We start from the raw sequence: 57,144 nt of genomic DNA, 5'->3' as shown, positions 1-57,144 counted from the left end.
CGCACGCCGAGCGGGGCGACCGGCGGGCACGGAGCGTCCTCTGGGGCCTCGAACACGTCTCGGCCCTGCTCGCGACCGCGCAGCTCGGCATCACGCTGTGCACCCTGGTGCTCGGCATCGTGGCCGAACCCGCCATCGCGCACCTGCTGGAGCCGGTGTTCCACGCGGTGGGCGTCCCCTCCGGCGCGGGCCACGCGGTCTCCTTCGTCATCGCGCTCGCCCTGGCGACGTACCTGCACATGCTGCTCGGCGAGATGGTGCCGAAGAACGTGGCACTGGCGGAGCCCGTACGCACGGCACTGGTGCTCGGACCGCCGCTGGTCACGCTCTCCCGCGCGCTGCGCCCGGTGATCTTCGCGGTCAACGCCTTCTCCAACGCACTGCTGAAACTGCTGCGGGTCGAGACGAAGGACGAGGTCGTGGCGACCTTCTCCGACGACGAACTCGCCCGCCTGGTCAAGGACTCCAGCGCGGCGGGGCTCATCGACCACCGTGCCCAGGAGCGGCTGCGTGACGCCCTGGAACTGGGCCGCCGCCCGGTGCACGACGTCGTGCTCCCGGTGGAGCGCGTCGTCTACGCGCGCGTGGGCATCACTCCGGAGGAGCTGGAGCGCCTGTCCGCCGAGTCGGGGTTCTCCCGCTTCCCCGTCGTCGACGAGGGACGCCGGATCGTCGGTTATCTGCACGTCAAGGACGCGCTCGACGCGGTCCCCCGCGAGGTGCCGTTCCGTGTGGAGGACATGCGGCACATCGCCCGTGTCCGCGAGAGCACCCCTCTGGACGACGTCCTGACCGCGATGCGCCGCAGTCGTACACATCTCGCGGCGGTCATGGGCAGCGACGGACGGCTCACGGGACTGGTGACGATGGAGGACGTCCTGCGAGAACTGTTCGGACAGCCCGCGTAGGAGGGACGCTCCGGCTCCGGTGCGGGAGAGCGGCAGGAACCCGGGGCCCGCTCGGCGCCGGGGTCACCCTCCCCGCTCCGGTGGGACGGTCCGACCGACCGACGAGTATGTGTTCGGGTTACCATCTTTCTCGCCATGCAGATGAATGCCTCATACACCAGCCTCGTCGCGGTCGGCGACTCCTTCACCGAGGGCATGTCGGACCAGTTGCCCGACGGTTCGTACCGAGGATGGGCCGACCTCCTCGCGGGCCGGATGGCGGCCCGGACGCCCGGTTTCCGCTATGCCAACCTCGCGGTGCGCGGCAAGCTGATCGGGCAGATCGTCGACGAGCAGGTGGACGTGGCCGCCGCCATGCGGCCGGATGTGATCACGTTGGTGGGCGGTCTCAACGACACCCTGCGACCCAAGGTCGACATGGGACGCGTCCGCGGTCTCCTGGAGGAGGCCGTGGAGCGGCTCGCCCCGGCCTGCGAGCAGCTCGTCCTGATGCGCAGCCCCGGCCGCAACGGTCCGGTCCTCGAACGCTTCCGGCCCCGCATGGAGGAGCTCTTCACCGTCGTCGACGCCCTCGCCGAGCGGCACGGCGCTCTGGTGGTCGACCTCTACGGGGCACCCTCGCTCGCCGACCCCCGCTCCTGGGACGTCGACCGGCTGCACCTGACCGCCGATGGACACCGCCGGGTCGCGGAAGCCGTGTGGCAGACACTCGGCTACGAAACCGAGGACCCGGAGTGGCACGTCCCGTCGACGCCCACCGCGCCTCCCGGCTGGGTCTCCCGCCGCACCGCCGACGCCCGCTTCGCCCGGCAGCATCTGCTGCCGTGGATCGGGCGACGGCTGACGGGGCGCTCGTCCGGGGACGGACGGCCGGCGAAGCGGCCTGAGCTGCTGCCCTACGAGGATCACGTCACGGGCGGCCACGGCGGCTGAGTCCGCGATCCACCGAGGTACCTCCGGACGCCGCGGAACCCTGGACCCTGTTCACGTGCCGACGTACCCGAGCACGGTGGCCGCGGGGATCGGGCGAAGCGTCTGGCGGGCGGCTTCCGCCGTGCCGCTCTCTCGAGTGACACGGCGGCCCATGCTCCGCATAGAGAGGACGCTACCGGTTCACCCCGCGACCGCCACAGGGCGCACGGGGGGCGCTCGACAGCGCGGGAGCGCCGTCGATGCGCCCGGAACTACGGCTGGGCCCGGCGCGTACGCCGGGCCCCGCCGACGGCCCCTCCAGCTTTGCGGAGCATGGAGAGGAGCCGTCTCGCCACCTCTGAGAGAATGGCAAGTAACAGGCCAGCGGGGAGTTCCCGCTGGAATCAGCATCCAAGCACTGAAGCGTGGGCCTGAGAAGTACGCCCCTGAGCACTGCCCGAGGAACTTGCCTGCACCTGTCCATGGGCGTGGCCGGGGCAAAGGCAAGTGCGTACCTTTTGGCACCGACACACCACCGGTGGACCGATCAGGGCCGATGCGCCCCATCGGCACCCTTGGGGCGGACTGCCGGCAGGGTGGGAAACCAGCCATACCGAGCAACCTCGCCTACAACAGGCCAGGATCGCTCTGCGCCAGGTGCATTACACGGACTGTGAGCATGTGTGGACACATAGCCGCGGTTCACCTCATGCAGAGGCGCGGTGCGTCACGAGTGAGAAACAGTCAGCCGAAGCGGCGCCCCGGCCGCGATCAGGCGGTGTCCCCGGCGATTCCGCCGGAGGGCAGGGGGGTCTCCGTCAGCGGGCCGTGCGCCATGACGATCGAGGCGAGCGGATAGGGGGGACCGTCCGTGCCGCGCAGGACCAGCAGGGGCATCCCCCGCTCGTCCTGGCGCCGGCCGAGCGACAGCCAGATGCGGTCGGTGCGATCGACCTGCCCCACCCCCAGGTCGTAGATCCGCCCCCAGAGGAAGAAGGGGTCGGCGGCCGTGTCGCTCGCCTCCTGGAGGAGTTCGGGGACGCCGTGCGCGGTGAGGTGGACGGCGACTCCGTCGAGGGTTCCCGCGGCCACCTGAGCGTGTCCGGCCGTCCTGGTCCGGACGTTGCGGGGAGCCCCGATCGCGTCGAGCCAGTACTCCCAGTCGTCCAGACAGGTGGCCTTGATGGCCACGGTCACCCGCTCGCCGTCCGCCGTGATCTGCATGGCTTCCAGGCGTGCGAGGTGGTCGGACTGAAGGCTCGCGGCGACGGAGACCGCGCGGGCGGAGGCGCTGCCCCATCCCACCGGACGTGACCGCGCGGCGGCCGGCCTCACCCGGGGAACCTGGCCGTCGACGCGTTGCGGCACCGGCGCCGCCCCGTGCTCCACCACGGCCCGTCCGGCACCGCGGTCGGCGAGATGCAGGACGATCGCACCCCGCGCGGGGGGCACGAGCGGCGAGGCGACAAAAGCCCGGTCGTGCCGCGGCTCGGGGTCCTCGCCACCGGAAACCGGCTCCCTGTGGTCCGGAGCGGGCGCGGGAGCGCGATCGTGCCGTGGCTCGGAGTCCTCGTCCCCGGGAACGGGTTCCTCGAGGTCCGGCCCGGGCGCGTGGGCATGGCCGTGCCGCGCGTCCGGCTCGGGCGCGTGGTCGTGCCGCGCGTCCGGCTCGGGCGCGGGCGCGTGGCCGTGCCGCGGCTCGACGTCGTCGCCGGGGATCAGTCCCTTGCGGTTCAGCGCGGTGGCGATCCGCATCGCGACCTCGCTCGGGTAGCCGCAGTCCTCGACGATCGTGTCGACGGCCGCGTGATAGGCCTCCGGGCAGTTCTGCCCGGCCTCGACCTGTGTCCGCAGCCGTTCGAGGACACCTGCCCCGCCCGCTTCCACCAGACGCCCCTGCGCCTCCAGGTCGGCGACGAACTCCCGTGCGAACGCGCTGAGTTGCTCGGCGAGATTGGCCTCGACGGCGGAACGGATCCCGGGCACTGTGGTCATGCCGCCACCCCCAGGTACTCGCTGCGCAGCTTGGCCAGAGCCCGGAACTGCAGGGTCTTCACCGCGCCTTCGGACCGTGACATCTGACGCGCCGTCTCCAGCACCGAGAACTCCATGAGGAACCGGCGCGTGAGGACCTCGCGTTGCGGCGGCCGCAGTTGCTCAAGGGCCCGGCGCAGCAACTCCTCGTCCAGACTGATCAAAACGGTGTCCTCGGTGCTGACCGTGAGGTCCTCGTCGAAGCCGAGCATGTCCTCGACGACGAACTCACGGCGCTGAGCACTCTTGCAATGGTCGATGACCTTGTTCCGGGCGATGGTGATCAGCCATCCGACGAAGCCGATACCGCGGTAGGTGAAAGTCTCGCGTTTCATCCATGCGTTGAGAAAGGTCTCGCCGGTGATGTCCTCGGCGACCTGCCGATTGCGTACACGGCGCTGTACGTAAGCCAGTACCGCGGGGTGGTGCAGAGCGTAGAGCTCCCCGAACGCGTCCCGGTCACCCGCGAGCGCTCGGGCGATAAGGGCCGGTTCTCTGGTGTCGAACCGCGGTGTGGCGGCGTTAGCCTCGGCGATCAAGGCCTACTCCGTTCATGAGTGGATGAACTGTGGTGGGCATGTGCTGCGACGGTCCGCTCCGGCCATGGCCGGGCTCGGGCGCCGGATGACCGGGTCGTCGTGTCCGAAGGTTTCGAGGCGTCCCCCGCAGATGCCTCGCAGCTCCGGAGCCTGGTCGAGCCGATGCCGAGGCGGTGCAATCAGGGTCCCCTCAAAGGGACTTGCATACGTGCGACTAACTCACAGTCATGCAACATATGCAACTTGCGTACACGTGCGCAAGTTGCTTCGCCGGTATCACGACGAGACTTTTTGGTGGGAACTGGAGTACGAGACGTCCCCCTTGGCCTGGCATGACACATAAACGCCTACTGACCTGCGAAGATGCACGCATGCAAGTCGCGTGCAACTTGCATACACGCGCGCTACTCTCCGGAACATGCGGAGCATGGAAGAGTCCCCCCACGAGTCCCGCGGTGAGCGACAAGCTCTCGCAAGGAGGGTGGGCGAGTACCTCACAAATGCCGCGACAGCGGCCGGGTACGACGTACGCCCACGAGCCGGTGGCCGGGCTCAGCTGGCCATCGCGATTGGAGTGAGCCTGACGACGATCAGCAGAACACTGGAAGGACGGACCCTCCCCCTTCCCTCGCAACTGACCACATGGGCGTCAGTACTTGGCCTCGACCAGCGAGAGATGTTGGTCAACAGCGGGATGCTTCCGCCGGAACACGGGCCTCAGCCCGCGGTGCGGAGGGTAGCCTCAGTAACACTCACCCCGGAGGAGGCCATGGACGCATGGGGAATCACTGATCTCAGAATCCGCACAATGCTCAGCGGGAACATCGTCCAAGCTATCGAGCTCCAAAAGGATCTCGACGCCGACGACAGCCGGGGGGCCACTGCAAGGGGGTAACGAGACGTGGCGTACAGACTGGCATCCGCGTCCACCGCCAGCTGCACAGCCGGCTGGGCATTCGTGGGCGCGGGTGTCTGGCACCATACATGGGAGTTGGCGACAGTCGGGATCGGCCTGTTGACCATGGGCGTGGCCGGAGCACTTGCGGCCGTACTCCGTCACATGGTGACGCAGGTCGACACCCGCACACGACATGATCTCAGCGTCATGGCGGAGCACAGACGCCGCCTGGAGCTGGACATGCACAAGCGCGAACTGGATCTGGCCCAGCGAGAGAAAGCCATGGCCCGCAGGGCCACCGTCACAGCCATCAGACTCGGCAGCCATGCCAGAGCCCTCGACGAGGCGCGGAACGCGAACACGGCACTCCGCGCCAAGAACTCCCAGCTCATGCAGGAGATCGAGGAAGTCAACGATGAGCGCAACCAACTGATCGCGGCGGAGCTCACCTTCGCCCACGACCGGTTCACCTCGAAGACCTACGGGGGTCTGCGCGCTGTCGTCGGCAGCGAGCGGCCCCACCCCGATCCACACGCACAGGCAGGTTACGGAAGCCGTCCCCCGCGATCTGGATCCTGAGCACCACCCTGCGAAAACGTTCCACCGAACCGTCCACCCATCCATACGGTGAACAACTCCCCTCTGTTCAAAGGAGTTGAGCGTCAATCCGCCGGAGCCACCGGCGGACGCAGGAGCGACGACGCGGTCCACGGTGCGCGCCGAGCGCGACACCTCCGTCCCGTCCCCGCGCCCCTCACGCACGCCCCGGTCCGCCGGGGGGTGCCGCTCCGCCGCGACCTGCGCATCCGGGACGCCCCGGACATAACAGGAGCTGCGCCGGACAGCCGGTATGCTCCATGCACGTGACTGCCGCGCCTGCAAAGCCCCGTATCCCCAACGTTCTCGCCGGACGCTACGCCTCCGCCGAGCTCGCCACGCTCTGGTCCCCCGAGCAGAAGGTCAAGCTGGAGCGTCAGCTCTGGCTCGCCGTGCTGCGGGCCCAGAAGGACCTCGGGATCGAGGTGCCGGACGCCGCCGTCGCCGACTACGAGCGCGTCCTCGACCAGGTCGACCTCGCCTCCATCGCCGAGCGCGAGAAGGTCACCCGGCACGACGTGAAGGCGCGGATCGAGGAGTTCAACGACCTCGCCGGCCACGAGCACGTGCACAAGGGCATGACGTCCCGCGACCTCACCGAGAACGTCGAGCAGCTGCAGATCAGGCTCTCCCTGGAGCTGGTGCGCGACCGTACGGTGGCGGTCCTCGCCCGGCTGGCCAAGCTCTCCGGCGAGTACGCCGAGCTGGTCATGGCCGGCCGCTCGCACAACGTGGCCGCGCAGGCCACCACCCTGGGCAAGCGCTTCGCGACCGCCGCGGACGAGATGCTCGTCGCGTACGGCCGCCTCGAGGAGCTGCTCGGCCGCTACCCGCTGCGCGGCATCAAGGGCCCGGTCGGCACGGCCCAGGACATGCTCGACCTGCTGGGCGGCGACGCGGCCAAGCTCGCGGACCTGGAACGGCGGATCGCCGGGCACCTCGGCTTCTCGCAGGCCTTCACCTCCGTGGGCCAGGTCTACCCGCGCTCCCTGGACTACGACGTCGTGACCGCGCTGGTGCAGCTCGCGGCCGCCCCGTCCTCGACCGCCAAGACGATCCGGCTCATGGCCGGGCACGAGCTGGTCACCGAGGGCTTCAAGCCCGGCCAGGTCGGCTCCTCCGCGATGCCGCACAAGATGAACACCCGCTCCTGCGAGCGCGTCAACGGCCTGATGGTCATCCTGCGCGGCTACGCCTCGATGACCGGCGAGCTGGCCGGCGACCAGTGGAACGAGGGCGACGTGTCGTGCTCGGTGGTGCGCCGGGTCGCGCTGCCTGACGCGTTCTTCGCGCTCGACGGTCTGCTGGAGACCTTCCTGACCGTCCTCGACGAGTTCGGCGCCTTCCCGGCCGTCGTCGCCCGCGAGCTGGACCGCTACCTGCCGTTCCTCGCGACGACCAAGGTCCTGATGGGCGCGGTGCGCGCCGGTGTCGGCCGTGAGGTCGCCCACGAGGCGATCAAGGAGAACGCCGTCGCCTCCGCCCTGGCCATGCGCGAGCAGGGCGCCGAGCGCAACGAGCTGCTCGACAAGCTCGCCGCGGACGAGCGGATCCCGCTGGACCGTGCGCGGCTCGACGAGCTGATGGCCGACAAGCTGTCCTTCACGGGAGCCGCGGCCGACCAGGTGGCCGTCGTCGTGGCCCGCGTCGAGGAGATCGTGAAGCAGCACCCGGAGGCCGCGGGCTACACGCCCGGGGCGATCCTCTGACACACCTCGCTCAAGCGGACCTGGAGGCCGCCCGCGACCGGCCGCTCGTGCCGGACACCCTCGCGGTCGGCCTCTCGGCGTTCTCCGGTGGTGTGCGTGGCCGCACCAAAACGGGTCGCGGCCGGAAACGCGCCTCGGCAGAATCCGGGGCATGGAGCGTCTGACGGAGATCGCGGACCGGCTGACCGAGGTCGACGGCGTCGTCGGTGTGTGTCTGGGAGGCAGCCGGGCCAGTGGCACGCACGGCCCTGACTCCGATTTCGATCTGGGCCTCTACTACCGGCCGCCGCTGGACACCGCGGCCCTGCGCCTCCTCGCGGCCCGGCTGACCGGTGGCCGGGTGGACGTCACCGAGCCGGGCGGCTGGGGACCGTGGGTGGACGGTGGCGGCTGGCTGACCGTCGACGGTCACCGGGTCGACTGGATCTACCGTGACCTGGACCGGGTGCACCGCGTCTGGCGGCAGTGCCTCGCCGGGCGGTTCGAGATCGGTGTCCAGCCAGGACATCCCCTGGGTGTCTACTCCCACGCCTACGCCGGTGAGCTGGCCGTCGGGCGGATCCTCGCCGACCCCGGCGGTGAGCTGCGGACCCTGCGGGAGCAGACGCGCCGCTACCCCGAGCCGCTGCGCGAAGCACTGATGGACAACGCGCGGTGGGAGGCACCGTTCATCCTCGCGGGGGCCCGCAAGGGGGCTGCTCGGGGTGATGTCTTCTACGTCTCCGGCTGCCTCTTCCGCGCGGTCGGACTTCTCACTCACGCCCTCCATGCCCAGGCCCGACGCTGGGTGCTCAACGAAAAGGGGGCGGTCCGGGCGGCGGGAGAACTCGCGGTCGCCCCGCCGGAGTTCGCCGTACGGGCTCAGGGGCTGTTCTCCGCGCTCGGCACCACCCCGGAGACACTGGCTGCCGCGCTCGACGACGCCGACAGCCTGGTCACCGAGGTGTGCGGTCGCCTCGACGGCTGATCGGGTCCGAACGGGACGGTCTCCGTGTCACCGCGTCATGGTGGTCACGCCGACGCGGTCACCGCCTCACGGCAGGCCGCCTCCGCGATCACGAGCCGCTGCGCGCGAGCCTCCCGTCGTGCCCCGTGCTGCTCGGCCTCTTCCCGTTCGCCATGCGGGTCCCCCCGGACCGCCGTACGACCCGGCGACCGACCCGCCGTGCCCCGTGGGAAAGTCCTCGGCGCACAGCCGGTCGATCGTGGCGAGATGCCGCGCGATGGTCATGACGTCCGGTGAAGCCGCCACCACTGACGATGGGTGAGGCGTCAGGAAGCCGGCGCGCTCACGCGTCCCTGCGCCGGACGCACCACGCCCCCGCGCCCAGAGCCGCGGCGGTCCACAGCGCGGTCACGGCGAGCCCGCTCCAGGGTCCCAGAGCGCCGTCCCACGACGCGTGCAGGACCGTCTGCCCGGCCTTGTCCGGCAGGAAGTCCGCCACACTCCCCGACGCTCCCCCCACGACGAAGGACACGATCAGGAGGAACGGGATCAGGATGCTCAAGGTGGCGACCCCGCTGCGCAGGACGGCTGCCAGACCCGCCGCGAACAGGGCCATCAAGGACAGGTAGACGGCGCAGCCGACCACGCCCCGGAGCTCCTCCGTCCAGGTCAGGGCGTCGGCCCGGGAACCGAGCACGGACGTCCCGACGACCAGACTGATCACGCCCGTGACCAGGCCGATCCCCAGGGCCGGTACGCCGATCGCCACCGTCTTGGCCAGGAACCAGCGCCCCCGGACGGGCACCGCGGCCAGCGAGACGCGGAGCGCGCCGCCCTGGTACTCGGCCGAGACCGCCTGGGCTCCGAAGGTGATGGCCGCGATCTGGCCGAAACTGACACCGAAGAAAGCCGAGAAGAGCGGGTCGAACTCCGGGTCGTCGGAGTTGTCGAGTCCGGCGAGCGCCGAGAACGCGACCGTGGCCACGAGGACGGCGAGCAGCCCCCAGGTGAGCGACCGCAACGTCCGGATCTTGATCCATTCCGCGCGGAGTACGGGTGCGAAGGACACGGTCAGACCTCCTGAGGCTGATTCGGGGCGGCGGCGAACTCGGTCTCGGCGGCCGTCAGATCCAGATAGGCCTGCTCCAACGTCCCCTCTTCCGAGGCGAGTTCGAGAATGGAGAGACCGGCTGCCGAGGTGAGGCGCCCGATGTCCTCCAGTCCCGCGTCGAACGCGGTCCAGCGGCCGTCCTCGCCCTCGACGGCCTCGATGCCGTGCTCCGCGAACAGGCCCCCCAGAGCACGGCCGTCCGTGCTGCGGACCCGGACGCGAGGCCGCACGCGCGCGTCGATGAACGCGCGCATGGGCATGTCGGCCAGGAGTCTGCCGCGGCCGAGGACGACGAGCTGGTCGGCGAAGGAGGCGGTCTCGTTCATGAGGTGGCTGGAGACGAGGACGGTGCGTCCTTCCCGGGCCAGCCGGCGCAGCAGCTCCCGGATCCAGATGATCCCCTCGGGGTCCAGGCCGTTCGACGGTTCGTCCAGGAGCATCACGGGCGGGTCGCCGAGGAGGGCGGCTGCGATGCCCAGGCGCTGACGCATGCCCAGGGAGTACGTCTTCACCCGGTGCCGGGCCACGGGGGCGAGCCCCGTCTCCTCCAGCACCTCGTCGACCCGGCGTTCGGGGATGCGGTTGGTGGCGGCGAGGGCCCGCAGGTGGTTCCGGGCGGTCCGCGATCCGTGCGCGGCTCCCGCGTCGAGGAGGGCGCCCACCTTGCGGAGCGGTTCGTCGAGGGTGGCGTACGCGTGGCCCCCGATGGTGGCGGTGCCGGAGGTGGGCCGGTCCAGGCCCAGCACGAGCCGCATGGTGGTGGACTTTCCGGCGCCGTTGGGGCCGAGGAATCCGGTGACGCGGCCCGGGAGAACACTGAAGGTCAGGTGGTCCACGGCGCGCTTGCTGCCGTACTCCTTGGTCAGGTCTTGGACGTCGATGCTGGTCATGGGCCCAGCGTGGCGGCCGCGGAGCGGCTCCCGCCTCCCCCGCGGGTGGAGATCCTCTCCCCCGCCCGGGGGAGGTCCGTTGTCAGTGCTCGCTGACAGGATGGCGCAATGGCCCGATTTCTGCGCCCGCTGCTGTGGGGGACGACGTACACGCGTTTGCTGCACTTGTGGGTGCCGATGCTGTTCACCAGTGTGTGGCTGTTCATCGACCTGTCGAAACCGTGGGTGCCCGCGGCGCTGGTGATTCCGCTGGGGCTGATCCCGGCCGTGCGGCGGGGCGAGGGTGTGCAGGCGCGGTTCATGCTGGCGCCGGATGAGCGGAGTGGGGAGGACCAGGCGTTCTCGGTCGCTCCTTCGGTCGCCTGGCGGGACCGATGGCGGACCGTGTTGTGGCTGGAGGCGCGCATCCTCTTGGGATGGGTGGCTTGTGGTGTCACTGTCTGGATGCCCGTGTTCGCCGTCGATCTCGGCAGAGCGGCCACCGGTTACCGGCCCACCGACGATCCCGTGGTGATGCTCCTGGACCCGCACTGGAGCTGCGCGCTGCTCATCCCGCTGCCCCTGCTCGCCCTGTACGGCGCGGTGGTCGGCCTGGGCGAGCTGGCCACCGCGCTGGCGCGGCGGCTCCTCGGTCCCTCCCCCAGCGAGCGGCTCGCCGCGTTGGAGGAGCGGACCGAACAACTCCTGGAGCGCAATCGCATCGCCCGCGAGCTCCACGACTCCATCGGGCACGCGCTCACCGTCGCGGTGGTGCAGGCCGGCGCCGCGCGCGCGGCGGGCGACCCGGAGTTCACCTCCCGTGCCCTGGCCGCCATCGAGGAGACCGGACGGTCCGCCCTGGAGGATCTGGAGCGGGTGCTGGGCGTGCTGCGCGAGGCGCGGCGTCCCGTGAGCAGCCGTCCTACGCTGATCGACGCCGACCGGCTGCTGGAGTCGGCGCGCGCCTCGGGGGCCAAGGTGGACGCCGAGGTCTCGGGCCCGTTGGAGACGGTGGCCGGTCCGGTGTCCAGAGAGGGCTACCGCATCCTCCAGGAGTCGCTCACCAATGTGCTCCGGCATGCCGGGAGCGTCCCGGTGCGGGTCCGTATCGAGGTCAGGGACGGCACGCTCTCCCTGGAGGTCCGCAATCCGCTGCCGGACGGCAGAGCCGGTTCCGGGCGGGGCAGCGGTCTGCGCGGTATACGGGAGCGGGCCGCGCTGCTCGGCGGCAGCGCCCGGACGGGCCCGCACGAGGGGGACTGGCAGGTGCACGCCGAGCTTCCGTCGCACTGATCTACGCTGGCCGGATGCCGGTCACCGTTCTGCTCGTCGACGACGAACCCCTCGTACGCGCGGGGCTGCGCGCCGTGCTGGAGGCGCAGCCCGACATCGAGGTCGTCGGTGAGGCCGCCGACGGCGCCGCCGTGATCCCGCTCGTCCGGCAGTTGCGGCCGGACGTGGTCGCCATGGACGTCCGGATGCCCCTGATGGACGGCATCGAGACGACCCGGGCGGTTCTGCGGACGGTCGCCGACCCGCCCAAGATCCTCGTGGTGACGACGTTCGAGAACGACGAGTACGTCTACGAGGCGCTGCGCGCCGGGGCCGACGGCTTCCTCCTGAAGCGGGCGCGGCCGGCCGAGATCGTGCACGCGGTGCGGCTGGTGGCCGAGGGCGAGTCCCTGCTGTTCCCCGCCTCCGTGCGGCAGTTGGCGGCCGACTACGGGGACGGCGGGGCCAGTCCGGCGGCGCGGGCGGCCATGGAGCGGGCCGCGCTGACCGAGCGCGAGGCGGACGTGCTGCGGCTGATGGCACGGGGGATGTCCAACGCCGAGATCGCCGCGCGGCTGGTCGTCGGCACCGAGACGGTCAAGTCGCACGTCAGCTCCGTACTGGCGAAGCTGGGTGCCCGGGACCGTACTCAGGCGGTCATCGCGGCCTACGAGTCGGGGTTCGTGGCGCCGGGCTGACGGCGTTCCGCGCACGGGAAAGGGTCCCCGGCCCTCGCCGGGGTCCCCCGCGACGAGTACGATCCGGCCAACACGCGTACAAGCTGGGAGGACGGACGTTGGGGCGGTTGACCGGCGGGGATCCCTCTCTGCTGCGACGGATCAATTCCGCGGTGGTTCTGCACGCCTTGCGTGCCACGGACTGCGCGACCCTCACCGAGATCACCCGGGTGACCGGATTGTCACGGCCGACGGTCGAAGGGGTCGTCGAGGGGCTGATCGAGAACGGGCTCGTCGTCGAGAAGGCGGCCGAGGAGGGCGCCGCACGCCGCCAGGGGCGTCCGGCGCGCAGGTTCCGGTTCCGGGCCGAGGCGGGGCATCTGCTGGGCCTGGAGATCGGACCTCACCGCGTCGCGGCGCTGCTCGCGGACCTGGACGGGCGCGTGATGGGCGCGATGGCCAAGGACGTGGACGAGACGGCGTCCGCCGACGAGCGGCTGGAACGGCTGCGGGTGGCGGTCGCCGAGCTGCTGCGCAGGGCGGGTGTCGCCCGCAGTTCACTGCGCGCGGTGGGCGTGGGAAGCCCCGGCATCGTGGAGGCGGACGGCACCGTGCGCCTGGGCACGGCGCTGCCGGAGTGGACGGGCCTTCCGCTGGGCGAGCGGCTGAGCCGCTCCTTCAAATGCCCGGTGCTCGTGGAGAACGACGCCAACGCGGCGGCGGTCGCGGAGCACTGGAAGGGTGCGGCGACCGACTCCGACGACGTCGTGTTCGTCCTGGCGGGGCTGAGTCCGGGTGCCGGCTCGCTGATCGGCGGGCGGCTGCACCGGGGGTTCGGCGGGGCGGCAGGTGAGATCGGAGCGCTGCATCTGCTGGGCCGTGACGTCACCCCCGAGACGCTGCTGTCGACGACGGACGAGCCGTTGCACCCGCTCGACGAGCAGGCGGTCGCCAAGGTGTTCGCGCTGGCCAGGGACGGCGACCAGCGGGCGCGCGCCGCGGTCGACCGCTTCATCCAGCGGCTGGTGCACGACGTGGCGGCCCTGGTCCTCGCCCTCGACCCGGAGCTGGTCGTCATCGGGGGCTGGGCGGCCGGCCTGGACGGCGTACTGGAGCCGCTGCGGAGGGAGTTGGCGCGCTACTGCCTGCGTCCGCCCAGAGTGGCCCTCTCGATGCTGGGGGAAGCGGCCGTGGCCACCGGTGCGCTGCGACTGGCCCTCGACCATGTGGAGGAGCAGTTGTTCGCGGTGGAGGGAACCGTGACCGCGCGCCGCTGAGCCGCGGGTGACGCGACGACGCCGACCGCCGCCCCGGGCCACAGCCACAGCCACAGCCACAGCCACAGCCACAGAACCCGTCGCGCTCCGAAGTGTTCCGGGGTGCGACGGGTCTGGTCGGACGGGTGTGGTCGGGACGCGGCTCGACGAGCGCGGCGGTCCGGGCCGGACGGCTCAGGAGGCGCGACGCTCCGGGTCGTGGTGGATCTCCACGCCGCCGGAGTCACCGAACGTGAGCCGGCAGGTGTCCGCGCGGTACGTGGCCACGGACACCGCCACGGTGCGCCCCTCGGTGAAGAACCGGGTCGTGACCACGAGAACGGGTGCCCCGGGAAGGCGGTCGAGCTCCTTGGCGTCGTCCGCACGGGCCGATCCCAGCTCGACGGCCCGGTCCTGGCCTTCCAGTTCCAGCCGCTGGAGCTCGCGCAGCACGGCACGCGCGCGTGCGGCGCCCGAGGGCGCGTCGATCGCCGACAGGTCCGGCACCGAGGACGCCGGGATGTACAGAAGTTCGGCGGCGACGGGCTGACCGTGTGTCACCAGGGAACGGCGTACGGTGTGCACCGACTCGCCGTCGGCGGTCTCCAGGACGCCGGCCACCGCCGCGGGCGGTGCCGCCACGGTGCAGTCCGCGGCGTGCCAGGCGTCACCGACGGCCCCCGGCCACACGTGCTGTTCGGTTCCGACGGCCACGCCCACGCGCGGTGGCGCGACGGTGGTGCCCACGCCGCGGCGGCGCTGCAGGCGGCCTTCCAGTTCGAGCTGTTCGAGCGCTTGGCGCAGGGTCGCCCGAGCGACGCCGAAGCGGGCCGCCAGGTCACGTTCGTTGGGCAGGATCTCGCCCACGGTGAACTCGGAGTCCAGCGCTTCACTGAGCACGGTCCTCAGGTGCCAGTACTTCGGTTCCGGCACCGATTCCAACTGCGTGGTCCCCACCCTGTCCTCCGCAATCGCCGTGTCCCGGCGGCGTTTTCACGCCCTTGTTTATTAAAGGTTCCTGCACTATCCCTGCGACGATAGGGCCGCCCCCACCCTTGGTCAAGACCAATCCTCGAACCCTTATGGATTGCACGGGCTCCCCGCCGCGGAGCGTTCACAGGGTGTTCTCGCCGGGCGATGTCCGCGACACAACGCCGAAAGCCCCCGTACAAGGACGGGGGCTTTCGCTCGCCTGCGGCGCCTCGGACGGAGGCGTCCTCCGGGCATCAGCCGGCGGGGATCGACACCAGCTTCTCCGGGTTGCGCACGATGTAGACGCACTGGACACGGCCGTCCGCGACGTCCAGTTGGATGACGCTGTCGGGCTTGTCCCCGGACAGCGCGAGCACCGCGAGACCGCCGTTGACCTCGAGGAAGCGCAGCGACAGGCCGGACACGCCCTTCCTGGTGACGCCGACGACGAAGCGGCCGACCTTCTCGGCCGTGTCGAGGATCCGCAGCGGCGCCTGCGCGCGGCCTCCGCTGTCGGCGATGAGCCGCGCCTCCGGTGCCAGCAGGGACATGAGTCCCTCCAGATCGCCCTCGCCCGCCGCGGCGAGGAACCGCTCGGTGAGGTCACGGCGTTCGGCCGGGTCGACCTCGTAGCGCGGCCGCCGTTCCTCCACGTGCTTGCGCGCCCGCCCGGCGAGTTGACGCACCGCCGGTTCGCCCCGGTCGAGGACGGCGGCGATGTCGGCGTACGGATAGCCGAACGCCTCTCTCAGGACGAACACCGCGCGTTCCAGCGGTGACAGGGATTCCAGGACGACGAGGACGGCGAGGGAGACGGAGTCCGCGAGAACGGCCCGCTCGGCGCTGTCGGGCACGGCCTCGCCGAAGTCGGTGACGTACGGCTCCGGGAGCCACGGTCCGACGTAGGCTTCACGGCGGGACTGGACCTGGCGCAGCCGGTCGATGGCGAGCCGGGTCGTGACGCGGACCAGATACCCGCGTGGTTCCCGCACGTCCGACCGGTCCTTGCCGGACCAGCGCAGCCACGCTTCCTGGACGACGTCCTCCGCGTCGGCCACTCGGGCGAGCATGCGGTACGCAACACCCATCAGTAAGGGGCGGTGTTCTTCGAAGACATCGGTCGCCGTGTCGCTTGCCACCGGACCATCCCACCCGACACATTCCCCGGTGTCCAGGCGAATCGGCCGCCCCGGAGCACAATGACCGCGGGCCGCCGGTGGCCGGCGGTCCCGAAACGGGAGGAACGACGATGCGATACGGGGTACTGGGCACGGGCGACGTGGGGCGCGCCCTCGCCGGCAAGCTGGTCGAACTGGGCCACGAGGTCTCCTTGGGTTCGCGCACCAAGGACAACGCGGCGGCCGTCGAGTGGGCCGACGGGGCGGGTCCCACCGCCCATCACGGCACCTTCGCGGACGCCGCGGCGTTCGGCGAGGTGGTCGTGAACGCGGTGGGCGGGCGGATCGCGCTCGCCGTACTGCGGTCGGCCGGGGAGGAACACCTGGACGGCAAGGTGCTGTTGGACGTCTCCAACCCCCTGGCGTTCGAGGACGGCGAGCTGCGGCTCTCCCCCGTCGAGTCGGACAGCGTGGGCGAGCAGATCCAGCGCGAGTTCCCGCGGGCCCGGGTGGTGAAGAGTCTCAACACCGTCAACTGCCAGGTGATGGTCGAGCCTTCCAGGGTGCCCGGCGAGCACCAGATCTTCGTCTCCGGTGACGACGAGAGCGCCAAGGAGCAGGTGACGGCGTTGCTGGGCGAGTTCGGCTGGCCCGCGGGGCGTGTGTTCGACCTGGGGGGCATCCGCACCGCGCGGGTCGTGGAGATGTACGTGCCGCTGTGGGTCAAGCTCATGCAGGGCATCGGGCACGCGGACTTCAACGTGGAGGTGCGCAGGGCGGGTTAGGGCCCATGGAGGCGTGCGACCGGGGCGGCTGACGTGTGACGGCCGACGCACGGTTCGTGACGGCTCGGGGCTACCCGTCGGTAGCACTTGCTGACAAGCTGTCTACGAGATGGTTCGTCACAGCGTTCAGACGAGGAGCAGTCCCATGTCCGACACGGTCACCGTCAGCCTCCCCTCACCGCGCGGCCCCAAGGACGTCACCGTGTCCTACGCGCGCGTGGGCACCGGCGAACCGCTGCTCCTGCTGCACGGCATCGGCCACCACCGTCAGGCCTGGGACCCGGTCATCCCCATCCTCGCCGCCGAACGGGACGTGATCGCCGTCGACCTTCCCGGCTTCGGCGCGTCCCCTGCGCTGCCCGAGGGAATGACCCACGACCTGCCGACGGTGGTGCCCCTGCTCGGAGCCCTGTGCGAGGCGCTGGAGATCGAGCGGCCGCACGTCGCCGGCAACTCGCTCGGCGGACTGCTGGCCCTGGAACTGGGGCGTGAGAAGCTCGTACGGTCCGTCACCGCGCTCTCGCCCGCCGGTTTCTGGTCACCGGTGGAGCGGCGTTACGCCTTCGGCCTGCTGATCGCCATGCGACAGGCCGCCCGCCGCACGCCCGTCCCTGTCATCGAGCGGCTCTCCCGCTCGGCGGCCGGACGGACGGTGCTGACCAGCTCCATCTACGCCCGGCCCGGCCGCCGTTCACCCGAGGCGGTCGTCGCCGAGACCCTCGCCCTGGCCCACGCCGAGGGATTCGACGAGACCTTGCGGGCAGGCACGAACGTCCAGTTCACGGACGACATCCCGGCACTCCCCGTCACCGTGGCCTGGGGCACCCGCGACCGGCTGCTGATCCGCCGCCAGGGTGTCCGGGCCAAGCAGATCATTCCGCGGGCGCGACTGGTGCGGCTGCCCGGCTGCGGCCACGTCCCGATGAACGACGACCCGGCGCTCGTCGCCCGCGTCATCCTCGACGGAAGCCGCTGAGCCGTCCTCGTCGGCACCGGCCGTACGGCCCTGGTCGGCAGTGGTCGTACGGCCGTGTTCGGCAGTGGTCGTGCGGCCGTGTTCGGCCGCGGTCGTGCGGTCCCGGTCGGCAGCGGTCGTACGGGCGTGGGCGACGGCGGTCGTACGGGCGTGGTCGGTCATGACCGTACGGTCCGGGGCGGCGGCTTTCGGCCGGTCATGGGCGGCTGCCGTCGAGCGGCTCCTCGCGGCAGCCCGGTGGCCGCGCCCGACGACGAGGCTCAACGCGCCTGATCCGAGGGCGACTCCGGTGCCCACGAGGGCACTTCCCGCGGCCTGCGCGATCCCATAGGCACCCGTGCCCACGAGCGGCGCGGTGCAGGCGGCGGACACCGGGACGAGTCCGGAGAAGAGCGTGGCGCGCTCCGCGCCGATGCGCTGCACACCCGTGTACCAGCACACGAAGCCGACGACCGTGACGACCGCCGCCTGCCACACCAGCGCGGTCGCCTCGGTCGCGTCCGGCACCCGCAGCCATCCGCCGCCGCCGGTGATCACCCCGACCACCGCCGACTCCGCCGCGGCGACACCGCACACGGTGGCCGACAACAGCCGCGGCCCGAGCGGACGCAGGACCAGTACGGCCAGGACCGCGAAGCCGACTTCCCCGGCCAGCGCACCCAGGGAGTACGCGATCCCGGCCGCGTCCGTGCGGCCCCGCCCCTGAACGGCGGACGCGCCGAGAGCGACGAGCAACGCCCCGTACAGGACCCGGCGTTGTGGACGACGACCCTCCTGAAGCGGTACGAGCACCGCGACGACGACCGGGGCGCAGCCCACGAAGACGCCGGGGACCGCCGGTTCCGCCGTGCGCTCGGCGGCGAGCACGGCGAGGTTGAAACCGACCATGCCGACGGCCGCGATCAGCGCGAGGCGCCCCCACTGACGGACCGTGAGCCGTCGCAGCGGGGCGGCGCCGCCCCGGCCGACGAGGGGCAGCAGAAGGACACACGCGAGCCCGTAGCGCAGGAACTGGCCCCCCGCGTACGGATAGTGGCCCATGACGCTGTTGGCGGTGAAGGAACCTCCGACGAGGACGCAGGCGAGGGCGGCGAGCAGCGCGCCCCGGGTGGTGGTGGCGTTCATGACTCCGACGCTATGGACGGGCGTGGCCCGGTTTAAGGTCCACTTCCATGACGTCATCGGGGACCAATCGCGGCGGGCCGCCACGTCCCGCTCCGACAGCGGCGGCACCCTCGTGGACGGCCGCGTGGGAGCTGCTCCTGCCGGCCGCGTCCGCGCCGCCCCGCGCGCGTGGTCGTACCCTTCGGGCCGCGCTGCGCGAGGCGGTCCGCTCCGGGCGGCTCGCTCCCGGCACCCGGCTTCCGTCCAGTCGTGAGCTGGCCGGTGATCTCGGCGTGTCGCGGGGGCTGGTCACCGAGGCGTACGAGCAGTTGACCGCGGAAGGGTACCTGCGCAGTGACCGCGGGTCCGGTACCTGGGTCGGCGACGCGGTCCGCGCGGTCGGCCCGCGCGCGCGTGACCGTGCCCCGCGGGCGGCCGGGGTGCGGGCCGACTTCGTCGCGGGAACCCCCGACCTGTCCCTCTTCCCGCGCTCCTCGTGGGCCGCGGCGCACCGCGGGGTGCTGGCCGAACTGCCCCACCAGGCATTGGGCTACCCCGATCCGCGTGGTCTGCCGAGACTGCGGACCGCCCTCGCCGAACTCCTCGTACGCCGCCGGGGCGTGGTCGCGGACCCGGAGCGCGTCGTCGTGGTCTCCGGGGTCGCCCAGGCGATGACACTGCTCGGATTCGTGCTCCACGCGCACGGGACACCCACCGTGGGCGTCGAGCAGCCGGGCAGCCCGGAGCTGGGCTCGCTGTTCGCCTCGGCCGGCGTCGGCACCGTACGACTGCCGCTGGACGACGAGGGCCTGGCGGTCGCTCCGCTCCATGCCTCCGGTGTACGAGCCGTGGTGACGACGCCCGCTCACCAGTTCCCCACGGGGATCGCGTACTCGGCACGGCGCCGCGCCGAACTCCTCGACTGGGCGCGGTCCGTGGACGGGCTGGTGATCGAGGACGACTACGACGGCGACTTCCGCTACGACCGCGCCCCGGTGGGCGCCCTCCAGGGACTCGACCCCGAGCATGTCGCGTACACGGGCTCGGTCAGCAAATCGCTCGCTCCGGGGCTTCGACTGGGCTGGCTCCTGGTTCCTGCGCGTCATTTCGAGGAGGTCGTCGAGCGCAAACGCACCATGGACCTCGGCAACCCCGTCCTCGATCAGGCGCTCCTGGCCCGTTTCGTCGAGCGAGGCGACTACGACCGTCAGCTGCGCCGCTGCCAGCGCGCCTACCGGGAGCGGCGTGACGTCCTGGTCGCGGCCCTGGAGGAGCGTTTTCCGGGCACGGAGGTCTCCGGCATCGCGGCCGGTCTCCACGTCGTCGCCGCGCTGCCCGGCCGGTACGGGCCACAGGACCGCTTCGTCGCACGGGCCGCGGCGGCCGGGGTCCTGGTCCGGCCGTCGGCGCACTACGGAGCGACGGCCGTCGACGGCGTACGGCTCGTGCTGGGGTACGCCCACCTGCCGCCCGCGCGGATACGGGACGGCGTGCGGCTGATGGCGGAGGCCGTACGCGGCCGGGGCGCACTCGACGAGTCCTCTGCGCCCTGAGACACCACACCCAGGTCCGGGGCGACTCCTCCGGGCCTCACCCCGTCGACCGGGTCCGGCTCCGCGGGATCCGCGTCGGTTCCGCACATCCCAGGGCCGGTTGTTCACCCGTGGTTTGCGTGCGCGCTGCGGCGTACCAGTAGTTGTGGCTCTGCACACTGGCCGAATCCGTCCCCGGAGGCGTATCCATGTCGCACCGTCCGCTCAGCTCGATCCCCGGCCGCCGCAGCGTGCTGCGCGGTTCCCTGGCCGCGTCGGCGGCGCTGGCCCTGCCCACCACGCTCGGCTCGGCACCGGCGCTCGCCCTGTCCGGCCGGCCGAAGGCGGGCTGGGGCGTCCAGACCGGCGACGTGACCACCGACTCCGGCCTGGTGTGGGTCCGCTCCGACCGGCCCGCACGGATGATCGTCGAGACCTCGGCGACCGCGTCGTTCCGCGACTCGCGCAGATGGCACGGTCCGCTGCTCGGCGCGGGCACGGACTTCACGGGGACCACCCGGCTGCGCGGACTGCCCTCCGGTGAACAGATCCACTACCGCGTCCTGCTCGCCGACCCGGACGACCCCCGGCGCACCGGGGAGCCGGTGAGCGGGACGTTCCGTACGGCTCCGCACGGCCGGCGCGGCGGCGTGCGCTTCCTGTGGTCGGGCGACCTGGCGGGACAAGGCTGGGGCATCAACCCGGACATCGGCGGCTATCGCATCTACGACGCGATGGCCCGGCTCGACCCCGACTTCTTCCTGTGCAGCGGTGACAACGTCTACGCGGACGGCCCGATCGCCGCGACGGCCCCGCTCCCGGACGGCAGCACCTGGCGGAACATCACGACCGAGGAGAAGTCCAAGGTCGCCGAGTCGCTGGCGGAGTTCCGCGGCAACTTCCGCTACAACCTGCTCGACGAGAACCTCAAACGGTTCAACGCCCAGGTGCCCTCCGTCATCCAGTGGGACGACCACGAGGTGCGCAACAACTGGTACCCCGGTGAGGTGGTCGCCACCACGGACACGCGCTACACGGAGAAGAGCGTGGACGTCCTGGCGGCGCGGGCCCGGCGCGCGTTCGGCGAGTACTTCCCCGTGTCGACCCTCCGGCCGGGCGACCGGGACGGACGCGTCCACCGGGTCGTGCGCCACGGTCCGCTCCTGGACGTGTTCGTCCTCGACATGCGCACCTACCGCAACGCCAACTCGCCGGACAACCAGACGACGGATCCGCAGGGCATCCTCGGCGCCGGGCAGCTGGAGTGGCTGAAGCGCGAGCTGTCGCGCTCGCGGGCCGTGTGGAAGGTGATCGCCGCGGACATGCCGCTCGGCCTCGTCGTACCGGACACGACCGAAGGACAGCCGAACATCGAGGCCGTGGCGCAGGGGGACCCCGGCCTGCCCCTCGGACGGGAACTCCAGCTGGCCGAGCTGCTGCGCTTCATCAAGCACCGGCGGATCACGGGCACCGTGTGGCTCACCGCGGACGTGCACCACACCTCGGCACAGCACTACCAGCCGTCGCGGGCCGCGTTCACCGACTTCGAGCCGTTCTGGGAGTTCGTCTCCGGTCCGCTGAACGCCGGAGCCTTCCCGGCCAGCGTGCTGGACAACACGTTCGGTCCGGAGCGGGTGTTCGTGAAGGCACCCGTCGCCTCGAACGTCTCGCCCGCCGGCGGTTACCAGTTCTTCGGCGAGGTCGACATCGACGGCGACAGCGGCGAGTTGACGGTACGGCTGCGGGAGCAGGACGGGACCGTGCTGTTCTCACAGGTACTCCAGCCGGGGCGCGTAGGCCAGTAGGGGCGGCGGTCCGCCCGGCCCGGGACCACACCTCGCCGGCTCGACTCGGTCATGAAGACTCCTCCACCGGCCTTCGCGGTACCGTCACCGCAGTCGGTCACGGGGAGGGCACGGATGATCAGGCGGTGGCCGATGACCGTAGGCGTGAACCTGTTGCTGGGAATCCCGGGGGTGGTGCCGATCTGGTTGCTGTGGTTCCTGACGGCGAACTGGATCGATCCGGAGCCGACGGAGAACGACGGCATGGCCCTCTGGCTGGTGATCGTCGTACCCGTCGTCGTCCTGTACGCGCTGCTGTGGTCGGTCACCAACCGGGCCCTCGCACGCAGGACCTCGCTCGCCGCTCGGAGCTACTGGCTGCTCAGCGTGACGGGCACGTTGGTGCCCACCACCGCACTCGTCCTGATGCACCCCTGAGCCGGACCGCCGCACACGGGCGAGAGCCGTTCTCATCAAGGCACCGACCAACTGTCTTATGATCCCTCGAATCAAACAAAGGTCGGAGGATCACGTCGTATGAGTACCAGACCCGACCTGGTGGGGGTCGTCGCGTCGGCCCGGGCCATGGGAACGCTCTCGATTCTCGCCGGGGCCACCGGGGCACTCCCCGTACTGCTAGGCCACACACAGGGGATGAGCGGCGCGGCGATCACCACTTCGGCGCTGTTGCTCTTCGGCCTCCCCTTCGCATGGTTCGCCGGCCCCCGCCGCACCTGGTACCGGGAACGGCTCGAAGCGGCCACTCCCACACCCCCGGGAGCCGTGGTGGTGTCACGGAAGGACGAGTACCGACGCGTCACAGAACCGCTGACGAAGGCGGTGATCGTGGTTCTCGTGGTTGAACTGTTCGTCGCCTTCATGACGGGTGTCCCCATAGGACTGGCGCTCAGCGGGATCGGCGCGGGCCTGCTGAGTCAGGCGCATTGGCTCGCACGGCAGGAACGGAGGCGGAGCGTTCGGATCGTCTGTCCGCTTTCCCCGGGGCGGGTCGCCGCGGACGACCCTCACCTCTCCGAGTACCGGGCGGTGCCGTTCTTCACCGATTCCGGTCACGCGCCCGCCGACCGGCCGGAATCAAGGGCGCACTGAAGCTTCCGCCGAAGAGCGTGACCCTTCGCGCCGGGTGACGTCGCGTGCAAGACGTGCCGGGTTCGCCTCGCAACGAGCGGCAGACCACGGACAGTTGCGGGAGGACCCGGCCGCCGGCCGACGGACCTCAACCGCATTCGCCCCCTCGGTGAAGCGTCGCCGCAGGTCAGAGGTGATTGTCAGTGGTCGCCTCTACGGTTTTTCCATGACGCGATCGTTGCAGGCCGTGGCCTACACCCGACCCTCCGCTCTGGAGTCCGCGCCCGGCGGGCGGCGGCTGGGACTCGAGACCTCGCGGGGCTCGACGCCCACGGGTTTCGAGGACCATCCGCGCTTCTTCGCGGGCTTTCTGACGTCACCCCAGGTGGCCGCCGCGGGGCTGCTGGCGGTGGCCGATGTCGCCGCGGCGCGTTACTACCAGCCTCAGCTGCGCGCGTCCCTCGACCCGGTGGTCACGGGCAACGGTGACCGTCTGCGGTTCGAGTCCTTCTCCGGCTGTGGCGGGGTGTACGCGCGTCTGGACGTGCTGGCACCGGGCCTCGACGGCGACGAGATCGGGCACGGGACGACGAATGTCGACGTCAACAACCCGCTGCGCGAGGCCCTTTCCCGCATCGGCACGGACGATCCACTGCATCTCCGCGTCGGCCCCGACGAGATGGCCGTGACCACGCTGGACGGACCGGTGGTGGAGAAGAAGGTGCCGTTGCCCGACCGCTGGCTGCGCGGATTCGCCGAGGCCCAGGTGACGGCGGCGGGATTCGATCTGCGGGCCGAGCTTCCCGCGGCCGAGGCCGTGCGGTTCCTGCGTTCCCTCCCGCGCGGGACGGTACGCGGCAGGCCGGGCGGCGCCCAGTGGGTGGTGCCGACGGGCCGGGGACTGCGTCCGACGACCCGGCCGGTTCCGGGAGCCGTGTGTCTGCCCGGGCCCGACCGGCTGATCGCGCTCCAGCGGGTGCTGCGCCATGCGACGGCCTTGCGCGTGTACGGCCCACCGGTCACCGGAGGCACCGCCCTGGCCGGTGCCTGGGAAGCGGTCCTGCCCGGAATGCGGCTGACGCTCACGCTGTCGCCCGATGCCTCCCGGGGCTTCTCCGGAGAGGGCGGGGTGCTGGACGCCCTCGCCACCGACGAGGCCGCCGAGGACGCGGAGCTGATCGCGGTGCTCCTGGCGTGGGAACCGCGCGTCGATGTGGGCGAACTGGCCGCCGCCTCCGGCCTGCCGGCCGAGCGGGTGAGAGCCGCCCTGGTCCGGCTGGGCACATCGGGGCGCGTGGGCTACGACACCGCGGAAGCGGCGTACTTCCACCGGGAACTGCCGTACGACGCGGGGCGGGCCGAGCGGCACAACCCGCGCCTGCGGTCGGCCCACGCCCTGGTCGGCGCGGGCGCGGTCTCCCTGGACGGAGCCATCGGCACGGTGACCGCGGACGACGGACACGTGCACCGCGTCCGCGACGACGCGGGAACGCTGAGCTGTTCCTGTCTGTGGTGGGCGAAGTACCGGGGCGGCCGCGGGCCGTGCAAGCACGCTCTCGCGGTGCGGATGGTACGGCGGGGCACTCGGGCCGAGCACAGGAACGGGAACGGGAGCACGAACGGGAACGGTCAGGCTACGACCACGGCTCCGGTCCCGACTGCGGCCCTGGCCCTGGCTCCGGCTCCGGCTCCGGCTCCGGCCGTGGAACGACGTGAGGAAATCCTGGAAGTTCGGTTCGACGGGGGCGATGGGCGATGAGTGGCGAGGCACTGCTGAAGGCGGTACGGGCGGGACGGACGGTCGAGGCCGCCGGACTCCTGGACGGGATGACCGACGGTGAACGCCGGGCCTGTCTGCCCGCGTTGAAGGAACTCCGCAAGGAGTTGCGGTCGGCACCGTGGAACGCGGCGTCGCGCGTGGCTCATCCCGCGCTCCACGCGGCGGGAGCCGCGTGTCACACGGGCGCCGCCGGTGCGGCGACCTGGATCGCCGGCGTGGACATGCGCTGGTCCCAGGCCTCCCCCGGTGTCCTGCTGCACGTGCTGGGCGATCGCGAGACCGACTGGCTCGCCGATCTGACGCACCGGCTCGCCGCACGACCGGCGACGTCCCGGGTACCGTTCGCCCTGGTGTCGGGCCTGGTGGCCTTGTCCGGCTGCGAGGTTCCGACGACCGACGCCTATGTGCGGGGCTGGTTGGAGCACATCGGTGGTTCATGGCACGGCGGAGGCACGGTGGCGCAGCGACTGCGCAAGGAGCCGCACGTGTCCGTGATGGTCACCGCGCTCTTCGAGTCGCTGGAGGTCACGAGTCAGATCGCCTGGCTGTTCGGCGACGGACCGGGCAGTTGGTACAGCGCCCTCGCCGAGCTGTCCGAGGAGGGCACCCTCGACCGAAAGACCGTGTTGGACGCCTGCGTCGCGCGGCTCCTGCGCGGTGGCGCCCCGGCCGACCAGCGGGTCTTCTTGCGTCTGCTGTCGTCGCTGGCTCCGACGCGTGACGAGGAACGCGAGCGCACCGCCGACTGGACGGTGCTCGCCTGCCAGGCCGTGCCGACCGTCGCCGGGTACGCGCAGTCGGTGCTCGCCTCCCTCGCGCTGGACGGTGAGTTGACGTCCCGGCAACTGGCCGAGATGTCCTCGGGTGTGCTCTTCCGTACGGAGAAGAAGCTGGTACGAGCCCAGCTCGTCCTGCTGGGGAAGGTCCTCAAGCGTGATCCGTCCACGGCGGACGTGCTGCTGCCCGCGCTGGCGGAGGCCTACGGGCACGAGGACACGGAGGTGCAGGAGCGTGCGCTCAAGCTGGTGGAGCGCCATGTCACCGCGCTGTCCGACTCGGGCGGCGCTCGGGAACGGCTCGGCGAGCTCACCGCCGACCTGAGCCCCGGGCTGCGGCTCCGGGCGCAGCGAGTCCTCGGCATCGAGTCGCCGGACTCCGCTTCGACGGTCCAGGAGGAGGTGCTGCCGCCCGTTCCTGAGCGGGCACGGCTGGCAGCGGCGCCGGAATCGGTGACCGAACTGGCCGAGGAGGTCAGCGCGATGCTGGCCTCCGGTGGCGGAGTCGCGGCGTTCGAGCGCACTCTGGACGGCCTGGTCCGTCACGCCCACCGTGATCGGGACGCTCTGATGGAGGCCCTCGGCCCCGTGGTCGCGCGCTGCTGGTGGAAGGACCGCGATCCGAGCTACCCGGTCGTGGACCGCAGCTTCCGTGAGTCGGCGCAGGGTCTCGAAGTCGTTCTGGCGGCCCTGTTCGAGGGGGTCGGCATGGAAACGCTCCACGCGGCGGTGCAGCAGGGACCGACGAGCGGGAACTGCCATCACAGCGCGCTCTCCCGCGCCCTCGACGCGCGCCTGTGGGAGGCGGGCTACCGCCTCCGCACCGATCCGATGCCGTTCCTGCTGGCCACGCCCACCTGGGACACCGGGCTGCTGGAGCCGGACGAGCTGGTGGAACGCCTCACCGAGTACCGTCGGCTCGACGCCCGGCCGGGCACGGCCGACTTCGCGCAGGCACTTCTGCGCGTACGGCGCGACGACCGTGCGACGGCGGAGGCGGCCGCGGCGCGGGCCCGCGCGCTCGGCAGCCCCGAGGGGTACCGGCTGGCCCAGTGGCTCACCGCCGAGGGACCGCTGCTCCCGACGAGCCGCCGACGGACCTCGGGCGCCCGCATCCTTCTGGAACTGGGCGAGCTGGAAGAGATACAGGGCTCGTTCCCCAAGGAGTTCCGGCTGCTGGGACGCCCCCTCACGGTGTTCAAGGACCACTCGTACTGCCGGCACTGGGGTGTCACGGACCAGTGGTACTGGCCGGCCGTCGTACCGGGACGCCGGGAACTGGTGGCGGCGCGTCTGCTGCGCGACATGAGCATGGCCGCGGTGGAGGACGGCCGCATGGTCGCCGCGATGCTGCTGCCGCTGCTCGCCGAGGCCGACGGCACGGCGGGCGAGGCGCTGCACCTGTGCCTGGCGTACGGGCTCGGGGCCCGGCATCCCGAGGACCGGCTCGCCGCCGTGGACGCCCTGCTGGTCCTCGCCGCCCGGGGACAGCTCGACGCCGCGCGGCTCGGCTCGGACATCGGGGAGCTGGTGCGCAGGGACGCGCTGAAGAAGTCCCGGCTGGCCGAGTCGATACGCACGGCGGCGGCCACGGGCGCGTACGCCACGGTCTGGTCGGTGCTGCTCGGTCTGCTGCCGGCCCTGCTGGCCGACCTCGCCGCCGACGGGGCGGGCGGCGGCGCGGTGCGGGGGCTCGGTGAACTGCTGGCCATCGCCGCCGACTGCGCCGAGCGATCCGGGGCACGCGGTGATCTGGCCCATCTCGCCGGTACCGCCGAGCGGCGCGGCTCGTCCAAGGCCGTGATCCAGGCCCGACGGCTGCGGACCGTGCTGAGGGGGGAGGCCGCCGCCTGACACCGGGCCCGCCGTACTCGTGACGCAGGACGGTCAAGGTCCGGCGGGCCTGACCAGGTGGGCAGCGAGGTCTCGCGTTCGAGGCAAAAGACCCGTAAAAAGAACTGCAAAAAGGGCAGAACGACACTTAACCGATCAGTCACAAGCCGTTCGTGATCACGCAACACCATTCCTTCACAGTGAAGGTATGACTCCAGACATGTCTGATGTGACGCGTGCGAAGCACGGACGGCCCGTTCACCACTGGCGACGGGACCTCGTCGAACTCGCCGCACTGTTCACGGCCGTGGCGGTCGCGGACGGTGTGGCCAATCTGATCGGGCACGGGCCCGACGGCCCCGCGCTGCTGGTGATATCGGCGGTGCTCCTGGCCGCCACGGCCGGATTCCACACATGGTGGGCACGCCGCCACGGTCACGCCCCTCCGACGAGCGATACCGGCGCCCGGCCGCCCTCGGACGGGCGAACGGGCGTGCTTTCCGAGGAGGACGCGGCAACCTCCGCGCCACTGCCCGCCGCGGGGGCGACCGTGCTGCTGCGGATGCGTACGACGGTCCAGGACGCGCCGGGTTCGCTCGCCGCGCTGTGCACGGCGCTCGCACAGCGCCAGGTCGACATCCTGAGCCTCCAGACGCACCCGCTGGCGGACGGAACGGTCGACGAGTTCCTGCTGCGCGCGCCCGCCGAGCTGGCCACCTCCGAGATCACCCGCAGCGTGGCGCAGGCCGGCGGCACCTCGACGTGGATCGAGCGGGCCGACGCCCACGACCTGGTGGACGCGCCGACCCGGGTGCTCGGTCTGGCCACCCGTACCGCCCTCGACGCCTCCGAACTGCCGCTCGCGCTGAGGCAGTTGCTCGGCCGGTGCACGATCCGTTCACTGCCCGCCACCTCTCCCGTCTCCGGCCGGGCGACGCCGGGGGCTCCCGTGGAGGGGGCCCTTGAGGACACGGTGATGCGGCTGCGCGCGCCGGAGGGCGGGGTGATCACGGTGGAGCGGCCGTATCTGCCGTTCACACCGACCGAGTTCGCTCGGGCGCGGGCGCTGGTCGAACTGGACGCGCGGCTCGGCCCCCGCGTTCCGCGCGGGCAGGACATGCTGACGCTTCCCGAGGGCAACCCGATCACCGTCCAGCGCGCGGACGTCTCCGACCTCGAGGCCGCCAAGGCGATGCACGAGCGCTGCTCGCCGCGCACGTTGAGCATGCGGTACCACGGCCCCGTCGGGGACGCGGACCGATACCTCAACCACCTCCTCAGCCCCAGTTTCGGGCGCACGCTCGCCGTCCGGACGGCATCCGGCAGGATCGTCGGACTCGGTCATCTCCTCTGGGACGGCGACGAGACGGAGGTCGCGCTGCTCGTCGAGGACGACTGGCAGCGGCGGGGAATCGGCGTCGAACTGCTCGGCCGCCTGGTGGCGATGGCCGTCGAGGCGGGCTGCGCGAGCGTGTACGCCGTCACGCAGGCGTCGAACACCGGCATGGTCGCCGCCATGCGCGGCCTCGGCCTCCCGCTCGACTACCAGATCGAGGAGGGCACCCTGGTCATCACCGCCCGCCTGGACACGACACCGGTGACATCGCCGCAGCCGTACGCCCGGCACCACGGTCACAGCCACGCTCCGCACGCCACGGGGAACGGGATCGCCCAGGGAAGCAGCGGAACGGGGCGGGCCTAGCCCAAAAGAACCCCGGTCCGTACCCACATCCGCTCCGGGGCGTGCGTCCGGCACCACCGGGCGCACGCCCCGCGACCCGGGCGCTCGCTCCCTCACTCCCCGCCGTGGAACCCCAGTGCCGTGTCCAGGTCGGACCACAGGTCGTCCACGTCCTCCAGGCCCACCGACAGGCGCAGCAGGCGGTCGCTGACGCCCGCGCCCTGGCGGTCCGCCGTGGGGACGATGCGGTGGCTTATGGACGCCGGGTGCTGGATGAGGCTGTCGACGCTGCCGAGGCTCACGGCCGGGGTGATCAGCCGGACCCCGGCGATGACGTCGTGCGGGTCGCCGTGCACCTCGAAGGCGATCATCGCCCCGCCGATGCGCGGGTAGTGGACGCGGGCGACGCGGGGATCGCCGGCGAGCCGGCGGGCGAGTTCCGCGGCGTTCGAGGAGGCGGCCCGGACCCGGACGGGCAGGGTCGACAGGCCGCGCAGCAGCAGGTAGCCGGCCAGCGGATGCAGGACGCCTCCCGTCGCGAACCGCACCTGGCGCAGCTTGCGGGCGAAGTCCTCGTCGCACGCGACCACTCCGGCCATGACGTCCCCGTGTCCGCCCAGGTACTTGGTGGCGCTGTGCAGGACCAGCCGCGCGCCGTGCTCGGCGGGGCGTTGCAGCACGGGGGTGGCGAAGGTGTTGTCGGCGAGGAGCGGGACGGACCCGCAGGAGTGGGCCACGGCACGCAGGTCGAGTTCGGCGAGCGTCGGGTTGGCCGGGGACTCGACCATCACGAGACCCGTGTCGGGCCGCAGCGCGTCGGCGATCCCGGCCGGGTCGACCCAGGTGACCTCGCTGCCGAGCAGCCCGGCGGTCAGGAGGTGGTCGCTGCAGCCGTACAGCGGACGTACGGCGACGACATGGCGCAGGCCCATCGCGTTGCGTACGAGGAGGACGGCGCTCAGCGCGGCCATACCGCTCGCGAAGGCGACCGCGCTCTGCGTGCCTTCGAGTCGCGCGAGGGCGGTCTCGAAGCGGGCCACGGTCGGATTGCCGAGGCGGGCGTAGACCGGCGGCCCCTCGGGTTCGGCGCCGTCGGCCGCGAAGGCGTCGATCCGGGCGGCCTCGCCGCGGCTGTCGTACGAGGGGTAGGTGGTGGACAGGTCGATCGGGGCCGCGTGCAGCCCGAGGGCGGCCAGGTCCTCCCGGCCGGCGTGCACGGCTTCCGTGGCGAGTGCCCGGGTCGGAGCCGTGATGACCTGGCCGCTTCCGCTCAGGTCGTCCTGCGCGTCCTGCGCGCCCTGCGTGTCGTACACAACGGAGTCCATGCGCCGAAGCCTGAACACTGGGCGGGGTTTCGGCGCCGCATCCCGTGTTACGTTCGCGCCATGGCTGATTCCGTCGTACTCGATCCGGTCGATCTTCATCTGTTGCGGCTGTTGCAGAACGACGCACGGACGACCTACCGGGATCTCGCGGCACAGGTCGGCGTCGCGCCGTCGACCTGTCTCGACCGGGTGACCCGGCTGCGCCGGGCGGGAGTGATTCTCGGCCATCAGCTGCGACTGGACCCGGCGAAGCTCGGACGGGGCCTGGAGGCGCTGCTGTCCGTGCAGGTCCGGCCGCACCGCCGGGAACTGGTGGGACCCTTCGTCGACCGCATCCGGGTGCTGCCGGAGTCGCGGACCGTCTTCCATCTGACCGGCCCCGACGACTACCTCGTGCATGTCGCGGTCGCGGACATGGCGGATCTGCAGCGACTGGTGCTCGACGAGTTCACCTCGCAGCGTGAGGTGGCGCGGGTCGAGACGCGGCTGATATTCCAGCAGTGGGACTGCGGTCCCCTGCTGCCGCCCGCCGCGCCGGGCCCGTCGCCGTCGGCCAAATCCGGCTGATGCGGTGAAAGCCCGGTTGAGCGGGCTGACGCGGCGCCTGTGCCCGTATGAGGATGTGCGCATGTCAGAGACGAAGAACCCGCTGCCCCGTGAAGTCGCCGACACGTACGTCGACGAGTTCATCGCCCTCGACCCGGTTCACGGTACCTACCTCGGTGTGAAGGAGAGCCACGGCAGGCTCCCCGACAACTCGCCCGCCGGCCAGGAGGCCGTCGCCGGGCTGGCGCGGGTGACCCTCGCGCGGCTGGACGAGGCGGAGCGCCTGCCGGGCGCGGAACACGACATCGAACGCCGTTGTGCCCGGCTGCTGCGTGAGCGGCTCACGGCCGCGCTCGCGGTCCACGAGGCCGGCGAGGGCCTGCGGACGGTCGGCAACCTGCACACCCCGGTGCACGCCGTGCGGGAGGTCTTCACCCTGATGCCGACGGAGTCCGACGAGGACTGGGCCACGGTCGCCGAGCGGCTGCGCGCGGTACCGGCCTCGCTCGCCGGGTACCGGGAGTCCCTCGCGCTCGGCCTGGACCGCAAGCTGTACGCGGGGCCGCGTCCGACCGCGACGTTCATCGAACAGCTCACGGAGTGGTCGGACACGGACGGACAGGGCCTCGGCTGGTTCGAGGACTTCGTCTCGGCGGGCCCCGGCTCCGTGCGCGAGGAGCTGGACACGGCGGCGCGTACGGCCACTCAGGCGGTGATCGCCCTGCGGGACTGGATGCGTGACGTGTACGCGCCCACGATCGAGGGCGCGCCGGACACCGTGGGCCACGAACGGTACGCGCGGCTGGCACGCTACTTCAACGGCACGGATCTCGACCTCGACGAGGCGTACGCGTACGGCTGGGCCGAGTACCACCGGCTGCTGGCCGAGATGAAGACCGAGGCGGAGAAGATCCTGCCCGGCGCGGCGACCCCCTGGGTGGCCCTCGCGCACCTGGACGAGCACGGCCGGCACATCGAGGGCGTCGAGGAGGTGCAGCGGTGGCTCCAGGGGCTGATGGACGAGGCGATCGCGGCCCTGGACGGCACGCACTTCGAACTCGCCGAGCCGGTACGGAAGGTGGAGTCCCGCATCGCCCCGCCCGGCGGTGCGGCGGCCCCCTACTACACCGCCCCGTCGCAGGACTTCTCGCGGCCGGGCCGTACCTGGATTCCCACGATGGGCCAGACCCGCTTCCCCGTCTACGACCTCGTCTCGACCTGGTACCACGAGGGAGTGCCCGGCCATCACCTCCAGCTCGCGCAGTGGACGTACGTCGTCGACGACCTGTCCCGCTACCAGGCCACCGTCGGCCAGGTCAGCGCCAACTGCGAGGGCTGGGCGCTGTACGCGGAGCGGCTGATGGACGAGCTCGGCTTCCTCACCGACGCGGAACAGCGGCTCGGTTACCTCGACGCGCAGATGATGCGCGCCGCCCGGGTCATCGTCGACATCGGCATGCACCTGGAGCTGGAGATCCCGGCCGACTCGCCCTTCCACCCGGGCGAGCGGTGGACCCCGGAGCTGGCGCAGGAGTTCTTCGGCGCGCACAGCAGCCGGCCGGCCGACTTCGTGGAGAGCGAGCTGATCCGCTATCTCACGATGCCCGGCCAGGCCATCGGCTACAAGCTCGGCGAGCGCGCCTGGCTCCTCGGCCGTGAGAACGCGAGGAAGCGCCACGGTGACGCGTTCGACGCCAAGGCCTGGCACATGGCCGCGCTGTCCCAGGGCTCGCTGGGCCTGGACGACCTGGTGGACGAACTCTCCCGGCTCTGACGGCCCCGCGCGGCGGCCGGATCCCGGCCGCCGCGCGTATCACCCGGGTGGCTCGGCGTCAGGGCGTCAGCCGACGCAGTTGTACGAGTCCGACCCATGTCTCGGGTCCCGGTTCGACGCGCGCCGCGCGGACCCCGTACCGGCCCGGTTCGAGCGCCACCCTCAGGTGATCCGCGCGCCCGGAGGCGGTGCCGGGCCACGCGGCGTCGAAGAGGACGACGGGGCCCGGCACCGTCCACACCACTTCCCGCTCCCACCGCGCCTGCGACAGCGCCGCCGGCACGACGGCGAGCAGTTCGTCCTCGGAATCGGCGGCGCACCAGCGGACGAAGGCGCCGTGCTCGGGAAGATAGGTGGTCGAGGCGGGATCGTCGCCCAGGACGAGGGCCCGGGTGTCGCCCACGGGCAGGAGGCCGACGAAGCCGTCGACGTCACAGGCCCGGTCGTAGTCGCAGGACATGTCGTCGCCGTCGGCCCCCGCCCAGAACGGGAGCACCGTCTCCGGAATCGCTATGAGCGGCCCGCCGCCCGACTCCACCCACTGGACCGCACCGGGGTCCGCGTATCTTGGCATGCGCAGAAGTTACACGGCACGCGTCCGCTCCAGCAGGGCAGGCGGCCACGGGAAACGGATTCCGGACACCTGCCGGAACTCGGGGGCCGAGACCGTCGGTTCGGCCCCCTTCGCCTGGACCGAGGCCGTCGGCCCGGCCCCCTCCCCGCGGTCAGCAGCCGCAGTCCTCCGCCTCGACGGGCGCTGTCAAGGGGTCCTCGGCACGGCGCTCGAGGCCCTGCCAGGTCTCGAACTCGAAGCCCTCGCGCGCCCAGTACTCGAAGCCGCCGAGCATCTCCTTGACCTGGAAACCGAGTTCGGCCAGGGCGAGGGCCGCGCGGGTCGCGCCGTTGCATCCGGGTCCCCAGCAATAGGTGACGACCGGAACCGACTTGTCCAGAAGCCGTTCGGCCTGCTCGGGGATGAGCGCGGTGGGCAGGTGGACCGCGCCGGGGATGTGTCCCTGGTCCCACGACGCGGTGGAGCGGGAGTCGAGGACGACGAACCCGGGGTCGCCGCCGGCCGCGAGGGCCGCCGCCACGTCGGACACGTCCGCGTGGAACGCGAGGCTCGCGCCGAAGTAGGCGGCGGCCGCGGCCGGGGACGCCGGCGGCACCCGCAGGACGGCGTTCGTCGTCGGCGTGGAACCGGTCACCGTGCCGTTCGTGATGCCTTCGGCAGTCGCAGTCATGGTCGGCCTTTCTTTGTTCTGTGGCCCGCCGGACGGATGCCGCCCTTGCCACCCAGGTGCTCCTGCGCACCGCATCCCGCGGGACTTCCCGACCAGAAATCTACGGGGGCAGGTCTCCGTCCTGAAGTGGTGATCCACGGCAGTGCGGTTGATCGGCCGGGGATTCCCCTGGTATTCATCGTGGATGACCGCGTATTCCCCGGACGCCACCGACTGGCGCATCCTCGACGTCCTCCAGCGCGAGGGCCGGGCCAGTTTCGCCGAGCTGGCACGGGCCGTCTCCATGTCACCGAGCGCGGTCACCGAGCGGGTGCGCCGCCTGGAGGAGGCGGGCGTCATCCAGGGGTACGCGGCCGTCGTCGACCCCGAGAGCCTGGGGCTGCCGATCCTGGCGTTCGTCCGGCTCAGATATCCGAACGGCAACTACAAGCCGTTCCACGACCTCGTCGAGGTCACACCCGAGATCCTGGAGGCACACCACGTCACCGGTGACGACTGCTTCGTCATCAAGGTCGCGGCACGGTCGATGGGGCATCTGGAGACGGTGTCGGGCAAGATCGGCACGCTCGGTTCGGTGACGACGAGCGTCGTCTACTCCTCACCCCTGCCGCGCCGGCCGCTGGGCCGCTGAGACCGCCCGGCGACGGGCCGGGACGGCAATCGGCCAGGAGGGCGACCGACCGGCCGAAGCGATGACGGCCGGGAGGGCTCCCCTGCCGCCGCCGATCACGCGCCCCGCTGCCGCACGACCGACCCCGTTCTCCCCTTCACGACCTCCAGCTGAGCGTGGATGCGGCGGCGCAGGTCGCCGACGTGGCTGACGATGCCGACGCTGCGGTCGCGTTCCCGCAGCGAGTCGAGGACGTCGAGCACCTCGTCGAGGGTCTGGTCGTCGAGGCTTCCGAAGCCCTCGTCGATGAAGAGCGTGTCCAGCCGCACCCCGCCGGCCTCGTCGGTGACCACGTCGGCGAGACCGAGAGCCAGGGCGAGGGAGGCGAAGAAGGTCTCGCCGCCGGACAGCGTCGCCGTGTCGCGCTCCCGTCCGGTCCAGGCGTCCACGACATGCAGTCCGAGCCCGCTGCGTCCGCGGCCCGCCCGGTCGTCGGAGTGCACCAGGGTGTAGCGCCCCGAGGACATCCGCTGGAGGCGGACCGTGGCGGCGGCGGCTACCTGCTCCAGACGGGCGGCGAGGACGTACGCCTCCAGGCGCATCCTGCGTTCGTTGTCCGCCGAGGTGCCGGCCGCCAGACCGGCCAGCCGGGCCACGCGTTCGTACTCCTCGCGCAGCGGGGCGAGCCGGCGGGCCCCGCCGGTCGCGCGGGTGGAGAGCGCGTTCAGTTCGGTGCAGCGCCGGGCCGCCGCGTCCCGCGCCGACGCGGTGTCCCGCAGCCGCCGGGAGGCGGACTCGGCCGCCCGCTCGGCGGCCCGCAGGTCGACGGGAGGGCGCCGCGCCGCGGCCGCGGTGTCCGCCTCGGCGAGTACGGCGCGCACCGAGGACTCCTCCGACTGCCAGGCGTCGAGCTGCCGTTGGAGATCACGGTGGGCCACGTCGTCGAGCATCGCGGCGGCCGCGGCCTGCGGGGTCTCGAAACCGGCGCGAAAGGCCGCGTCGGCGAGACGCGCGTCGGCGTCCTTGAGGCGCCGCGCGATGTCCTCCGCCGCCCGGACGCCGTCCGCGGCCTCGGTGAGCAGCGCGACCTGCCGCTCGAGCTGCGTGGCCCGCGCGGACACACTCACGGCGGTGCCGCGCGCCTGCTCCAACTCCCGTTCCAGCGAAGCCTTTTCGCGGTCGAGGGAATCCCGGTGCGAGGCCCGTGCGGCAACCCGCCTGGCTGCCTCCTGCTGGGCGGTCAGCCGCCGCTCGTGTTCCCGTTCGGCCTGCTCACGGGCCTCGCGCGCGGCATGCAGCCCGGAGGCCACCGTACGGGCCTCGCCGTGCAGCCGCTCCAGCTCCTCGGCCTGTTCTTCGAGTCGCCGGGTCGACGCGTCGCCCGCCTCCGCGGTCGCGGCGGCCAGCGCCTCGCGTACGACGCCGAGCCGGCGCTCGGCCTCGGCGCGCTTCTCGTCGGCGCCTCGATAGACGGCGAGAGCCCGCTCCTCCGTCTCACGGTCGACATGGCCGGCGATCTTCCGGGCGGGCGCCGGGTGTTCGGTGGCACCGCAGACGGCGCAGGACTCCCCGTCCACCAGACCGGCGGCGAGTTCGGCGGCGATGCCCTGGAGACGCTGTTCCTTCAGGTCGAGCCAGTGGGCGTGTGCCTCGGTGGCCTGCTCGCGCGCGGCCAGGCTCCGGGCGTGGGCGGTCTCCGTGTCCTGGGTCAGCTCGTCGCGCAGCCGGGCCGCCGCGAGCCGCTTGAAAGCCGGTTCGCGCTGCACGGCGAGCTGCTCGGCGCGCGCCGCGGCCTCCTGCGCGGTGTCGACCCGTGCCTCGACTCCCGCGCGGGTCTCCTCCCAGTCGGCCAGCCAGCTCTCGGCGTCCTGGAGGACGTCCTCGTCGGCGCGTTCCTGACGGTCCAAGGAGGCGCGTTCCGTGCCGAGTTCGCCGAGGCGTCGTTCGGCGCGGCGTGCCGATTCCAGGCCGCCCAGTTCCTCGGCCGCCTTGCGCGCGGCCGCCGCGAGACCGGGCGCTCCGGCACCGGCGTACGTCTCCGGCAGGGCGGCTCGCGTGCGGGTCTCCTCGGTGACCGCGCGCCGGTGCTCGGCTTCGGCGGCGTCGCGCAGTTCGAGTGCGGGAGCCACGGTCTCGGCCTTGCGGGCTCGCTCCATGCGCGTGCGGGCGTCCCCGTGGGCGTCGGCGCGCCGCTCCAGCCGTGCGGCCCGCTCCTGCGCCTCGGTGAACCGGCGCTGCAGCCGGTCGACTTCGCGTACGTCGTCGAGCGCGCGGTCGGCCGCCGCCTGCGCCGATTCCGCGGCGTCACGGGCGCGGTCGGCGACGGTCAGCACCTCGCGAGCCGTGCTGCGGGCCACCGCGGCCCAGGCGAGCACCGAGCCGGCGAGGCCCGGATCGCCGGGCGCGAGGTCGGGCAGCGGCTCCTCGACGATGGGTCCGGCCGCCTGCTGCATCCGGTGCGCGTCGGCCAGCAACGCGGTGTCCCCGGACCGCACTTCGGCCTCGGCGGCGCGCCGCCGCTCGGCGAGGCGCTTTTCGACCTCGGCGAAGCGGTGGGTGTCGAAGAGCCTGCCGAGCAGTTTGCCGCGGGCCTCGGCGTCGGCCCGCAGGAAGCGCGCGAAGTCTCCCTGGGGCAGCAGCACGACCTGGCAGAACTGTTCGCGGCTCATGCCGAGCAGCTGCGTGATCTCCTCGCCGATCTCCTGGTGGGAGCGGCTGAGGTCCTTCCAGGAGCCGGCCGCGGAGTCGTACTCGCGCAGCCAGGTCTGGGCCTTCTCGGTCGTCATGCCCTTGCCGCGCAGCTTGGGGCGCTCCCAGGGCGGCTGCCGGGTGACCTCCAGCCGGCGTCCGGAGACGCTGAGTTCGAGGCGGATCTCGGTGCGGACGTCGGGTGTCGCGTGGTCGCTGCGCAGTCCGAGGCCCTGACCGTTCTGCCGGGCGCCGGGAACCGCTCCGTACAGCGCGTAGCAGACGGCGTCGAGGACGGAGGTCTTGCCCGCGCCCGTCGGTCCGTGGAGCAGGAAGAGCCCGGCGGCGGACAGTTCGTCGAAGTCGACCCGCTGGGCGGCGCCGAACGGGCCGAAGGCGGTGATGTCCAGGCGGTGCAGCCTCATCGGGTTCCCTCGGTCTCCGGGCGGGTGGCCCCCTGGGTGTGCGGCGGACGTGGTGTCACCGGGCGCTCTCCCGTACGCTCTCGTCGGCCCGGACGGCGTCGAACGCGTCCTGGAGAACGGCCTGTTCCCGGGTGTCGGGACCCACGCCGCGGACATGGGCCACGAAGTCCTCGGCGATCTCTTCCTCGCTGCGGCCCGCGATCCGGCGGGCGTACGAGACGCCCGGGGCCTCCGGGGAGCGTTCCGGGTCGAAGACGAGGCTGAGCGTGTGGGGGAAGCGCCCTGCCAGCCGCGCCATGGGGTCGGAGGGCCGCACCGGGTCGGTGAGGGTCGCCTCGACCCAGGAGTCCGTGTGACGGTCGAGCGCCGGGTCGGCGAGCAGGTCCTCCAGGTGCCCGCGGAGGCGGGCGAGGGGGCGGGGCACCGGGCAGTCGATCCGCTCGGCGGCCAGGGAGCCGTCGGGGCCGAGATCCACGAGCCACATGCTCTTGCGGTGGTCGGCCTCGGAGAAGGAGTACGGCAGCGGGGATCCCGAGTAGCGCACGCGCTCGGTGATGACCTGACTGCCGTGCAGGTGCCCGAGGGCGGTGTAGTCGACTCCGCCGAAGACTCCGGCGGGCACGGAGGCGACGCCGCCGACGGTGATGTCCCGCTCGCTGTCGCTCACCTCGCCGCCGGTGACGAAGGCGTGGGCGAGGACGACGGAGCGGGTGCCCGGCGCACGGCCGGCGAGGTCGGCGCGCACCCGGTCCATGGCGGCGGCCAGCACGGTCTCATGACCGGCCTTCTCCACCCCGAACTCGTCCTTCACCAGGGCGGGTTCGAGATAGGGCAGGCCGTAGAAGGCGACATCGCCGTGGGCGTCGGCCAGCATCACCGGTGTGCCACAGCCCGCGGGGTCGGTGCGCAGATGAACGCCCGCACGCCCGATGAGTCCGGCGCCGACGCCGAGCCTGCGCGCCGAGTCGTGGTTCCCGGAGATCATCACGGTGGGCACGCCGAGGCCGGCCAGGCGGTGCAGGGCGTCGTCGAAGAGCTGGACCGCGGCCAGCGGCGGCACGGCACGGTCGTACACGTCTCCCGAGACGACCACCGCGTCGACCTCGCGCTCGCGCGCGGTCGTGACGAGATGGCCGATGAAGCGGGACTGGGCGTCGAGCATGTTCACCCGGTGGAACGCCCGGCCCAGATGCCAGTCGGAAGTGTGCAGGAGCCTCATGATCCCCGAAGAGTAACGGCCGGGCCTGACATCACGGGCGGTTACTCCCGTATCGGCCCGCCCTGACCGCCTCCGGAACACGACGGTCGGTCCCGTTTCGCCCGGATCGTCACGCGTCTCCGTAGGCCTCCCCGCCCAGCTCGAAGCCGGCCGTCCCCGCGGTCACGTCGGCCAACCAGGCCCGGAAGGACTCGACATCGGCGTCCGGCAGCCCGATCTCGATGGTGACGGCCTCGCCGTAACGCACATCACGCACCTCACGGCCGGTGGACCGCAGATCGTTCTGCACCTTGCCGGCCCGCTGGTGGTCGACGGTGACCGTGGCCAGCCGGAAGCGCCGCCGGGTGATCGTGCCCAGCGCGTCCAGCGCCTCGCCCACCGAGCCGCCGTACGCCCTGATCAGTCCGCCGGCACCCAGCTTGACCCCGCCGTAGTAGCGGGTGACGACGGCGACGACGTACCGCATGTCGCGGCGCAGCAGCATCTGGAGCATGGGCACGCCCGCGGTGCCGCCCGGTTCGCCGTCGTCGCTCGCCTTCTGCACGGCGCCGTCGGCTCCGATGACGTACGCGAAGCAGTTGTGCGTGGCGTCCGCGTGTTCCTTCCTGACGGCCGCGACGAAGTCCTGGGCCTCCCGCTCGGTGGCCGCCGGGGCGAGGGCGCACAGGAATCGGGAGCGGTTGACCTCGGTCTCGTGCACGCCCGCGTGGGCCACTGTGCGGTACTCGTCCTGCATCACGCCAGCGTATGCGCTGTAAGCCCACGCGGCCGACGGGCCGGCCCCAGGCCGGCACCCGGGCCCACGATCAGGCACCGCACGCGCGCGTGGTCGACGAACGGCGGACGGCGGACGGCGGACGGCCCGAGCTCGTCCGCGGCCCGCGGGCACGCGTGCGTGGCGGATGGCGGGCGGGGAACGGTGGACGGAGCGAGCTCGTCCGGGCGAGCGGCGCGGTCACACCGCCTCCCCGCCCGGCCACCGGTGCGCACCCTCTCTGCCCCGCGCGGGCGCGCGGGCGCGCTGTCACGCGGGCGCGCTGTCACGCGGGAGGTACAGCGCCGGGCACCGCGCCGGGTGACGGCCGGCCCGGCCCGTCGGCCCCGGGCGCACGTCGGCCGAGATTCACTCCTTCTTGCCCCTCGGCACGACGACGTCCGTCAACAGAGCGTCGCCGGGACCGAGTTGGTGCCAGGCGCTGCCGTGCCAGACCAGGACCGCGACGGCCGAGGTCGGGAACTTCGTCCGGACGTGGTCCAGCGTGTCGTCGAAACCGTCCCCCGCCAGTTCGAGAACCAGCTCCTCGAGGCCCGGGTTGTGCCCGATCAGCAGCAAGGTCCGTACATGCTCCGGGACTTCGCTCATGGATTGCAGCAACTCCGGTATGTCCGCCCCGTACAACCTCTCATCGAACCGTACGGGCGGCGGAGTGCCCCACTGTTCGGCCGCCAGCTCCCAGGTCTCCCGGGCACGTACGGCGGTCGAGCACAGCGCGAGGTCCGGCAGCAGGTCGGCTCCCGCCATGGCGCGTCCGGCGGCGGGGGCGTCTCGGCGGCCGCGCGTCGCGAGCGGCCGTTCGTGGTCGGGCACTCCGTCGGGCCAGGCGGACTTGGCGTGCCGCAGGACGACCAGTCTTCGCCTCGGGCCGGCGGCGGCGCGCGTGTTCACAGCGACGCTCCGATCTCGCGGGTGAGTTCGAGGCCGAGCAGCCGGTCCGCGTAGGCGTACGTCTCGAAGCGGGCTCCCTCCGCGACGTCCGACGTCTCGACCCACCGCAGCACGTCCAGCACGGCGAGGACGTCCAGATCGTCCTCCCAGGCGGCGCGCAACCGCAGGCGTACGTCCTCGGGGACCGGCTTGGAGGGACGGGTGGCCCATCCGGCGACGGCGGAGCGCCAGCGCCCGAGCGTGCTCTCCGCCTCCGCCAGGGCGTCCGCGTCGAGGCGCAGGGGCAGGTCCCGGCGCCACGCGAGCAGAGCCAGCCGCAGCACGGTGGGATCCCCGGGAAGGGGCGCGGGACCGCTCCCGGTGTCGACGGCCGCCACCTCGACGCGCGGCCCGTCCGTCCCCGCGGCTCCCGGAGCGAGGACGCGCACGGTCCGCGTCGCCGCCGGTCCCGGCTCCGTGTCGCGGTGCTCCTCGAACGGCCGGATTCCCAGTTCGGCGGCGCACGCCCGAAGTCCTGCCTCGCCCCAGGAGCCTGCCGGGTCCGACGGGTCGGACGGGTCCGCTGCGTCGGACGGGTCCGCGGGATGTCCCGCGTCCCGGGCGGCTGCCCCTTCGGGCGCCGAAGTCAGCGTCGCCCAGACGGGGTTGCCGCCGATCTCCAGGGCGCGTACCAGGACATCGGCGACCAGGAGCACCCGTAGACCCGTGAGGCCGAACCCGGGCAGGTGCGCGTGGACGCGGACCAGACCGCGGCGGGCGAGGGCTGCGTCGATGGGTTCGCCCGTGCGGGCGTCGAGGATACGGAGCACGAGGTGAGCCTAGGCGGAGGCACGGCCGGGCGCGGGGAGGTGGGGGCCGTTCCGGACATGCGCCCCGCGCTTCAGGATGTCCGCGCGCCTTTCGGAGTCTCCGGGCGCACGCGCCCGGCGGATGAGGCCCGACGGATGAGCGTCGGCGGATGAGGCCCGGCGGATGAGGGTCGGCCGCGCACCGGCTTCCGCAAGCCATCACGCGGCGTTCACGGCCGCGCCACACGCTGGGCCACCGAGGCCTGAATGAGTGGTTCCGCTCAGTGAGTCACTCGGAGGCACCGGAGGGCTGCCCCATGACCGGGACCGAACCCACGTCCGTCATCGGCCGTCGCCGTCTTCTGCTCGCCTCGGGCGCCGCCGTGGCGGCGGGCCTGACGGGCACCGCGGGGGCGCTGCTGCCCCGCCAAGGGCACCCCGCGCCCCAGCGGCGCCCCGCCAGGGCCGTACGCCCGGAGGCTGTCCGCGCCGCGTCCACCACCCTGGAGACGACCGCCCGTCTCGGCGGCCCCTCCCGCCCCGGCGTCTACCGGCGGCTGGTCTCAGGCCCCGGCTGGCCGACTGTCGTACGCGAGGAGCTGGCCGCGGCCCGCACCGGGCGTGAGGACCGGCGGACCCCGCTCACCTGCTTCGTCCAGTTCACCGATCTGCACCTCGCCGACGTGCAGAACCCGCTGCGCACCGAGTTCCTGCGGGCGCGGTCGGCGACCGCGTGGCGGCCGCAGGAAACACTGACCGTCGCGGGCGCGGTGGCGCTCGTGGAACAGGTCAACGCGCTCCGGGCGGGCCCGCACACCGGGCTGCCGCCCGCGTTCGTGATGACGACCGGCGACAACCTCGACAACAACGCGGCGATCGAGCTGGAGTGGTTCCTCACGCTCATGAGCGGCGGCCGGATCACGCCGAACACGGGTGACCCGACCGCGTACGAAGGCGTCCAGAACTCCGGACTGCCCCTCTTCTGGCACCCCGGCGACGCGACCGTACGCGATCTGGACAAGCGGCGCGGGCTGCCGCTGATCCCCGGCCTCCTGGCCGCCGCGACCCGGCCGTTGACCAGCCCGGGACTGCGGATCCCCTGGTACTCCACGGCCGGCAACCACGACGCCCTGCCCGGCGGCTGCCTCTCCCCCGCGCTCGGCGACATCGCCGTCGGCTCCCGCAAGCTCCTCTCGGTACCGGACGCGGAGGCGGCCGCCTACGCGAACGCGCTGCGGACCGGCGACGACCCCAAGAGCGCGGTCCTCACCGCCGTCCTGCGCCGGCACGCGGCAGAGGCGCGGCAGGTGACCCCCGACGAGCGCCGCCGGCTGTGCACCCCGCACGACTACCTGACCGCCCATCTCGACCCCGCGTACACGGGTGCGGGACCGGTCGGGCACGGCTACACGCCGGACCATCTGGACGGGGACCGCCTGTACCACTCCTTCCGGATCGCCGAGAACGTCGTCGGCGTCAGCATCGACACGACGTACCGCAGCGGCCACTACGAGGGCTCACTCGGCACCGACCAGCTCCGCTGGCTGGAGCGGACCCTGACCGCGCACAGTTCACGGTCCTACGACACCGACGGCCGGCTCGTCCGCCGTCCCGGCGCCGACGACGCCCACGTCCTGGTGTTCAGCCACCACCACAGTCCGAGCATGACCCGCCGCCCCGACGCCGCCCGCACCGACGAGCCGCGTCACGACGGCGCCGAGGTCATCGCCCTGCTCTCCCGCTTCCCGAACGTGGTGGCCTGGATCAACGGCCACAGCCACGTCAACCGCGTCACCCCGCACGGGCACCCGGCCCCCGACCGCTCCTTCTGGGAGGTCAACACCGCCTCCCACGTGGACTATCCGCACCACGCCCGGCTGCTCGAACTCGCCGACAACGGGGACGGCACGGTGTCCCTGTTCACCATCCTCGTCGAGTCCGCCGCACCGCGCCTCCGCCGACTTCTCCGACCTGTCGGCGACCGGTCTCGCCTCGCTGTACCGGGAGCTGGCCTACAACGCTCCCGGGCTCGCCGAGGGCATGCGGGCCGGCGTCCAGGAGGGATGGGCGGGCGGCCCGGGCGACCGCAACACCGAGCTGCTGAAAGCCACCACGTGACGCGCACCGCGTCTCCGCGGTCGCGGAGCCCGGCGGATCGGCGGCCACCGGGCTCGGCACCGCGCCGGAGCGGGCCGAGGGCGCGGCCTTGACAATCCGCTTCCGTCGCCGGAAGGCTCACCGACCAGTCGGTATGAAGGAGTGGGCCGTGAACGGCATGCGCATCTCCACCGCCGCCGGTGTGTTCGACGCCATCGCGGCGGGTCCGCCCGAGGGCCGCCCGGTGCTGCTGCTGCACGGTTTCCCGCAGACGGGACCGGCCTGGCGGCGGCAGATCGAGGCGCTGTCCGCGCAGGGCTACCGCGTCGTGGCGCCCGACCAGCGCGGCTACTCCCCCGGGGTCCGCCCGGAGCGGGCCGAGGACTACCGGATCAGCGTCCTGGTCGCGGACGTCGTCGCGATCGCCGAGGAGCTGGGCTGGCCGACGTTCGACCTGGTCGGTCACGACTGGGGCGGCGCGGTGGCGTGGTGGACCGCCGCCGGTCATCCCGGCCGCGTACGGACCCTGACGGTCGTCTCCACCCCGCACCCCGGCACGCTCGCCGAGGCACTGCGCTCCGACGACGACCAGCACGCGCGGTCCCAGTACATGATCGACTGGCGGGAGACGCCCGCGACCGAGAATCGCATGCTGGCCGACGACGCGGCGCTCCTGCGGGCGCTCTACGCGGGAAAGGTCCCGCAGGCCAGTGCCGACGTCTACGTTCGCCACCTGTCCCGGCCGGGCGCCCTCACCGCGGCACTGAACTGGTACCGGTCGGGCCGCCCCGACGGCGAGATCGGCTCCGTCGAGGTGCCCACGCTGTACGTCTGGAGCACGGAGGACACCGCCTTCGGCCCGGGTCCCGCGCAGGAGACCGGGCGTTGGGTCGACGGGCCGTACCGGTTCGAGGTCCTCCCCGGCCTCAGCCACTGGATCCCGGAAGAGGCACCCGAGACACTGAACCGTCTGCTGCTCGACCATCTGCGAGCGGACGGCGGGCGGAATCATCGCGCTCCGCTCACTGTTGACGACAGTGGCAGACACTGACCGATCCCCCTTACCCCGGAGGCCGAGCGTGTACGGCGACTCAGAGACGATCCGCAGGATCCTGACCGAGCAGGGCGACACCTGGGCGATCGTCGGGCTCTCGTCGAACCAGCGCCGCGCGGCCCACGGCGTCGCCGAGGTCCTCCAGCGCTACGGCAAGCGGATCGTGCCCGTGCATCCGAAGGCCGAGACCGTCCACGGGGAGCAGGGGTACGCCTCTCTCGCGGACATCCCCTTCGAGGTCGATGTCGTCGACGTCTTCGTGAACAGTCACCTCGCCGGGCCGGTCGCGGACGAGGCGGTCGCCATCGGCGCCAAGGCCGTCTGGTTCCAGCTCGACGTGATCGACGAGGTCGCGTACGCGCGGACGCGTGCCGCCGGACTCGACATGGTGATGGACCGCTGCCCGGCCATCGAGATTCCGCGGCTGGGCTGACGCGACGGGGCGGCCCCACTCCCGACGGGGCCCGCCGGCGGCTCGGGCCGACGCTGTTGACGGGGGGCGGCCCACACCGGTTTCCTGCTCCGGTGCCCATTCTTCGCATCGAATCGCCGGACGACGAGGCCCGCCTCGCGGACTGGCGGCACGTCCACAACGTGATCGTCCCGCCCGCCGCGATGTCGCTCGCCGAGGTGCGCGAGCGCGTCCGGCGCTACCGCCTGGAGGTCGCCTACCTCGGCGACGTCCTCGTGGGCTGTACGACCGTGCGTCCGCCCACCGGCGACAGCGCGACGGCGACCGTGATCGCCCGCGTGCTGGCCGAGCACCGCGGGCGGGGTCTCGGCGAGGAGCTGTACACACGCGGCCTGGAACAGGCCCGCTCGTCGGGGGCCCGGGTGATCGAGACCGTCGTCCTCGCGGCCAACGAGGACGGACTGCGCTTCGCCCGGCGACACGGTTTCGCCGAGATCGAGCGCTACGTCCTCCCCGGTGAGACCGCGGAGTGGGTCGACCTGAGACTGGGCTGAGCGCCCCGGGCGAGCCGGGTTCCGTCCGCGGAGAGGAGAACCGGCCCGCCGGTCATCGTCATCCGTACGGCTTCACACGGGCAATCCGTGTGACGGCTCGTCACATTACGCGCGGCACGCGATGGCCGAGGGCTGTGGGCCCTCGTGCGTGCGGGCATCTCGACTCCGGCTCGCGTCGCCTTCGTCTCCGGTTCTCCCGCCGTACGCCTCCGGTTGCTTCCATCGAGGAACGGACCACATCACATCAGCGCGCTCCCTCGGCCGCGCGGCCGTGGTGGCGTACGGGATCCGTCCGGCCGTTCCGTCATTCCGGCGGAACGGCATGAACAAGGTGATCGGCGGACAATCGGAGCACGGGAAGAGGAGGGCCGGATGACGGAACTGCTGACAGGGATGCGGGTGGACTACACCGACCACGACGACCCCGTACTGATCCGGCCGGACGGCAGCCCGGTGGACACCTGGCGGGAGAACTACCCGTACGAGCGGCGCATGGAGCGCAAGGAGTACGAGTGGCACAAGCGGCTCCAGCAGATCGAACTGCTGAAGCTGCAGAGCTGGATCAAGGAGACCGGCCGACGGCTCGTCGTCGTCTTCGAGGGGCGCGACGCGGCGGGCAAGGGCGGCACGATCAAGCGGTTCACCGAGCACCTCAACCCGCGCGGCGCACGCGTGGTGGCGCTGGAGAAGCCGACCGAGCGGGAGCGCGGGCAGTGGTACTTCCAGCGGTACGTGGAACATCTGCCGACCGCGGGCGAGATCGTGATGTTCGACCGGTCCTGGTACAACCGGGCGGGCGTGGAGCGGGTCATGGGCTTCTGCACCGACGACGAGTACCGGCGGTTCATGCGCCAGGCGCCGGCCTTCGAGCGGATGCTCGTCGACGACGGCGTGGACCTGATCAAGTTCTGGTTCTCGGTCTCGCAGAGTGAGCAGCGCACCCGCTTCACGATCCGCCAGGTCGACCCGGTACGGCAGTGGAAACTGAGCCCCATGGACCTGGCCTCGCTGGACCTCTGGGACGAGTACACGGCGGCCAAGGTCGCGATGTTCCGCGAGACGGACACCGAGCAGGCGCCGTGGTCCGTGGTGAAGAGCAACGACAAGAAGCGGGCCCGCGTCGAGGCCATGCGCAGTGTCCTCGCCCGCTTCGCCTACGCCGACAAGGACGAGGAGGTCGTCGGCAGCCCCGACCCGAGCATCGTGGGCGCGGCGGCGAACCTGCTGGAGGAGGGCGAGGAGGGCGAGGACGACGCCACGACCGCGATCGGCCACGCGGTCACGGGCGACGGCACGCTCACGCGCTGACGGCCACGCCCCCACCGGACACGGCCGCACGTGGCCTCAGTCGTGCGCCGGGCGGTCGGAGAGCCGGTGGTCGGCCAGGCTCAGCGCCTCGTCGACCACCCGGCGCAGATGACCGTCGCCGAGCGAGTAGATCACCCGGCGCCCTTCCTTCCTCGTGTTCACGAGCCCGGCGAGACGGAGCCGGGCCAGGTGCTGGCTGACGGCCGGGCGGGCCGCTCCGCACCTCTCGGTCAGCGTCGTGACATCGGCCTCGCCACCGGTCAGGGCGTGCAGCAGCGTGAGTCTGGTGCGGTCGGCGAGGAGGGCGAGAAGTTCGGCCGCGAGCGCGAACTGTTCCTCGCCGGGGGTGCGCGGGTGCGCATCGTGCGCAGGTGATAGGTGCATGCGTGCGCTCATACGCACATAATGGCCTCGTGGACACCAGCGCGTCCACTCCCGCGCACGGAAGGGGACGCACGTGAACGAGCGGCACGGCCACGGCCATCACGGGGACGGCGGCCATGACCAGCACCACGGGGACGGTCGCGGCGGCGACGACGACCACGGCGGCAGTCACCGCAGCGACAGCGGCGGCGGCAGCGGCCACGGGAGCGAGGGCACCGGCGGACGGGCACACCGTCACAGCCACCCGCGCCCGGCCCCGGCCCCGGACGGGAACGGGCACGCTCACGGCGACGAGGACGGCCACGGCCCGGGCCACGCACACGCACACGCACACCCTCCGGGCCGGCCGCACCCGCGCACGCGTCCGGGGGGCCACAGCCACCCGCACGGCCACCGGAGCCGGCTGCGCCATATCCTCACCCCGCACTCCCACGCAACGGCGGACAAGCTCGACTCCACGCTGGAAGCGTCGGCCCGGGGCATGCGGGCACTGTGGGTCTCTCTGGCCGTCCTCGGCACAACGGCCTTGGCACAGGCGGTCGTTGTCGTGCTGTCGGCGTCGGTCGCGCTGCTCGGCGACACCGTGCACAACGCGGCCGACGCGCTGACCGCCCTGCCGCTCGGAGTCGCCTTCACCCTCGGCCGCCGCGCGGCGACCCGGCGCTTCACCTACGGCTACGGGCGGGCGGAGGACCTGGCGGGCATCGTGATCGTGCTGACGATCGCGGCCTCCGGCGCCTTCGCGGCCTGGGCGGCGGTCGGCCGGCTGCTCGATCCGCAGACCGTGCGGCACCTCCCGGCGGTCGCGCTCGCCGCCCTCATCGGCTTCGCCGGCAACGAGTGGGTCGCCCGGTACCGCATCCGCGTCGGGCGCGAGATCGGCTCGGCCGCCCTGGTCGCGGACGGACTCCACGCCCGTACCGACGGATTCACCTCACTCGCCGTACTGGTGGGCGCGGGCGGCGCGGCACTCGGGTGGCGACTCGCCGACCCGCTGGTGGGGTTGGCGATCACCGCCGCGATCCTGCTGGTGCTGCGCGATGCCGCCAGGGAGGTCTTCCGGCGCGTGATGGACGCCGTGGAGCCCGAGCTGGTGGACCGGGCCGAGGAGGCACTGCGGCGGGTCGAAGGCGTGCGCGACGTGGGGGAACTGCGGCTGCGCTGGATCGGGCACAGGCTGCGCGCCGAGGTGGCGGTCGTGGTGGACGGCGAGGCGACCGTTCGCCACGCCCACGCCATCGCCGTGGACGCCGAACACGCCCTGCTGCACGCCGTTCCGAGGCTGACCGCCGCCCTGGTCCACGCCGATCCGGCCCCGGCGCCCGGCGAGGCGGACCCGCACCGGACGCTGGCACATCACGCCGCCGCGTGAACGGACAGCGGCTCCCGGCAGGACGCGCCTCACGGACGGACGTGCCTCACGGACGGACGCGCGTCATCCGGCGACGCCCAGTCCCTCCAGGACCACCGCGTTCGGCAGTTCCGCGAACGCCTTGCCCGGCACCAGGAGTTTGCCGCGCCGACGGCCGCTGCCCACCAGGACGTACGGCAGCTCGACGACGGCCGAGTCGACCAACACCGGCCAGTCGCCGGGGAGTCCGACGGGGGTGATGCCGCCGTACTCCATGCCGGTCTCGCCGGTGGCGATGTCCATCGGTGCGAACGAGGCCTTCCGGGCGCCCAGTTGACGGCGTACGACACCGTTGACGTCGACGCGGGTGGCGGACAGGACGAGACACGCGGCCAGCGTGGTCTCGCCGCCCCGCTTGCCCGCGACGACCACGCAGTTGGCGGAGGTGTCGAGCAGCTCCTTGCCGTAGTGCTCGACGAAGACGGCGGTGTCGGCCCACTCGGGGTTCGTCTCGACGTAGACGATCTGCTCGGCGGGGGTGCCACCGCGCCACCCGCGCACCGCGTCGGCGACGGGGCGGATGAGGTCGTCCAGCCGGTCGGGGGCCGGGAAGGCTCGGTCGAAGTGTCCGATGGGTGCGCGCATGACGGCACGCTAACAGCCCCGATGACCCGCCCGGCGGGAGCCTGCCGTGCCCGCGCGGACCGGCTCGCCAGGGGCGGAAGCGGGCGCGGTCTCAGTGCACGAGCGGGACCGACACGGCCATGACCATCTCGACCGGGACCTCGCCCCGGTTGGCGTACGTGTGGGGAGTGTCGGCCTCGAACGAGACGCTCGCTCCCTCGGGGACGTGGTGATCGACGCCGTCGACGGTGAGGGTCAGGTCGCCCGAGATGACGTGCACGAGTTCGACGGTGCCGGAGGGGTGCGGGTCGGAGGGGCTGCCCTCGCCCGGCATGAGCCGCCAGTCCCACATCTCCAGCGGGCCGGGCGCCTCGGTGCCGGCCAGCAGCCGGTTGTAGCTGCCCGCTTCGGTGTGCCACAGCCGTACGGCCTGGTCGGCCGGGACGATCCGGACCCGGGGCCCCTGCTCGTAGTCGAGGAGGGTGGTGATGCTGACGCCGAGCGCGTCACCGATCTTGACGACGGTACCCAGACTGGGATTGGTCCTGGCCTGCTCGATCTGGATGAGCATGCCGCGGCTGACTCCGGCGCGAGCGGCGAGCGCCTCCAGGGTGAAGCCGCGCTCGGTGCGCCAGCGCTTCACGTTGCGCGCCAGGGATTGAGTCAGCAGGTCGAGATCCGACACATTCCGTCCAATATTTTGAATGACAGAGTTCAATCAGGTGAACTATCGTGTGATGCACCTGATCGTTCACCGAACTGTACTGCGAGGCCCCCCGTGACAGCACTCTTCGCCCTGGCCACCAGCCTCCTGTGGGGCCTGGCCGACTTCGGCGGAGGTCTGCTGACCCGGCGCGCCCCCGCTCTCACGGTGGTCGTCGTGTCCCAGTCGATCGCCGCGGTGGTCCTCGGCGCGATCGTCCTGGCCACCGGCGGCTGGAGCGCGGCGGGACCGCAGCTGTGGTTCGCGGTCGCCGCGGGCCTGGTGGGCCCGGTCGCACTGCTCTCCTTCTACAAGGCGCTCGCGCTCGGGCCGATGGGCGTGGTCTCGCCGCTCGGCTCGCTGGCGGTGGCCGTCCCCATCGGCGTCGGCCTGTTCCTCGGGGAGCGCCCGGGACTGACGCAGGTCGCGGGCATCGCGGTCGCCGTCGCGGGGATCGTCCTCGCGGGCGGGCCCCAGCTCCGGGGAGCGCCGGTGCAGCGGCAGGCGATCCTGCTGACCCTGATCGCGGCCGCCGGCTTCGGCACGGTGTTCGCGCTGATCGCGGAAGCCTCGTCGTCGGTCACCGGGCTCTTCCTGGCACTGTTCGTGCAGCGCCTGACGAATGTCGTCACCGGCGGCGTGGCTCTGGCCTTCTCCGTCCGGCGCGGCGCCGCGGCCCTTCCCGAGGGCGGCTTCCCCTGGGCCTCCCTGCCCGCGCTCGCCTTCGTGGGCCTGGCCGACGTCGCGGCCAACGGCACGTACTCGGTCGCCGCCCAGCACGGCCCGGTCACCGTCGCCGCCGTCCTCGCCTCGCTCTACCCGGTGGTCACGGCCCTGGCCGCGCGCGGCGTCCTCAGAGAACGGCTGCGAGGGGTGCAGGCCACCGGAGCGGCGCTGGCGCTGGTCGGCACGGTCCTGCTGGCGACCGGCTGAGCCGGATCCGGCCGTCGGGACGCACCGTCGGGGCGCGCCATCGGGACGCACCGCCGGGACCGCGGTCAGGACTCGGCGCGGACGTCCCCCGACTGCGCGTGCACGTCCTCGGCCGCGTCCCGCGGGTCGAGGTCCAGCTCGGCGAGCCGCGCGACGGTCTCCTCGTCCAGTTCCGCGAGCGCCTGGAGCTGCTCGGGAGTCACCCCGTCGGGGATGGGCACCGGCGGCGGTGTGCGCAGCGGCGGCTGCCATCCGGCGACCGGGTCCCAGCGTCGGACGACCTTCGCGGGAGCTCCGGCGACGACGGAGTGGTCCGGTACCGAACCGCGTACCACCGCGCCCGCGGCGACCACGACGTTCCGTCCGATCCGCGCGCCGGGAAGGATCACGGCGTTGGTCCCGATCCAGCAGCCGGGCCCGATCTCCACGGGCTCCATCCGCGGCCACTGCTTGCCGATGGGCTCGTGCGGATCGTCGTACGAGTGGTTCGTGGACGTGACGTACACGTAGGGCCCGAAGTAGCAGTCGTCGCCGATCGTGACCGTCGTGTCGGCGATGACATGACTGCCGCGGCCGAGCACCACGCCGTTCCCGATGCGCAGGATCGGGTCGGGGCCGAGGTCCAGGTCGGGCATCAGGCCCGCGGTCAGCGTGACCTGCTCGGCGACGATGCAGTACGAGCCGAGGTGGATCCAGGGTTCGCCGAAGACCGTGCCCAGCGGGAAGGCCAGCCGGGTGTTCTCCCCTATGGCACCGAAACGGAAACGGCCCGGCCGCTCGGCCGAGACCGTACCCGCGTGCCGCACCCAGGCCCAGCCCGCGTGGACGGCGCGCTGCGCGAGGCGTCGCCGCCATGATGAGAACGTGTTCTTGCTCCTGGACACCCGCTCACGGTACTCAGCGCGGGACACGCGGACGTGGCCACACGGCTGTGATCTTCGCCCCACCGGAGGTACGCGGGGGCCATGACATACGGTGCCCGTGTACTCAGAAGGCCCGACCACGAGACGACGAGACGGTGACACGGTGACGACGCATCAGGCGCTGATCAAGGGGATCGGCGGCAAGGATCCGCGGCTGGACGAGGAGGCGTTCGTCTCCCCCACCTCCGTGGTCATCGGGGACGTCACGCTGGGGGCGGGCGCGAGTGTCTGGTACGGCGCGGTGCTGCGCGCCGACTGCGGCCCGATCGTCATCGGCGCCGGCAGCAATGTGCAGGACAACTGCAGTCTGCATGTGGACCCCGGCTTCCCCATCACGGTCGGGGAGCGGGTCTCGGTCGGCCACAACGCCGTACTGCACGGCGCCACCGTGGAGGACGACTGCCTGATCGGCATGGGGGCGACGGTGCTCAACGGCGCCGTGATCGGGGCCGGCTCACTGGTGGCCGCGCAGGCGCTGGTGCCGCAGGGGATGCGGGTCCCGCCGGGCTCGCTCGTCGCGGGTGTCCCCGCGAAGGTCAAGCGTCCGCTGACCGACGAGGAACGCGAGGGTCTCTCGCTGAACGGCGTCTTCTACGTGGAACTGGCGAAGGCACACCGCGAGATCCACGAGTAGACCGCTCTACTCGGCGGCGGGGACGGGCTCCGTCTCCGCCGCGGCGTGCCCCGCCGTGGCCTTCTTGGCCTTGCGGCGCACGATCAGCATCGAGGCGAGACCGACGAGCACCGCGGCGACCAGGCCGAGGTACGAGAAGCGCTTCAGCCAGGACTCGGCGACGACACCCACGTAGTAGATGACGGCGGTGGTGCCGCCGGCCCAGAGAATGCCGCCGAGGACGTTGGCGATCAGGAACTTCCAGTACGGCATCCGCAGCACACCGGCGAGCGGGCCCGCGAAGATCCGCAGCAGGGCGACGAAGCGGCCGAAGAAGACGGCCCACATGCCCCACTTCTGGAAGGAACGCTCGGCCGTGGCGACATGGGCCTCGCCGAAGTGCCTGGGGAACTTCGCTCCGAGCCAGGCGAGCATCGGGCGTCCGCCCTTGCGGCCGATGGCGTAGCCGATGGAGTCGCCGATGATCGCCCCGAGGCTGGCGCAGACACCGAGGATGACGGGGTTGACGCTGTCGTGCTGCGAGGAGAGCAGCGCCGCGGAGACCAGGACGATCTCCCCGGGCAGCGGGATGCCCAGGCTCTCCAGGCCGATGACCAGGCCCACGAGCGCGTAGACACTGACCGCCGGCACCGTCTCGAGCCATTCCTGGACGTGCAACGCCGGTTCCTCCCGTTTCGGTGTACGTGACCCGGGCGACCGCGTTCCGCATGATCACCGAGGTGCGCTTCCCCCGGAGCGCCCGCCGGGAAGCCTACCTGGTCGTCCTGAACAGCGGCCCGGACGTGTGGGGCTCGTCACGTCCTCCGGTGCCTCCAGCTCTCGTAGTGGTCGAGCAGGGTCTCCTCGACCGGGCGGTAGGTGATGCCCAGTTCCCGCACGCTCCGGGTGTTGTCCACGCGGAACCGGATGCCGAGGTGTTTGCGGATGTAGTCCTGGGTCAGTCCGAACGCCGGGCCGAGGATGCGCACCGGCCAGTGCGGGAGCGCGGTGCGGGGCAGCCGGAGGGAGCGGGGGTACCGGCCGCGGATGACGCGTGCCATGTCGTGGAAGGACGTCATCGTCTCGGCCGCGACGATGTACCGGCCCTTGGCACCGTCGTGCTCCGCCGCCGCGATGTGCGCGTCCGCGACCTCGCGGACGTCCGCCGTGGTGAAGCTGAAATCGGGTGCGCCGTAGAAGAAGTAGCCCTTGAACAGTTCGTCCAGCAGGAACAGGCTGCCGGATTCCGACGCGGGGGTGAGCGACGGGCCGAGGACCAGACCGGGGTTGACGGACACCAGGCGCCAGCGGTCCTGGGCCGCCTCCGCCTCCCAGGCCGCGCGTTCCGCGAGCGTCTTCGCGTAGTGGTACGGGTTGTTCTCGACCGTGCTGGTGGTGTTGAAGTACTTCTCCGACAGGACACCGCCGTCCATGCCCCGGACGTCGGCGTAGTCGCCGAAGATCGCGCCGACGGTGGAGGTGAGGACCAGTTTCCCGACCGTCGGTGTCCGTTCCACCCCGGCCAGCACGTTGCGCGTGCCGAGCAGCGCCGGGTCGACCATGTCCCGGCGGCCGTCCTTGATCTTCTCCGGCATCAGGAACGGCGACGCCACGTGGAAGACCACGCCGCAGCCGCTCATCGCGGCGTCGAAGGACCCGTCGGCCAGCAGATCCGCCTCGAACAGCTCGAGCCTGCCGGGAAAGGCCTCCTGCATCTCCCGGAGCGGGGACACCTTCGCCGTGTTCGCGGTCGTCCGCACGGTGGTGTGGACCCGGTAGCCCCGTTCCAGCAGCCGCCGCACCAGATGGCTTCCTACGAACCCGCTGCCACCGGTCACCAGAACGGCACCCCGCCCGCTTGCACCCACGCTCGTACTCCTCGATCCCGGTACCCGACTCCGGCTTTCGGGCGGCGCGCGCACCGCCCGATGGCCAGAGTCGGGCATGGACGGCCGGAAGGGAACAGGTGCTCTAGGACGGAGGCCTGAGAAAGTCCCGTACGGGCAGGGCGCGGTCGACGACGCGGGTGTCGCCGATCCAGCCGTAGAAGCCCTGCCCGAAGCTCTCGTCGAACTGGGTGGCACCGATGACGAAGGGCTTGCCGAGCGTCGCGATCCCGGTGGACGGCTGTGTGGGGTTGCGGGCGGTCTTCGAGCCGTCGACGTGGAGCACGGTGCGGCGGCCGTCGTTCACGACCGCGACATGGGTCCAGCGGCCCACCGGAAGCGCGTGACTCCACGAGGTCGGGTCGGCGTCCTGCCGCTCCGGATACACGACGAACTGCAGGAACCGCTCCGGCGACAGATTGAGGCTGCAGGTGGGCTCCAGCGGAGACCAGCCGGTCGTCTTGCCCGCGTCGCCGTTGCGGCCCTCCCAGCTCAGGATGCCCATCCAGGCGTGGTCGCCCTCGAAGGGATCCGGCAGTTTGATGAACGTCTCGATGGTGTAGCCCCGGGTGAACCTCGCACTGTTCAGGGCGGCCCCGGCACGCGTCGTGAGGACGGCGCCGCGGTCCGGGTTCTTCCCGCCGTCGAAGCGGAGGCTGGCGTGGGCGGGCTGGCCCGGATGGTGGTCCGCCGACCAGGTCAGGGCGGCCGGGCCGCTCGCGTGCAGCCGGCTCACGGTCAGGTCGTTCCCGTGGCCCGTGAGGTCCCGTACGACCGTGCCGTCCTCGACGGGAGCACCCGGCGCCGTCCCGGAGCCGTCGAAGCGCCAGTAGGCCACCGTGCCGTGCGGCATCACCGCGGAGGCGGGGCGCGGCTTCGGCGGGACGACGGGCGCGAAGCCCTCGAAGCGCTCGTCGAAGTCGATGCGCAGGCTGAACCGGTCGACAGGGCCGGTCAGTTCGATCGTCTCGGCCTCCAGCGGGGTCCGCTTCTCCGGGTCGCGGGCGAGGAACCACGGCGCGAACGTCTCGACGTCGACGACGCCCCTGGCCAGGTCGAAGGAGTAGGTGCGGATCATCCCGGCGCCGCCGTAGTAGCGGTCCTGGTAGTTGGTGATGTGGACGTGGACATCGTTGTCGTCGTCGTTGGTCAGGACCGTGCGCCCGGGCGGCCAGTAGTGGCCGCCGAGGGCGAGGAAGATCTGGTCGTTGCCCCGGACGAGCCCGTCCCACAGGCGCTTGCCGTTGTCGGAGAGCTGGGCCTTTCCGTCGTCGTCCGACCACGCGATGTCGTGTGTGGTGAGGATGGCGGGAAGCGTCGGATGGGCGTCCAGGACACCCTGGGCCCAGCGCAGCCCCTTGTCCGACACCCGCCAGTCCAGGGCGAGCACCAGCCACTCCCGGCCGGCGGCGCGCAGCACGTGGTAGCTGTTGTAGCCGTCGGGAGAGGCTCCGCGGAAGGTGGGCATGGAGGCGTAGCGCCCGGGGCCGAACGCGGCCAGGTAGGCGGTGTCTCCGCGCTGGTCGTCGGTGGACGACGGGATGTCGTGGTTGCCGGCCAGGACGCTGTAGGGGACCTTGCCGTGGAGGGTGCGGAAGGTGTCGGCGGCGCGTCCGATCTCGTCCTCGGTGCCGTGTTCGGTGACATCGCCGAGGTGCGTCATGAAGGCGATGTTGGCCTCGGCCCGCTCCGCCACGAGGTACCGGAAGGTCGCGCGCAGCGGCTCCGGGTCCGCGCTGTCGGCGTCGAAGAGGTACTGCGTGTCGGGAAGCACGGCCAGCGCGAAGCGCGGGCTCTCGGTGTCGAACCGGCCTCCCCCGCCCGTGGTCGCGGCCCGTGCCGGGGCCGTCGCGAAGGCCGCCGTCGCCGCGCCGGCCGCCGGGACGGCGACCGCCGCGCGCAGCAATGCCCGTCTGTCCGGCCCGTTCTGCTGTCCTGCCGTGCCCATGTGCCCTCCAGGTGAGCGGGATCGGTGTCAGGGGCACGCTGGTGACCGGCCATGACCGGGCGGTGGCAGTGAGCTGAACGACGCGTTGTGATCGCCGCACGATTGGCGTCCGGCGCGCCGACGCGGCGGGCGACCGGATCGCGCACACACTCCGCACCGCCGGAACACCCGCTGAAGGTAAGGGAGTTGATAGAAAGGATCACCGACTTGCGCCCCGTCGTTCCCACAAGGAGCCCGATGTGACCGTGACCGCCGACGACATCTACGCGATGGCCCCCTACGCCAGGACCCTGGGCGTCCGCTTCACGGCCCTGTCCGCCGAGGGGGTGGACGCCGAACTCGATTTCGTGCCCGAACTGTCCACCGCGGGAGGCGGGTTGCACGGGGGCGCGCTGATGGGCCTGGCCGACGTCGCCTCGGCGGTGTGCGCCGCGCTGAACGGCCCCGCGAGCGCGCTCCCGGCCACCACCACCTCGACCACGCACTTCCTGCGGCCGGTACGCGAGGGAGCCGCGTACGCGAAGGCCCGCGTACTGCGGGTGGGACGCGACACGGCGGTCGTGGAATGCGACATCGAGGACGACAGGCACCGGCTCTGCACCCGGGTCACCCAGACGGTGAGCATACGAGTGCCTCGCGGCTGACGGGACCCGGCGACGGCCCAGGGCCCCGACCGGCTCGCGCTCCCGGTCGGGGCCCTGTGGGTGAAATCCGTCTCAGCCGTTCGGGCGGAGGGTCCAGACGACCGTCATCTCGCCGGTCACCGCGCCGTCACCGCGCTGGATGGCGATGGCGACGGGGAACTCGGGGCGCTGACCGGCGTCGAGCTCCGCGACGACGTCGGCGGCGGGCCGCCCGAGCGTGGCGGTGGCCGTGACAGGGCCCATCGCGAGCTTCTTGTACGCGATCTC

Annotated in this window: 50 protein-coding genes and 2 pseudogenes (2 of these 52 only partly in view); 29 read left to right on the top strand and 23 right to left on the bottom strand. The window is 72.0% G+C overall.

All coding sequences use genetic code 11. The features are described from left to right. Positions 1-908, top strand: the 3' portion of a protein-coding gene (locus tag ACFYW9_RS07595) for a hemolysin family protein (protein WP_389146053.1). The gene continues 106 nt to the left of window position 1, outside the view; the window shows 908 of its 1,014 coding nt (coding positions 107-1,014); the start codon falls outside the window, past its left edge; the stop codon is at positions 906-908. Between the two features lie 135 nt (positions 909-1,043). Then, positions 1,044-1,841, top strand: a complete 798-nt coding sequence (locus ACFYW9_RS07590; RefSeq protein ID WP_389146050.1) for an SGNH/GDSL hydrolase family protein — start codon at positions 1,044-1,046, stop codon at positions 1,839-1,841. Positions 1,842-2,591: 750 nt separating this feature from the next. On the opposite strand, the gene ACFYW9_RS07585 is transcribed toward ACFYW9_RS07590, so the two are convergent. Further along, the gene (locus tag ACFYW9_RS07585; RefSeq protein ID WP_389146047.1) at positions 2,592-3,815 is read right to left on the bottom strand and encodes a BN159_2729 family protein; all 1,224 of its coding nucleotides are present in this window, start codon (positions 3,813-3,815) and stop codon (positions 2,592-2,594) included. After that, positions 3,812-4,393 (bottom strand): sigma-70 family RNA polymerase sigma factor, encoded by a 582-nt coding sequence (locus ACFYW9_RS07580; protein WP_326789111.1) that lies wholly within the window; start codon positions 4,391-4,393, stop codon positions 3,812-3,814. Before ACFYW9_RS07580 ends, ACFYW9_RS07585 begins: the two co-directional genes overlap by 4 nt. A gap of 1,105 nt (positions 4,394-5,498) precedes the next feature. Here ACFYW9_RS07580 and ACFYW9_RS07575 point away from each other — a divergent pair. The 3 genes from ACFYW9_RS07575 (at position 5,499) to ACFYW9_RS07565 (ending at position 8,564) form a co-directional block, all read left to right on the top strand. Next, positions 5,499-5,870 (top strand): hypothetical protein, encoded by a 372-nt coding sequence (locus ACFYW9_RS07575; RefSeq protein WP_389146043.1) that lies wholly within the window; start codon positions 5,499-5,501, stop codon positions 5,868-5,870. A gap of 284 nt (positions 5,871-6,154) precedes the next feature. Beyond that, positions 6,155-7,597: an adenylosuccinate lyase gene (gene purB / locus ACFYW9_RS07570; RefSeq protein WP_389146040.1), complete on the top strand. Its 1,443-nt coding sequence runs from the start codon at positions 6,155-6,157 to the stop codon at positions 7,595-7,597. A gap of 151 nt (positions 7,598-7,748) precedes the next feature. Then, the gene (locus tag ACFYW9_RS07565; protein WP_389146037.1) at positions 7,749-8,564 is read left to right on the top strand and encodes a nucleotidyltransferase domain-containing protein; all 816 of its coding nucleotides are present in this window, start codon (positions 7,749-7,751) and stop codon (positions 8,562-8,564) included. A gap of 322 nt (positions 8,565-8,886) precedes the next feature. Here the strand turns inward: ACFYW9_RS07565 and ACFYW9_RS07560 are convergent, their stop codons facing one another. Both ACFYW9_RS07560 and ACFYW9_RS07555 read right to left on the bottom strand, forming a co-directional pair. Further along, positions 8,887-9,612, bottom strand: a complete 726-nt coding sequence (locus ACFYW9_RS07560) for an ABC transporter permease subunit (RefSeq protein WP_389146034.1) — start codon at positions 9,610-9,612, stop codon at positions 8,887-8,889. A 2-nt stretch (positions 9,613-9,614) separates the two neighbouring features. Beyond that, complete coding sequence (locus tag ACFYW9_RS07555) at positions 9,615-10,544, bottom strand: ABC transporter ATP-binding protein (RefSeq protein WP_389146031.1); 930 nt, start codon at positions 10,542-10,544, stop codon at positions 9,615-9,617. A 108-nt stretch (positions 10,545-10,652) separates the two neighbouring features. Here ACFYW9_RS07555 and ACFYW9_RS07550 point away from each other — a divergent pair, with 108 nt between their 5' ends. The 3 genes from ACFYW9_RS07550 to ACFYW9_RS07540 all read left to right on the top strand — a co-directional run bounded on the left by ACFYW9_RS07550 (position 10,653) and on the right by ACFYW9_RS07540 (position 13,749). Further along, positions 10,653-11,816, top strand: coding sequence for a sensor histidine kinase (locus tag ACFYW9_RS07550; protein WP_389146028.1), 1,164 nt, complete (start codon positions 10,653-10,655; stop codon positions 11,814-11,816). Between the two features lie 14 nt (positions 11,817-11,830). Beyond that, positions 11,831-12,493: a response regulator gene (locus ACFYW9_RS07545; protein ID WP_387302040.1), complete on the top strand. Its 663-nt coding sequence runs from the start codon at positions 11,831-11,833 to the stop codon at positions 12,491-12,493. 98 nt (positions 12,494-12,591) lie between these two features. Next, positions 12,592-13,749, top strand: a complete 1,158-nt coding sequence (locus ACFYW9_RS07540) for an ROK family transcriptional regulator (protein ID WP_351865867.1) — start codon at positions 12,592-12,594, stop codon at positions 13,747-13,749. 174 nt (positions 13,750-13,923) lie between these two features. On the opposite strand, the gene ACFYW9_RS07535 is transcribed toward ACFYW9_RS07540, so the two are convergent. After that, entirely contained in the window at positions 13,924-14,685 is a 762-nt protein-coding gene (locus ACFYW9_RS07535; protein WP_389146023.1) for a GntR family transcriptional regulator, read from the bottom strand. A 269-nt stretch (positions 14,686-14,954) separates the two neighbouring features. Next, on the bottom strand, positions 14,955-15,839 hold the full coding sequence (locus ACFYW9_RS07530) for an RNA polymerase sigma-70 factor (protein ID WP_389146020.1): 885 nt from the start codon (positions 15,837-15,839) through the stop codon (positions 14,955-14,957). A 110-nt stretch (positions 15,840-15,949) separates the two neighbouring features. Between ACFYW9_RS07530 and ACFYW9_RS07525 the strand changes: the two genes are divergently transcribed. Further along, a complete protein-coding gene (locus ACFYW9_RS07525) occupies positions 15,950-16,603 on the top strand; it encodes an NADPH-dependent F420 reductase (protein ID WP_389146017.1) in 654 nt (217 codons plus the stop codon). Between the two features lie 145 nt (positions 16,604-16,748). Next, positions 16,749-17,579, top strand: coding sequence for an alpha/beta fold hydrolase (locus tag ACFYW9_RS07520; RefSeq protein WP_389146014.1), 831 nt, complete (start codon positions 16,749-16,751; stop codon positions 17,577-17,579). A 258-nt stretch (positions 17,580-17,837) separates the two neighbouring features. Here the strand turns inward: ACFYW9_RS07520 and ACFYW9_RS07515 are convergent. Further along, a pseudogene (locus ACFYW9_RS07515) lies at positions 17,838-18,704 on the bottom strand (DMT family transporter); the annotation flags it as partial. Positions 18,705-18,751: 47 nt separating this feature from the next. Here ACFYW9_RS07515 and ACFYW9_RS07510 point away from each other — a divergent pair. From ACFYW9_RS07510 to ACFYW9_RS07480, 7 genes are all read left to right on the top strand, one after another. Then, positions 18,752-20,236 carry a PLP-dependent aminotransferase family protein gene (locus ACFYW9_RS07510; RefSeq protein WP_389146011.1) on the top strand — a complete coding sequence of 495 codons (1,485 nt, stop codon included), beginning with the start codon at positions 18,752-18,754 and terminating at the stop codon, positions 20,234-20,236. Positions 20,237-20,424: 188 nt separating this feature from the next. After that, positions 20,425-22,020, top strand: coding sequence for an alkaline phosphatase D family protein (locus tag ACFYW9_RS07505; RefSeq protein ID WP_389146008.1), 1,596 nt, complete (start codon positions 20,425-20,427; stop codon positions 22,018-22,020). Between the two features lie 132 nt (positions 22,021-22,152). Further along, positions 22,153-22,437, top strand: coding sequence for a hypothetical protein (locus ACFYW9_RS07500; RefSeq protein WP_389146005.1), 285 nt, complete (start codon positions 22,153-22,155; stop codon positions 22,435-22,437). 99 nt (positions 22,438-22,536) lie between these two features. Then, on the top strand, positions 22,537-23,109 hold the full coding sequence (locus ACFYW9_RS07495; RefSeq protein WP_351865889.1) for a hypothetical protein: 573 nt from the start codon (positions 22,537-22,539) through the stop codon (positions 23,107-23,109). A 205-nt stretch (positions 23,110-23,314) separates the two neighbouring features. After that, entirely contained in the window at positions 23,315-24,847 is a 1,533-nt protein-coding gene (locus tag ACFYW9_RS07490) for an SWIM zinc finger family protein (protein ID WP_389146001.1), read from the top strand. Continuing rightward, entirely contained in the window at positions 24,844-27,498 is a 2,655-nt protein-coding gene (locus ACFYW9_RS07485; RefSeq protein ID WP_389145998.1) for a DUF6493 family protein, read from the top strand. The genes ACFYW9_RS07490 and ACFYW9_RS07485 overlap by 4 nt, the downstream gene beginning before the upstream one ends. A 199-nt stretch (positions 27,499-27,697) precedes the next feature. Beyond that, on the top strand, positions 27,698-29,179 hold the full coding sequence (locus tag ACFYW9_RS07480; protein ID WP_389145995.1) for a GNAT family N-acetyltransferase: 1,482 nt from the start codon (positions 27,698-27,700) through the stop codon (positions 29,177-29,179). 92 nt (positions 29,180-29,271) lie between these two features. On the opposite strand, the gene ACFYW9_RS07475 is transcribed toward ACFYW9_RS07480, so the two are convergent. After that, positions 29,272-30,483, bottom strand: a complete 1,212-nt coding sequence (locus ACFYW9_RS07475) for a trans-sulfuration enzyme family protein (protein WP_389145992.1) — start codon at positions 30,481-30,483, stop codon at positions 29,272-29,274. Between the two features lie 60 nt (positions 30,484-30,543). Here ACFYW9_RS07475 and ACFYW9_RS07470 point away from each other — a divergent pair, with 60 nt between their 5' ends. Together ACFYW9_RS07470 and ACFYW9_RS07465 are read left to right on the top strand one after the other, a co-directional pair. Next, complete coding sequence (locus ACFYW9_RS07470) at positions 30,544-31,050, top strand: Lrp/AsnC family transcriptional regulator (RefSeq protein ID WP_351865903.1); 507 nt, start codon at positions 30,544-30,546, stop codon at positions 31,048-31,050. 61 nt (positions 31,051-31,111) lie between these two features. After that, on the top strand, positions 31,112-32,803 hold the full coding sequence (locus ACFYW9_RS07465; RefSeq protein WP_389145987.1) for a DUF885 domain-containing protein: 1,692 nt from the start codon (positions 31,112-31,114) through the stop codon (positions 32,801-32,803). A 58-nt stretch (positions 32,804-32,861) separates the two neighbouring features. On the opposite strand, the gene ACFYW9_RS07460 is transcribed toward ACFYW9_RS07465, so the two are convergent. Both ACFYW9_RS07460 and ACFYW9_RS07455 read right to left on the bottom strand, forming a co-directional pair. Further along, complete coding sequence (locus tag ACFYW9_RS07460; RefSeq protein WP_351865909.1) at positions 32,862-33,377, bottom strand: immunity 21 family protein; 516 nt, start codon at positions 33,375-33,377, stop codon at positions 32,862-32,864. 151 nt (positions 33,378-33,528) lie between these two features. Continuing rightward, a complete protein-coding gene (locus ACFYW9_RS07455) occupies positions 33,529-34,047 on the bottom strand; it encodes a rhodanese-like domain-containing protein (RefSeq protein ID WP_389145983.1) in 519 nt (172 codons plus the stop codon). 184 nt (positions 34,048-34,231) lie between these two features. On the opposite strand from ACFYW9_RS07455, the gene ACFYW9_RS07450 reads away from it, so the two are divergent. Beyond that, a complete protein-coding gene (locus ACFYW9_RS07450; RefSeq protein WP_389145980.1) occupies positions 34,232-34,678 on the top strand; it encodes an Lrp/AsnC family transcriptional regulator in 447 nt (148 codons plus the stop codon). Positions 34,679-34,773: 95 nt separating this feature from the next. Here the strand turns inward: ACFYW9_RS07450 and ACFYW9_RS07445 are convergent, their stop codons facing one another. The 5 genes from ACFYW9_RS07445 to ACFYW9_RS07425 form a co-directional block, all read right to left on the bottom strand. Next, the gene (locus tag ACFYW9_RS07445) at positions 34,774-37,770 is read right to left on the bottom strand and encodes an AAA family ATPase (protein ID WP_389145977.1); all 2,997 of its coding nucleotides are present in this window, start codon (positions 37,768-37,770) and stop codon (positions 34,774-34,776) included. Positions 37,771-37,825: 55 nt separating this feature from the next. Then, positions 37,826-38,989 carry an exonuclease SbcCD subunit D gene (locus tag ACFYW9_RS07440; RefSeq protein ID WP_389145974.1) on the bottom strand — a complete coding sequence of 388 codons (1,164 nt, stop codon included), beginning with the start codon at positions 38,987-38,989 and terminating at the stop codon, positions 37,826-37,828. Positions 38,990-39,098: 109 nt separating this feature from the next. Further along, entirely contained in the window at positions 39,099-39,725 is a 627-nt protein-coding gene (locus ACFYW9_RS07435) for a YigZ family protein (RefSeq protein WP_389145971.1), read from the bottom strand. Positions 39,726-40,112: 387 nt separating this feature from the next. Further along, positions 40,113-40,655: a SixA phosphatase family protein gene (locus ACFYW9_RS07430; protein ID WP_389145968.1), complete on the bottom strand. Its 543-nt coding sequence runs from the start codon at positions 40,653-40,655 to the stop codon at positions 40,113-40,115. Next, complete coding sequence (locus ACFYW9_RS07425; protein ID WP_389145965.1) at positions 40,652-41,464, bottom strand: hypothetical protein; 813 nt, start codon at positions 41,462-41,464, stop codon at positions 40,652-40,654. Before ACFYW9_RS07425 ends, ACFYW9_RS07430 begins: the two co-directional genes overlap by 4 nt. A gap of 296 nt (positions 41,465-41,760) precedes the next feature. Here ACFYW9_RS07425 and ACFYW9_RS07420 point away from each other — a divergent pair. From ACFYW9_RS07420 to ppk2, 5 genes and pseudogenes are all read left to right on the top strand, one after another. Beyond that, positions 41,761-43,561 (top strand): annotated as a pseudogene (locus tag ACFYW9_RS07420) (TIGR03767 family metallophosphoesterase). 157 nt (positions 43,562-43,718) lie between these two features. After that, positions 43,719-44,591, top strand: a complete 873-nt coding sequence (locus tag ACFYW9_RS07415; RefSeq protein ID WP_389146721.1) for an alpha/beta fold hydrolase — start codon at positions 43,719-43,721, stop codon at positions 44,589-44,591. A gap of 28 nt (positions 44,592-44,619) precedes the next feature. Next, entirely contained in the window at positions 44,620-45,027 is a 408-nt protein-coding gene (locus tag ACFYW9_RS07410; RefSeq protein ID WP_326789079.1) for a CoA-binding protein, read from the top strand. Between the two features lie 92 nt (positions 45,028-45,119). Then, entirely contained in the window at positions 45,120-45,560 is a 441-nt protein-coding gene (locus tag ACFYW9_RS07405; RefSeq protein WP_389145961.1) for a GNAT family N-acetyltransferase, read from the top strand. A gap of 372 nt (positions 45,561-45,932) precedes the next feature. Beyond that, on the top strand, positions 45,933-46,868 hold the full coding sequence (gene ppk2, locus ACFYW9_RS07400) for a polyphosphate kinase 2 (protein ID WP_389145958.1): 936 nt from the start codon (positions 45,933-45,935) through the stop codon (positions 46,866-46,868). Between the two features lie 36 nt (positions 46,869-46,904). Here the strand turns inward: ppk2 and ACFYW9_RS07395 are convergent, their stop codons facing one another. Next, complete coding sequence (locus ACFYW9_RS07395) at positions 46,905-47,264, bottom strand: metalloregulator ArsR/SmtB family transcription factor (protein WP_326789076.1); 360 nt, start codon at positions 47,262-47,264, stop codon at positions 46,905-46,907. Between the two features lie 391 nt (positions 47,265-47,655). On the opposite strand from ACFYW9_RS07395, the gene ACFYW9_RS07390 reads away from it, so the two are divergent. Next, positions 47,656-48,624 (top strand): cation diffusion facilitator family transporter, encoded by a 969-nt coding sequence (locus ACFYW9_RS07390; protein WP_389146718.1) that lies wholly within the window; start codon positions 47,656-47,658, stop codon positions 48,622-48,624. 63 nt (positions 48,625-48,687) lie between these two features. On the opposite strand, the gene ACFYW9_RS07385 is transcribed toward ACFYW9_RS07390, so the two are convergent. Beyond that, entirely contained in the window at positions 48,688-49,248 is a 561-nt protein-coding gene (locus ACFYW9_RS07385; protein ID WP_389145954.1) for a YbaK/EbsC family protein, read from the bottom strand. A gap of 91 nt (positions 49,249-49,339) precedes the next feature. Then, on the bottom strand, positions 49,340-49,912 hold the full coding sequence (locus ACFYW9_RS07380; protein ID WP_389145951.1) for a helix-turn-helix domain-containing protein: 573 nt from the start codon (positions 49,910-49,912) through the stop codon (positions 49,340-49,342). Between the two features lie 93 nt (positions 49,913-50,005). On the opposite strand from ACFYW9_RS07380, the gene ACFYW9_RS07375 reads away from it, so the two are divergent. Further along, entirely contained in the window at positions 50,006-50,863 is an 858-nt protein-coding gene (locus tag ACFYW9_RS07375; protein WP_389145948.1) for an EamA family transporter, read from the top strand. Between the two features lie 65 nt (positions 50,864-50,928). Here the strand turns inward: ACFYW9_RS07375 and ACFYW9_RS07370 are convergent, their stop codons facing one another. Next, complete coding sequence (locus ACFYW9_RS07370; RefSeq protein WP_351865952.1) at positions 50,929-51,747, bottom strand: acyltransferase; 819 nt, start codon at positions 51,745-51,747, stop codon at positions 50,929-50,931. Between the two features lie 142 nt (positions 51,748-51,889). On the opposite strand from ACFYW9_RS07370, the gene ACFYW9_RS07365 reads away from it, so the two are divergent. Then, positions 51,890-52,420 (top strand): gamma carbonic anhydrase family protein, encoded by a 531-nt coding sequence (locus ACFYW9_RS07365; protein ID WP_351865955.1) that lies wholly within the window; start codon positions 51,890-51,892, stop codon positions 52,418-52,420. Positions 52,421-52,426: 6 nt separating this feature from the next. Here the strand turns inward: ACFYW9_RS07365 and ACFYW9_RS07360 are convergent, their stop codons facing one another. The 3 genes from ACFYW9_RS07360 to ACFYW9_RS07350 form a co-directional block, all read right to left on the bottom strand. Then, positions 52,427-53,077 carry a DedA family protein gene (locus tag ACFYW9_RS07360; protein WP_389145942.1) on the bottom strand — a complete coding sequence of 217 codons (651 nt, stop codon included), beginning with the start codon at positions 53,075-53,077 and terminating at the stop codon, positions 52,427-52,429. 137 nt (positions 53,078-53,214) lie between these two features. After that, on the bottom strand, positions 53,215-54,267 hold the full coding sequence (locus ACFYW9_RS07355) for an NAD-dependent epimerase/dehydratase family protein (RefSeq protein WP_389145939.1): 1,053 nt from the start codon (positions 54,265-54,267) through the stop codon (positions 53,215-53,217). A 103-nt stretch (positions 54,268-54,370) separates the two neighbouring features. Beyond that, the gene (locus ACFYW9_RS07350; protein ID WP_389145936.1) at positions 54,371-56,233 is read right to left on the bottom strand and encodes a LamG-like jellyroll fold domain-containing protein; all 1,863 of its coding nucleotides are present in this window, start codon (positions 56,231-56,233) and stop codon (positions 54,371-54,373) included. 239 nt (positions 56,234-56,472) lie between these two features. On the opposite strand from ACFYW9_RS07350, the gene ACFYW9_RS07345 reads away from it, so the two are divergent. After that, positions 56,473-56,877, top strand: coding sequence for a PaaI family thioesterase (locus ACFYW9_RS07345; protein WP_389145933.1), 405 nt, complete (start codon positions 56,473-56,475; stop codon positions 56,875-56,877). Positions 56,878-56,949: 72 nt separating this feature from the next. Here ACFYW9_RS07345 and ACFYW9_RS07340 read toward each other — a convergent pair whose 3' ends face one another. Further along, positions 56,950-57,144, bottom strand: the 3' portion of a protein-coding gene (locus ACFYW9_RS07340; protein ID WP_351866101.1) for a DUF4442 domain-containing protein. The gene runs 243 nt beyond the window's last position; only the last 195 of its 438 coding nucleotides appear in the window; its start codon lies beyond the right edge, outside the window; it ends in the stop codon at positions 56,950-56,952.

The sequence above is a fragment of the Streptomyces sp. NPDC002698 genome (assembly GCF_042888945.1).
In the GTDB taxonomy this organism is placed as follows: domain Bacteria; phylum Actinomycetota; class Actinomycetes; order Streptomycetales; family Streptomycetaceae; genus Streptomyces.
This window is presented reverse-complemented; position numbering and strand designations above follow the sequence as displayed.

Bases quoted from the DNA above. Each gene is read 5' to 3' on its own strand.
- ACFYW9_RS07500 (WP_389146005.1), top strand. From the start codon at position 22,153: ATGACCGTAGGCGTGAACCTGTTGCTGGGAATCCCGGGGGTGGTGCCG.
- ACFYW9_RS07525 (WP_389146017.1), top strand. From the start codon at position 15,950: ATGCGATACGGGGTACTGGGCACGGGCGACGTGGGGCGCGCCCTCGCC.
- ACFYW9_RS07455 (WP_389145983.1), bottom strand. From the start codon at position 34,047: ATGACTGCGACTGCCGAAGGCATCACGAACGGCACGGTGACCGGTTCC.
- ACFYW9_RS07575 (WP_389146043.1), top strand. From the start codon at position 5,499: ATGGCGGAGCACAGACGCCGCCTGGAGCTGGACATGCACAAGCGCGAA.
- ACFYW9_RS07490 (WP_389146001.1), top strand. From the start codon at position 23,315: ATGACGCGATCGTTGCAGGCCGTGGCCTACACCCGACCCTCCGCTCTG.
- ACFYW9_RS07565 (WP_389146037.1), top strand. From the start codon at position 7,749: ATGGAGCGTCTGACGGAGATCGCGGACCGGCTGACCGAGGTCGACGGC.
- ACFYW9_RS07435 (WP_389145971.1), bottom strand. From the start codon at position 39,725: ATGCAGGACGAGTACCGCACAGTGGCCCACGCGGGCGTGCACGAGACC.
- ACFYW9_RS07465 (WP_389145987.1), top strand. From the start codon at position 31,112: ATGTCAGAGACGAAGAACCCGCTGCCCCGTGAAGTCGCCGACACGTAC.
- ACFYW9_RS07520 (WP_389146014.1), top strand. From the start codon at position 16,749: ATGTCCGACACGGTCACCGTCAGCCTCCCCTCACCGCGCGGCCCCAAG.
- ACFYW9_RS07590 (WP_389146050.1), top strand. From the start codon at position 1,044: ATGCAGATGAATGCCTCATACACCAGCCTCGTCGCGGTCGGCGACTCC.
- ACFYW9_RS07385 (WP_389145954.1), bottom strand. From the start codon at position 49,248: ATGCGCGCACCCATCGGACACTTCGACCGAGCCTTCCCGGCCCCCGAC.
- ACFYW9_RS07350 (WP_389145936.1), bottom strand. From the start codon at position 56,233: ATGGGCACGGCAGGACAGCAGAACGGGCCGGACAGACGGGCATTGCTG.
- ACFYW9_RS07485 (WP_389145998.1), top strand. From the start codon at position 24,844: ATGAGTGGCGAGGCACTGCTGAAGGCGGTACGGGCGGGACGGACGGTC.
- ACFYW9_RS07445 (WP_389145977.1), bottom strand. From the start codon at position 37,770: ATGAGGCTGCACCGCCTGGACATCACCGCCTTCGGCCCGTTCGGCGCC.
- ACFYW9_RS07545 (WP_387302040.1), top strand. From the start codon at position 11,831: ATGCCGGTCACCGTTCTGCTCGTCGACGACGAACCCCTCGTACGCGCG.
- ACFYW9_RS07585 (WP_389146047.1), bottom strand. From the start codon at position 3,815: ATGACCACAGTGCCCGGGATCCGTTCCGCCGTCGAGGCCAATCTCGCC.
- ACFYW9_RS07505 (WP_389146008.1), top strand. From the start codon at position 20,425: ATGTCGCACCGTCCGCTCAGCTCGATCCCCGGCCGCCGCAGCGTGCTG.
- ACFYW9_RS07555 (WP_389146031.1), bottom strand. From the start codon at position 10,544: ATGACCAGCATCGACGTCCAAGACCTGACCAAGGAGTACGGCAGCAAG.
- ACFYW9_RS07480 (WP_389145995.1), top strand. From the start codon at position 27,698: ATGTCTGATGTGACGCGTGCGAAGCACGGACGGCCCGTTCACCACTGG.
- ACFYW9_RS07550 (WP_389146028.1), top strand. From the start codon at position 10,653: ATGGCCCGATTTCTGCGCCCGCTGCTGTGGGGGACGACGTACACGCGT.
- ACFYW9_RS07440 (WP_389145974.1), bottom strand. From the start codon at position 38,989: ATGAGGCTCCTGCACACTTCCGACTGGCATCTGGGCCGGGCGTTCCAC.
- ACFYW9_RS07450 (WP_389145980.1), top strand. From the start codon at position 34,232: ATGACCGCGTATTCCCCGGACGCCACCGACTGGCGCATCCTCGACGTC.
- ACFYW9_RS07395 (WP_326789076.1), bottom strand. From the start codon at position 47,264: ATGAGCGCACGCATGCACCTATCACCTGCGCACGATGCGCACCCGCGC.
- ppk2 (WP_389145958.1), top strand. From the start codon at position 45,933: ATGACGGAACTGCTGACAGGGATGCGGGTGGACTACACCGACCACGAC.
- ACFYW9_RS07475 (WP_389145992.1), bottom strand. From the start codon at position 30,483: ATGGACTCCGTTGTGTACGACACGCAGGGCGCGCAGGACGCGCAGGAC.
- ACFYW9_RS07510 (WP_389146011.1), top strand. From the start codon at position 18,752: ATGACGTCATCGGGGACCAATCGCGGCGGGCCGCCACGTCCCGCTCCG.
- ACFYW9_RS07415 (WP_389146721.1), top strand. From the start codon at position 43,719: ATGCGCATCTCCACCGCCGCCGGTGTGTTCGACGCCATCGCGGCGGGT.
- ACFYW9_RS07495 (WP_351865889.1), top strand. From the start codon at position 22,537: ATGAGTACCAGACCCGACCTGGTGGGGGTCGTCGCGTCGGCCCGGGCC.
- ACFYW9_RS07460 (WP_351865909.1), bottom strand. From the start codon at position 33,377: ATGCCAAGATACGCGGACCCCGGTGCGGTCCAGTGGGTGGAGTCGGGC.
- ACFYW9_RS07470 (WP_351865903.1), top strand. From the start codon at position 30,544: ATGGCTGATTCCGTCGTACTCGATCCGGTCGATCTTCATCTGTTGCGG.